Source organism: Chitinophaga lutea, assembly GCF_003813775.1.
In the GTDB taxonomy this organism is placed as follows: domain Bacteria; phylum Bacteroidota; class Bacteroidia; order Chitinophagales; family Chitinophagaceae; genus Chitinophaga; species Chitinophaga lutea.
The window spans coordinates 1-57,671 of record NZ_RPDH01000001.1 but is presented as its reverse complement, the minus strand read 5'-3'; the positions used below and the strand labels follow the sequence as shown (position 1 = coordinate 57,671).

Here is a 57,671-nt window from a genome sequence, read left to right as displayed (position 1 = left end):
GCCCTGCCAGTTCCACGGCACCTGCAGTTCCTGGATGAGCTTTTTGCCGGGGTTGTTGGGATCGTCTACGGACTGATGGATATAGGGATAATGATCGCCGGGGAACATAAAGGTGGCCTTGCGGCGTTTATCCGCGGCGGAGTATAGTTTCAGCTGATCCAGCGATGCGCCGAGGTCGCCGCCCCATCCGTCGCCGAAACCGGTGATTTCCGAGCCATACGCCAGGAAAGCCTGCACGCTGTTCTGTGTGCCCCAGTCGCCGTCGTATTTCCATTGCAGGGCAAACAGGCTTTCGGAATTATTATTGTTTTTCATGAGGAACAGATCCTCGTAGTTCGCCATCAGTTTCGCCCCACTGTTCTGTATCACGTCGAGGGCGTATTTTTTCGCTTCGTTGAGGTCTTCCTGGTTGAGCGTGCCCTTGATGCCTGCACGGCTGAGATATGCCTTGGCCAGCATGCCCTTGGCGCTCCAGCTGGTGATGCGGCCTTTCAGCGCGGGCGATGAGGGCAGGTGCTGCGCGGCAAACTGCAGGTCGCGGATGATGAACTCCCAGATGGACTCCACGGTGTTGCGCGTGATGGAAGTATCCGTGAGCAGCACGTTGTTGTCCACGATGATGGGCACCGGCCCCCAGTTCTGCACCAGGTAGCTGTACGCCACCGCGCGCATGAACCTGCCTTCGGCGATGCCGGCCTGTTTGACGTTTTCAGATACGGCGGGCGACGTGTATTTGGTGAGGTTGTTGATCACCATGTTGGACTGCGCCACCACGTTGAAGAACGACGTCCAGCTGGTGTACACTTCCGGCGTCACGTCGGTGGTCTGCATGCGGATGTTGGTCACCTGGTAGGAGCCGGACATGAGCGCGCCGCCGCGCCCGTCGCCGATGCCATGGGACGATTTATCGTTGTACGCGAACCATACGATGTTGTACAACGGCGCTGTGCCCGCCAGCACCTGTTCGGACGTTTTGTAAAAGTTGGCGTCCACGATGGCGTCTTCCGGCGGACGGTTCAGAAAATCTTTGCTGCAGCCGGCGAGCAAGCCGCACCAGATCAGCAGGAGTAATATGCTAGGAGAAATCTTGGTCATGTTGTAATGCTTTAGCTTTAAAAATCAACACCGATGCTGGCGGTATACATCCGGGTGAGCGGGTAACGCCCCGCATCCACGGCAATCAGCTGGCTGTTCAGCTGTACTTCCTTGCCGAGGTAGGCGCCCACTTCGGGATCGAAACCTTTGTACCGGGTGAAGGTGTGCAGGTTCTGCGCGCCGATCGACACCCGCACCGCTTTCACGATAGGCTGCCGCTGCAGCCACTGCTGCGGCAGGTTGTAGCCCAGCTGTACGTTTTTGATGCGGATGTAGGAACCGTCTTCCACGAACCGGTCGGTAAACCGGTTGCCGTTGCCGTTGAGATCGCTGCCCGTGATGCGGGGCACATCCGTACCGGGGTTTTCCAGTACGTCTTTGCCGCCTTCGGATTTGATGCGCGCATAGTCGAACGCTTCACGCAGCAGGTTGCGGCCGAGGTTGATGTTGTTCGGGTTGGTGTTGTTGAAACGCAGGTAATTGTAGATGTCGTTCCCCTGCGCCCCGGTGAGCAGGATGCTCAGGTCGAAACCTTTGTACGAAAAGGTGTTCGTCAGCCCGAAAGTCAGCTGCGGCCAGGGATTGCCGATATAGGTCTGGTCGCGGGAGTCGATGATCTTGTCGCCGTTGAGGTCTTTGTATTTGATATCGCCTACCCACACGCCGCCGTCTCTCGATACGGGCATGCGCGTACCGTCCGCCTGTGCGGGGATGGCGCTTTTGTTGATCTCTTCTTCCGACTGGAAAATCCCTTCCATCACATACCCCCAGAACATCCAGGGCGCCTGCCCGATGGCGGAGCGGCTGGTGAAGTTGTCCATATACCAGGCGCTGCGGGAGAGGAAAGCGGCGTCTGAATAGAACCGGGTGACTTTTGTTTTGAACGAGGAGATGTTGAAGTTCGTCCGCCAGGTGAAGCCGCTTTTATTGTCGATGTTCACCGTGTTGAGCGTGATGCCGAAACCTTTGTTTTCGAGCGCGCCGATGTTCACGATGGGCGGGTTGATGGCGCCTTCGCCCTGCGTGCCCATGTAAGCGGGCAGCGGGTTGGGCATGAGCAGGTTGTCCGTATTGCGGACGTAATAATCAGCTTCGAGCTGCACGCGGTCTTTGAAGAGGCCCAGGTTGATGCCGATGTTTTTGGTTTCGGTGGATTCCCATTTGAGGGCCGCGTTGCCGTATTGCCCCGTGCGGAAACCCGCGCCCCAGGGCGTGGTCACCGAGTTCAGCGCGGAGTATTGCGCGCCGCCGCTGCCGTTGTTGCCCGTGGTGCCCCACTCGGCGCGGAGCTTCAGGTTGCTGATAAAAGTGAGGCCGCGCATGAAGGGCTCTTCGCTCACACGCCATGCGGCGGATACGGAAGGGAAGTAGCCCCATTTGTTCTCCGGCCCGAAATTGGACGATCCGTCTGCACGGCCGGCGAGTTGCAGGATGTATTTGTTGTTGTACGTGTAGTTGATGCGGCCCAGCCACGATTCCAGTGCGCCGGAGCCCTTGGAGCTGCCGGTGGTCTGGCCCAGCGCGTCGCCGAGGTTGAGGCTGGGGATTTCGTTGCTGGCGAAACCGGTACGGGCGGCGCTGAAGCTCTGGTAGTTCCAGGCCTGCGCTTCGTGGCTGGCCATCACGCCGATGCTGTGTTTGCCGATGTTCGTATTGTATTGCAGCAGTTCATTCAGGTTCCAGTAGAAGTTGCGGTTGGTGGATATGCTCAGGCTGGCCTTCTCGTTGGCGTTATACCCGAGGCGGTAGGTAGGCGTGAACTTGCTGCCGTCCGCATATTCGAAGTTGCCGTTGAAACTGGTGCGGAAGGTGAGCCCTTTGATGATGCCCACTTCCGCGGAAATGCCGCCGAGCCCGCCGGTCTTCTTCAGATTATTGTCGATGAGGTTGGCGATGGCCACGGGGTTCAGCGGTGCATATTTGGCATTGCCGCCGTATTCGTTTTCCGTGGCGCCGCCCCAAGACCCGTCGGGGTTCCGCACCGCGATGTTGGGGGCGAGGTTGATGGCGTTGCGGATCACGTCTTCACTGGTGGATGCGAGTTTTTCCTTCGTCTGGAAAAAGCTGAGGGTAGTGTTCAGCTTCAGCCATTTGAACAACTGGTTGTCGAGGTTGAGGCGGAACGAATACCGTTTGAAATCGGAACCGATGGCAACGCCTTCCTGGTCGAAATATTCGCCGGACAGATAATAATTGGTGCTGTTCGCGCCACCGCTCACGGTCACCTGGTGCTTTTGCAGCGGCGCCGGGCGGAAGAGCTCTTTCTGCCAGCGCGTGCCTTCGCCCAGCACGGAGGGGTTGGCGAATTCCGCGGTAGGGGTGCGGCCCAGCAGGCGGGCTATTTCGTTGTTCATGATGGCGTATTGCTGGAGGTTCATGACAGAGAGGTCGTCGGGTTTGCCCTGCTGTGAATACAGGTAGTTGTAGTTCACCTTCATCTGCCCCGCCTTCCCGCGTTTGGTGGTCACCAGCACCACGCCGTTGGTGGCGCGGGAGCCGTACACTGCGGTAGCGGAGGGGCCCTGCAGCACCTCGATGGACTCGATGTCTGCCGGGTTGATGCCGGCCAGCGGGTTCACCGAGCTGGTATTGCCGTAGCTCACCGTGGCGGGTTGCATCTGCACGCCGTCTATTACATAGAGGGGCTCGTTGGTGCCGCTGAGGGTATTGACCCCGCGGATCACGACCGATACGCCGCCGCCGGGCTGACCGGTGTTCTGCGTGACGTATACGCCCGCGGCGCGGCCCTGGAGCGCCTGGTCCATGGTGGTGTTGATGGTTTTGCCGATGTCTGCCGATGAAATGGAGACCTGGGCGCTGCTCTGGTCCGTTTTTTTGATGGTGCCGTAGCCGACCACCACCACATCTTTCAGCAGGCGCTGGTCTTTTTCCAGCGAGGCGTTCAGCACATTGCCGGCGCCTACCCGCAGCTCCCGGGCGGCCAGCCCGATAAAGGAGATGCCGATCACCTGGCCGGCAGCGGCGTTGATGCTGAAGCGGCCTTCGTTGTCGGTCACCACCGCATTGGTAGTGCCGCGCACGGCCACGGTGGCGCCGGCCACGGGCCTGCCGCTTTCAGCGTCCGTGACCGTGCCCGTGATTTTGCGGGGCGTGTTCTGCGCCACGGCCGGCAGGGCGAGCAGCCAGAGGCAGATCATGGCGCATAAGGCCATACACGACCATGCTGTAATGCTGTTTTTTTTCATACGTGCAATTAGTTTTTGTGGATGGGAAATGAGCGTTTCAGTCCTGGTTGTTATTTCATAAGTAGACGTGGAATAAGTCTCCGGATAAATGTAGAAACGGCTTTCCACAGTGAGGGGCCTCCCTTGTTTATATTACCGGTCGGGAATGTTGCAGGGCAGGGATGGGATGTTAATTTGAGGGGTATCATTTGTTGCAGGTTTTCATGCAATGTATTGTAGATCATTTTGTTGAAGGAATGGTAAGGCGGGTGTGGCCGGGTTGCTTTTGCAGGCATGTGTGAAGTGGAAGTTGCCCAGGGTTTGCGGAAAATGGCGGGTGCTGATTCCCTGCCCGGCGATGCGGCAGCCGGGAAATTCGGTAAACATGAAGTCTTTATGCCGGCATCAGAGCAAGGGCCGCACCGGGCCGGGGAATGCAGGTATGCATTGCCCGCACCATCGGCTGCGGCAATCGTTGCCCGTTTATTTCCGGTTGGCGATGGCGTAGGCAGACGGCAGCATGTGATAGGCCATCTTGAAATGACGGGCGAAGTACTTGGGATTGTTGAAGCCCACTTCGTACGCCACTTCCGTGATATTCATTTCGGTTTTGGTGAGGAGCATGGCCGCCCGCTGAAGGCGTACCGTGCGGATGAATTCGATGGGAGGGTGGCCCGTGAGCGCGTGGATGCGCCGGTAGGTCGATACCCTGTTCATGCACAGTTCCCGGCTCAGTTCTTCCACCGTAAAGCCGGGGTCGGAGAGGTTCTTTTCCACGATTTCCAGTGCCCGCTGCATGAACTTTTCGTCGCTGGAGAGGCCGTTGGCGCCTTCGGGTTCCTTCTGCGGGATCACAAGCTGCAAGGGCGCCTGCCGGGAGAGCAGGTTGCGTACGCGCGAGAGCATGATCTCGAAGTTGAACGGTTTGATGAGGTAATCCGCCGCCCCGGTTTCCAGGCCTTTGAGTTGCGCTTCTTCCGCCGCCAGGGCCGTGAGCAGGATAACGGGGATGTGCCGCGTACGGGCGTCGCCGGTGATTTTCCGGCAGAGTTCCACCCCGTCCATCACCGGCATGGTCACGTCGCTCACCACCAGGTCGGGCTGCCGGGCGAGGGCTTCCTGCCATCCCGCCGCCCCGTCGGTTGCTTCGATCACGTCGTAATATTCCCGGAGGTTATCTTTCAGGTAGAAGCGGAAGTCTTCATTGTCTTCCACCAATAGAATGGTCTTTTTCTTCTTGTTTTTCTTTTTGCCGCCGGCCAGGGTCACCTGTTTGGGTACAGGCGGCGCAGCCTCCGGCGCTGCTTCGCCCGCAGGCGTGAACGGCAGCCGCACGGTGAAGCAGGAACCTTTGTCGGCCTCACTGCGCACCGAAATCGTTCCGTTGTGCAGTTTCACGAACTCCCGCGTAATGGCCAGCCCGATGCCGCTGCCCTGGTTCACATACTGCCCGGGCTGATCGCTCTGGAAAAACCGTTCGAATATTTTGTCGAGCTGCTCGGCAGGCATACCGATGCCGGTATCGGTCACCTTGAGTTCGAGTACAGCCAGCTCCGCTTCGCGGGTCACGTCGGCGGTGACGGACACCGTGCCGCCCGGCGGAGTGAATTTAAAGGCGTTCGACAGCAGGTTGAACACGATGCGCTCCACCTTGTCGTGGTCGAACAACACGTGCAGCTCGCCGCAGTTGGCCGTATAAGAAAATCCGATGCCTTTTCTTTCCGCCAGATCGGAGAAGGAATGGCTGACCTCTTCGAGGAAACCCATGAGCTCGCCCTTTACCAGGGAGGGGTTCAGTTCCTGCAGCTCCATCTTCCGGAAATCCATCAGCTGGTTCACGAGGTTGAGCAGACGGCGGGCATTGCGTTGGATCAACCTGAATTGCTGTTTGTCGGCGGCGTTGGTGCTTTTACGGATGAGGTCTTCTACGGGCGACAGTATCAGCGACACGGGCGTTCTGAATTCGTGGCTCACGTTGGTGAGCAGCCGGATCTTCATCATGTCGAGGTCGTGCATGCGCTGCGCCTCCTGCCGCTCCTGCTGCAGGGTGAAGCGGCGGTGCGCCCGGTGTATCACCAGTTTCCGGGAGAAGTACAGCAGCGCAACGGCCAGCATGATGTAAAGCGCATATGCCCAGGGCGTTTTCCAGAAGGGGGGCAGGATGCGGATTTGCAGGGAAATGCCTTCGCTGTTCCAGCGCCCGTCTTCATCCGCTTTTTTCAGGTGCAGGGTGTAATCGCCCGGACTGATATTCGTATACGTGATGCGCCGCGAACGCCCGTCCGTCAGCATCCACTCCTTGTTAAACCCTTCCAGGAAATAGGTATAGCGGTTTTTGTCGGAATGGATAAAGTTCAGGGAAGCGAAGTCGATGGAAAAATCGTTTTCGTTATACCGCAGCTCCAGCGTCTGGGTTTCGGGCAGCGCGGCAGGCAGCACCACGTGGTTGCGGAATTTTTCATTCACGCCGATGGGTTTGTTGAATAGTTGCAGGCTGGTGAACACGAGCGCCGGCGCAGCCTGGTACTGCCGGATTTCTTCCGGTCTGAAGATGTTGAACCCGTCGGCCCCGCCGAAAACCAGTTCCCCGCTCCGCAGGCCCAGGGCGGCGTTCACGTTGAACACTTTCCCCTGCAGGCCGTCGTCATCGTCGTAATTGCGGCATTTGAGCTGGATGCCGTCGCGGCCTTCTTCCGCCGTTATCCTGCTCAGGCCGCGGGAGGTGCTCACCCAGATGTTACCCTGCCGGTCTTCGAGGATGCTGATGATGTTATCGTCCGGCAAACCATGCTCGGTACGGAAGGTGCGGAAGGTACGCGTGTTTTTGTCGAACAGGCTGAGTCCCTCACGGGTGCCGGCCCACATTCTGCCGCGGCTGTCGCAGAGCAGGGAGCTCACATTGTCGTTGCCCAGCTGGTGCGTGCTTCTCAGCAGGTGAATAAAGATGCCTTTCGATTTGTCGAGCACATCGATGCCGTACGCCGTGGAAATCCAGAGATCGCCTTCCGGTGTTTCGGCGAAGGCGGTGATATAATTGGAGTGAACGGAGTTGGGCTGGTCCGCGCTGTTGTGATAAAAGATCCCGTTACCGGGGTCGAACCGGTCGAGCCCTCCGCCCAATGTACCCGCCCAGAAAGTGTTGCGGCGGTCGCGGTAAATTTTCCAGACGGTCTTGTTGGCCAGGCTGTTGGGGTCTTTCGGGTCATGGCGGTAGTGAGAAAAACGGTGGTGGTTATAGTAGTCCATCCCCCCGAAATAATACCCAATCCAGAGGTTGTCGTGTCTATCGACGTAGAGGCTTACGATCACGTTGTTGCTGATGCTGTTATCGTCTGCCGGGTTGTGTTTGAGCTGCCGGAAGGTATGCGCTTTGCGGTCGAAATGAATGAGCCCGCCGCCGTTGGTGCCAATCCAGAGATTGCCTTTACTGTCTTCCGCGAAGCAGTTCACATCATTGAACGGCAGGCTGTTGGCGACGCCGTTTTTATGCTGGTAGAGGCTGAATTTCATTTTGTTTTCGGCATAATAGCTCACGCCGCGTTTGTAGGTGCCGCACCAGATGATGCCCTGGTCGTCTTTATACAACGCATAGATCGCGTTCTCCGCGATGCTTTTGGCGTCCTGGATGCGGTTGGTGACGTAGGCGGCGCTGAAATCCTTTTTATCCACCACGTTGATCCCCCCATGGTCCGTGCCTATCCAGATGCGGCCGTGCGCGTCCTGTATGATGCTGTTGACGATGTCGTTATTGAGGAGCATGTTCCGTTTGGTGAGGCGGTGGAGGGCGCCGCTGCGCGGGTTGTAATACACCGCCCCGAAGTCGCTTCCGGGGGAGCAGACCCACAGGTCATGATCGTTGTCTACAAACAGCTGCAGCGACAGCGGGGAGCTCGGGACAAACTGGTTGATGGTGTCTGTCTGCAGGAGGGTGCGCCCGCTGCGGGCATCAAGCCGGGTCAGGCGGCCGTCCATAAACAGGAGCATGAGCTGCCCCGCGTTTTCCTGTTTCAGGTCTGCGATCCTTGTTTGCCGCGGGTTGTGCAGCGCGATACGCGCCGCTTTCCGGCCGCCGATGCTGCGGTACAGCCCGGAATCCGCGTAGGCTATCCAGCAGGTGTCGCCGCTGTTGAGGATGGTGGCCACCCCGGCCTGCGGCAGGCCCAGGCTTTGCAGCCAGGCGGCGGCAGGACTGAAGCGCTCCAGCACGGGATCGTACAGGTTGTCGCCCTGGCGGGTTTTGACGTACATGCGGTGGCCCGTGGCGGCGAAAATGCCGGTGATGTAATCGTCGCTGAGGGAAAGCGAATCCGCCAGCCGGTGGCGGAAATGGCGGAAAGTGCTGCCGTCGTACCGGTTCAGCCCGCCCATGGTGCCGAACCACACAAACCCCTTGGCGTCCTTATAAATACAGTTGACCTGGTTGTTGGAAAGCCCGTGATGGATGTTGAGCGTGCTGAATTCATACGACGGCTGCTGACCGTTGGCGTAGTGCAGCAGCAAACACAAAAAAAGCGGCAGATAGTATTTCTGGAACATGTAGATCGTGGAACTGTGTTCGTAATATAACGATTTGCGGGGAATTTTCCTGTAGGGGAGGTTGCATGCTTCCCGGGAAGCGCTGCCGGAAGTCCGGCTGAAGGTACTGGTTACATCGGGTGAACACCGGGTGAACATACCGTGACAGGTGGACTTGATGCGGATTTGGCCTGCAGGGGGCATGGAGATGTGCTGAAAGGGCGTTGTTCCGTTGAAAATGAGACGCCTGGGGGGTGGGGAAAGCATCGGGGCGGGTATAAAGTGTGTGTTTGCGGGAGAATAACGGGCTGCAACGAAGCAAAGGGGCATGAGGAGGCCATCCGCTGAGCGGTTTTGGATGGGATAGGCAGATTGGAAGTACGGAGCGGAAGGAGCGGACCTATTCCCGGGGATAAAAATCAACCAGCGGTTCCGGCAGCAGCTGCAGCCTTTCGTTCCTGGTACGCAGCATTTTTTTTCTTTTCACCCGCAAGGTACGCCCCGGCAGTATGGCAATGATGTCCGTGGCGGTGTATTTGCGGTTCTGCAGCTGGTACATCCGGCCTCCTTCCTTCCGGCAGCACACCACTTCGAGCAATACGCAGCTGATGGCGCCTTTTTCCGCCGGAACCACCAGCGTGATTTCCCGGGCGGGAAGGCCGATGGGGATCAACGCTGCACCGGAGGAAGTGGAGGTCGCCCTGTCGAAGCCGGGTTGCATGTGCACCGCCACTGCCTTGATGCTCAGGTGGGTGGCGCGCGGGTTGTAATTGCCCGCCTCCATGGGCGGAATGGTCACATGTATATGGCCATTCCCGTCGCGATGTACGGCCGGCGTTACGGCGATCACATCGGAGAGGGCCGCGTGCTGGTTGAAGCAGAACCCGTTCAGGCTTTTGAAGTTGCGGGGCGCGAAGCGTTTGTGCCGGTGAAGGTCGTCCGCCTGCAGCACGCCCAGCAGGGCCTTGTTAAGGCGGTTGACGGCGGCGCTGTCGGCAGGGCCGTCCAGCTGCCCGTTCAGGGCGTGGCGCATGGCGGCGCCCAGTGTGGAAGCCTTCCCGAAGGCGCGGGCCGCCAGCCGGGTGCGGGCGCTCTGGCGTACCTGTTGCGCGGCGGAACGCAGGTAGTATGCGGCGCCTACTTTATAACCGATCAGGCCGCCCACCTGGCCGGTGAATTTTATCAGTCCTGTTTGTGTGGCCATAATGGAATTTTTATAGCTGCTGGCCCGCAGAAACCGCGCCAGAGCGCCCGCGCACCCGTTTGGGCCGTTAGAGAAATACGAAAGGGAGTGCGTGCCGGAATGGAAAATATCGAAGCTGCATCGAAGTGGTTTTCGTGGCTGACGAAAAGGAGAGCGTCAGGTGTTGGAATATTTCTAATAATGACCGAACTGTTCGACAGGTATAAAATCGCATAAATTACAGGCAGTTTCCCTTTACCATTTCCCGCACCAGCTTCCTTGACTGTTTATCCGCCTCCACGTTGTAATCCGCAACCCCGTTCCGTTTTTGATGCGCTTTGATCTTTACAAATTCAATGTCAAGCGCCGGCAAATAGCCGAACAGTGTTTTTACCAGATCCGCGTTCCGCAGCTCGTCTCCTTTCCTGGTATTGAAATCACGGGCGGTCAGTTTTTCCTTTCGGGCAGGGAGGCCTGTTACATACTGGCTGTCTGTCACGATGGTGAGGCTTGTTGTGCCGGCGTAGTGTGCCAGCACATATTCAATGGCTTTAATGACCGCCGTCAGTTCCATGCTGTTGTTGGTGGCATCCGTGGCGGTGCCGGTCAATACCGTTTTTTCATCCCCTTTCAGCAATATGGCTACCCAGGCCCCCATGCGCAATGGCGGATGGCAGCTGCCGTCTGTGTAGATTGTTACGGTGGTGGTAGTGAGTGGTGTGGGCAAAATCGGTGGGTCCCGGATTTATTTCGTAATAAACATCAGGTCTTCATAATCATGCGCCGCCACAAATACGGGAAGGTCGGCCCAGGGGAATTTTCCTTTACCCGCCGTTACGGTATGGCTGACCAGTTCCTGCACCCGCAGGATCACCAGCAGTTCCTGCAGTTCACATGCCTGCCGCAGGTCGTCGTTGCGGTACCCTTCGGATTGCATGTATTTTTTATTGGCTTCCTGCAGCGCTTCATACCCGGTGATGACGAGGCTCTTTTCGGATTCGCCGCTGAAGTCCGTCAGCCAGTCGAGGTTGTCCCGGTCTGACAGCGACTCGTAGCCCAATACATGAAGGAACCAGCGGTCGTATTGTATGGTGAAGCTGTTCATTTCGATATACATCGCCTTCATGTCCAGCTCTTCTTCCTCCTTCATGTCCGTATAAAAGTGGTTCAGAAACGACGTAAGCGCCGGCTGCAGGTGCAGCAGGTCTTTGCCGATCACTCCGTGAAAGTCCGATGACGGCAGCAGGCCGAGCTTTGTTTCTGTTTCCCGGATGGCTTCCGCTATCTGTCCGGCCCGTAAGAGATCCTGGATATGTTCCATAGTTGTATTGACTGAACGGCAAAGTAACGCTATATTGGCTAAAGTGTGAAGATTATTGCCGCTGTTCCGCCTGGCTGCCGTCCAAAAAATAAATCCCCCACGAAAAATATTTTTTTATAATATTGGCCGCTCTTTTGAATTGATAAGCGTATGGTAACGCCATATTAAATTAACAGTACATACAAATGATTAAGTTTTCACTTCCACTGATCTACTCTCTTACAGTATTAGTCGGCGCAACGAGTTTCGTTGGAAACACGCTCAACACGTCTTCCAACCCGCCGGAGTTAACCATTACGAGATTTTCCGGCCCTGACGTAACGCCCAGCCCCGCCTGCCTTGCAGTGGCGCCTACCGGCGAAGTGTTTGTTGGTGTGGATATGATCGGCTCGCTGGGGAAAGACCCCGGCAAAGGCCGTATCCTCAAGCTGGTCGACCAGGATAACGACGGCAAAATGGACCAGCACATCGAATTCGCGGTGGTGGACAATCCCCGCGGCATCATGGTGCTGGGCAACCGGGTGTACGTATTGCACACCACCTTTTCCAAAGAAACGGGCAAAGCTACCGGCATGGCCCTGGTGCTGTTTGAAGATAAAGACGGGGATGGAAAAGCGGACGGGCCCGCCCAGCCGCTGATCGAGAACCTCAGCAACACCAAATACATCCAGGAACGGGGCACGGACCACGCCACCAACGGTATCCGGATGGGCATCGACGGATGGATCTACATCGCCGTGGGCGATTTCGGGTTCCATAACGCCACCGACCGTTCCGGCAAAAAACTGACCATGCTGGGCGGCGGGATCGTACGTGTACGCCCCGACGGTACAGAAATGGAGATATTCACGCACGGCACCCGTAACGTGTACGACGTGGCCATCGACCCGTATATGAACGTATTCACCCGCGAAAATACCAACGACGGCGGTGGATGGAACGTGCGGTTCTCGCACCATATCCAGTCCGGCGAATATGGCTATCCTGTGCTGTTCAAACATTTTACAGACGAAATATTACCCGCGCTGGTAGACGTTGGCGGCGGTTCCGGCACCGGGGCCCTGTTTATGTCCGAGCCCAACTGGCCGGAAAAATACAATAACGTGCCGATGATGGCCGACTGGGGCCGGAGCATGCTGTACATCCACCGGGTAATGCCCGATGGTTCCAGCTTCACCCAGAAGGAAGAAGACTTTTTGCAACTCCCCCAGATCACCGACCTCGATGTGGACGGTTCCGGCAGGCTGTTCCTCTCCGCATGGGATGGCGCAGGTTATTCCGGCAGCCCGAACAAAGGATATGTGATCCGCGCGGTACCCAATAACTGGACGTACACGGCATTTCCCGACCTGGCGAAAGTGTCCGTTGAAGAACTGGCACAGTTGCTGAAATCACCCAGCTCCGTAGCCCGCCTGAACGCGTCGCAGGAACTGGTGGCCCGGGCCGATAAACAGGGCGTTGCCGCCGCACTCGCCATCGCATCGGACGCGCAGTTGCCTTTGTATGCCCGCGTGGCCGGTATCTATACCTACGCACAGGCGGCAGGCGCTGAAGGCATTCCTGCATTGGCGGGATTGACAAAAGATGCGGCGGTGAAAGAACATGCCCTGCGGGCGTTGGCCGACCGTAAAGGCATCGTGAAAGACGTGCCTGCAGCGCCCTTCCTGGAAGGCCTCAAAGATGCGTCGCCGCGTGTGCAGGCTGCCGCCATCATCGGGCTGGGCCGTTTGGGCCGCACGGATGCTGCTACCGCGCTGCTGCAAACCAAAGTACCTGCTTCCTTCGCCACACCCGCCAAAGAAACGGAAGGCCCGCACGCTACGCCCAATGCGGCGATCGTGCTGCCCCACCTGGCCGTGCAGGCCCTTGTGAACCTGCATGCCGTGGATGCCGCCGTGGCTAATATCAACACGCCGAACAGCGCCCTCGCACTGTGGACGCTGCGTTATATGCACGATCAGAAAGCGGTGACCGGTTTGATGAGCGCCTACCGCGTGTCGAAAGACGAAAAGGTGAAAAAACAGATCCTCACCACGCTGGCACGCCTCTACAAAAAAGAAGATGCCTACGACGCATCCTGGTGGTGGGGCACCCGCCCGGATTCACACGGCCCTTACTACAAAGCCGTGCTGTGGGAAAGCTCGCCTGCCATCGAAAAATTCCTGAAAGCGGAAGCGGTAAAGGCAGGGCCTGCCCGCAAACAATACTTCAGGGACCTCGATGCCCGCCACAGGATGGATATTGCCGCATTCGCACCGGAAAAGAAAGCGGAGCCGGTAGCAGCCAAAGAACCGAAGGTAGACCTGGAGAAAATCAAGAATAAGAAAGGACAGGTGGGTAAATCGTCCATCGAAGACGTACTGCTGGCCATCAATAACCTGAAAGGAGATGCCGCCAAAGGAAAAGTGCTGTTTACCACCCAGGGTTGCATCGCCTGCCACAGCATCAGCAAGGGCGAGAAAATGAAAGGCCCATTCATGGGGCAGGTAGGCTCCATCATGAACCGCGAGCAGATCGCCGAATCCATCCTGAAGCCGAACGCTTCCATTTCCCAGGGTTTCGCCACGGTGATGATCACCGCCAAAGGCAACAAGAGCTATATGGGATTCGTGACGGAAGAAACCGCCGCCAAAGTGGTGCTGAGAGATATCGGCGGCAATGTGACCACCATCAAGGCATCGGATATCGTGAGCCGCAAGGAACTGAAAAATTCCATGATGCCGGCAGGGTTGGCCAATGCACTGTCGTATGAGGAACTGGCGTCGCTGGTGACTTTCCTGGCGCAGCAGAAGAAATAGAACGGACTTTTTACATACAAAGGCCCTCGGATATCACCGGTGATGTTTGAGGGCCTTTTTCATGGGCCTTTGACAATACGCCGCGAACGCGTATTTTTAATTCAAATTTCAACGGTGGCGTACCCTGCTTTACGGTCTTTTCATGATTCGCTCCGTTCCCGCTTCATATTTTCCCTAATTTCACAATATCGATAGTTCGCTGTAGTTAAATTGTATATTTGTAATATATGAAAGTCATACAACAACTGGCAACCCGGTACGGCATCTGTTCGGAGAACGACTGGCAGCAGTGGCTGGATATCTCCGTCATTAAACGGTTCGATAAAGACCAGGTGCTGGTGTATGAAGGAGAGGTGTCGAAGGTTTGCGCCTTCATCCTGGAGGGGAGTTTTAAAAACGTGACTTCCGCCAGTAACGGGGAAGAGAAAATACTGAAATTCAGCTTCGAAACCGACTTCCTGGCCAGCTGCGAGAGCTATAACCGGCAGGTCCCGTCTGAATTTGCCATCGTCGCCATGGAGCCGTCCGTAGTGATGGTGACCGGTAACGACGCATTGGTGGAGCTGTGTTATAAAAACCAGCGCATCACCAACCTGGGATTCATACTAACGCAGCAGTTGATGCAGCAGCATGAAGAACATCTGAAAATACTTTCGCTGGCAAGTCCTATGGCGCGGTACGATCATGTGCTCCGGAACCAGCCCGGATTACTGAACAGCGTTTCCCTGACGGACCTGGCCAAGTACCTCTACATCAGCCGGGAAGCATTAAGCAGGGCCAGAAGCCAGATCCTGAACGCCTGAATTGCTTTTGTGATTTCAATCACGCCCCTCTGGTGAACGACCGCATATTTTTATGAAAACATAAGAATATGCGAAAACTAAAACTGCAAATGCAACTGTCGCTCGACAGTTTTTGCGCCGGCCCTGACGGCGAAATGGACTGGATGACCCACGAATGGGACGATGAAATAAAACAATATGTTACGGACCTGACGGAACCGGTCGATTGTATCGTACTCGGCCGAAAACTTGCAGAAGGGTTCATCCCTTACTGGGCTACCGTGGCTGCGGATCCGGACGATCCCCAGTACAGCGCCGGCCGGAAATTTACAGACACACCCAAGGTCGTTTTTTCCAGAACGCCCGGCTTGCCGGGATGGGACAATACCGTGTTAGCCAAAGGAACCCTTTCCCACGAAATCACCCAGCTGAAAAAACAACAGGGTAAAGACATCATCGCTTATGGCGGTGCCACTTTTGCATCTGCCCTGATCGGGGAAGGGCTGGTGGACGAGCTCCACCTGTTCATCAATCCGACTTCAATCGGGAAGGGGCTTACGCCGTTTACCGGCAGAACCGGCCTGCAGCTCGTGCAATCAAAAGCTTTCCCCTGCGGGATCGTATTGCTTCAATATCAACCAAAATAAAAACCATGAAAACCAGCATAATAACCACCGTATTTGCCCTCTGCTGCTTTATGTCCATGTCTGCCACTGCTCAGCAAAAGGCGGTGCATAAAAAGGGATACGCACCGGTAAACGGTTTGAAAATGTACTACGAAATTCACGGCGCCGGCGCCCCCATTGTTTTATTGCACGGGGCGTATATGACCATCGAAGGCCCCATGCGGAAAATCGCGCAGGAGTTATCAGGAACAAGACAGGTGATCGTCGCCGAGTTTCAGGCGCATGGCCGCACCGGGGACATCGACCGGGACATTACCTGCGAAAACCTGGCAGACGATGTTGCCGCCCTGCTGAAACATCTGCGAATAGACAGCGCCGATGTAATGGGCTTCAGCCTCGGAGGAGCCGTTGTACTGCAATTGGCGATCCGGCATCCGCAGGCTGTAAAGAAAATGATCTCCATGTCCGCATCTTATAGCGATGAAGGCATTCAGCCTGTATTCAAGCCGCTCGTGCCGACGCTGACACCCGCCTTGTTTGAAGGAACGATCTTCAAGCAGCAATACGACAGCCTGGCGCCCAATCCGGCGCATTTTCCCAGGCTCGTGGAAAAGCTGAAGAAGCTGGATATGTCGCCTCAGAATTGGGAGAAAGACTATGTCAACATCAAACATTCCCTGCTACTTGTTTTCGGTGATGCCGATGGTACAACGATGGAACACGCCACCAAAATGTTAACCAAATTAGGGGGTGGGGTGATGGGCGATTTAACACCGATGCCTGCCGTCAGTTTGCTGGTTATGCCGCATACTTCACACCTGCGGGTATTGGAGCGAACAGACTGGTTCATGCCGATGGTGATGGAGTTCCTGAACAGGAAATAGTGCCGGCCAATATGCTGATGTAACGGGTATACAATAACAATGGCCTCCGGAAGCACATTCCGGAGGCCATTGTTATCGGTATTGATATGTTACACCCTCGTTAATTTGACGGGCGCCGTGTGATTGGCGTTCCACTGGCAGACATAGATGCTCTTGTCTTCGTCGATGCAAACATCATGGCCGTGGTGGAATACGGGAACAGCGGCCTGCAAGGTTGGCTGCAATACCCCGTTTTTATATACCGGGGCCGTGCCGCCGGGACTGGACACCACTTTGTTTTCCGCATCCAGGATGGTGACGAAGCCGGATGAGCCCAACATTTTTCCCGCTGCATCTTTAGACCAGCATACCCCCGCATACAGGTTGCTGCCGTTGATCACGGCGCGGCAAACGTACATGCCGGGCAGGTCTATCCGCTTGATGAATTTCCCGTCGAGCGTAAACACTTTATAACAGTTCTCATTACGGGAAGAGCAAACGAGGGTGGGATTGTTGCGGTCGCGGGTATCTACGGTGACGCCATGCGCGTTTTGCAGGTTGTGGTCGGGATTGGCATTGTTATGGCCGCCAAAATGCCGGATGTATTTCCCGTTGCTGTCGTACTGGATGATGTAGTCGGAGCCGTACCCGTCCGCTACGTAGATGTCCCCGTTAGGGGCCACCGCCGTTTCCGTGGGCCTGAATGCCTCTTTCTCCGAATATACGCCGATGGTACGGGGATGCCCGATCGCGAAGATGAGGGTGCCGTCCGTTTTGGTTTTCACCACCTGGCCGGCCTGCGCCTTCCCGTTGCCCCACCGGTCCTGGTAATAACCACAGTCCGTGATGAGCAGAAAATCTTCCCCGCCTTCTTTGCTGATGGTAAGGCCGTGCCCGCCGGGATAGGCGCTGCCCCAATAATCCAGCAACTTGCCGGATTTGTCGAATATCAGGATGTTATTGTTGGTATGATCGCCCAGCATGATCAGGCGGCCTTTGCTGTCCTGCACCATTTCGTGGCAGTTGGCCAGCGGGTAGCCGTTGACGCCGATTTTCGCCCAGCCTTTATCTACTTTATACTTGAAATCGCCGTGCCCGATAACGGCGGGGGCATCCGGCTGTTTGTCTTTGTGAAGTATGGAGAAGCCCAGGGCCGGGGTGGCCGCTACCAAGGCAGAGGCCATCGTGGAATTGCGGATGAAGTTCCTTCTTGATGTCATGTTATTAGTTGATTTGCCAGGTTAATATACGCTTAATATCTTGCTGTTTTTCCGGGTGGGCGCAACGCGGCACCGGAATCCCGCATGTTGGTGCTCTTTCAACAGCGCCGTCCCGCCATAGGCGGCGACCAAAGTTATACGGCGGCGGCAAAGGGAACTACCTCTTTTTTGATGTTTGCTGACTGTTTATTTGCTACAATGGGAGGAGGAAGGATGTTTGCCCGGAAGGGGCGGATAAAAAAGAAGGAGCGCATGGCTCCTTCTTTTTTATCGAAACATACAGCGAAAATATCAACCCCGGGCCATACACTTTTCTTACAGGTCCGGTTTACGCTGCAGCATTATTGCAGTAGCGTTTCCTAATTTGAATAAACGCAAAAGTTGGCTTTGGGCACATTTCGGGAACCCGCATGAACCGTCATCTTTGAATATTACTGTTGCCAGGTTTGCCGCGCCGCCGCGGGTAAACGGACACTGTTATTTCCTGCAAATTCCGCTATATGAAAAAGCACCCTCGAATCATTTTTGAAGACATTGCCCGACGCTGGCTGCGAAGCCTCGGCATTAAAACCCATAAGGAATTTATCGCCAGAGAGTTGCAAACCCATCCTGACTATCCGTCGCTGGTTTCGCTTACCGACTTTTTAGATATGGGCGGTATGCAGTATTATGCTGTCGAAAGTGAAAGAGCGGGCATCCCGGATTTCAACTACCCGCTGCTGGCATATGTGAACGACGGGGGCAGCGATTACCTGATGCAGGTAGACGGGCCCGCCGCTTTCGAGACCGACGAAAAGCTTCGCCACAACTGGAGCGGCATCGTGTTGTTTGCCGGCGAAAAGGCCCGCTGGGAAGTGCCGGAGAATACGAAACTGCTGCAGCGGCAGCATGCTTTCGCTGCTATCGGTATCATCGCCGGCTTGCTGGTGCTGGCCGCCGTGGGTGCGGCCTTCAGCTTTAACCCGGGCCTGGCGCCGCTCACATGGGGCGTCCTTACGTTGGCCGGGCTTACCCTCGGCATATTCACCATCACTACTGAGCTGGGCCTGCAGATCGGCATTGTGAACGAAGTTTGCAACTCCATCGGCGGGAGGGCGGGTTGTAAAGCCGTACTCAAAAGTAACCTCGCCAAAGTCTATGGCGGCGTTACCGTAGCCGATCTCGCACTTTCCTATTTCCTGGCCCAGTTTATCTTTTTTGTGGCTGCCGCCTGGTATCCCGCCCTCATGGCCACGCAAATGGTGATTGCAATGCCGCTCCTTCTCGTGGCCGGCGTCAGCGTGATCGTACAGAAATTCAGGCTGAAGAGATGGTGTGCCCTCTGCCTTGGTATCGCGGGCGTGCTCACCGGGCAGAGCGCCCTGGCCTTCGCCGGTTTCAACGACGCCTTTTCCGTGCTGCAGCCCGTTACCACCGGGTATTTCCTCGCGGTGCAGGCTATTCTCTGCCTTGCCATGCAGCCGGTCAAAGCGCAGCTGAAAGACGATAAGGAAAAACGCGATCATGCCAAAGACCTGCTCAGGTGGAAGCGCGACCCGCTGCTTTTCATTACCCAGTGGGAACGCATGCAGCAGGTAGATACCGCCACGATGCCGCACGAACTGCATTTCGGCAACCCTGGTGCCGCACTGGAAATAGTGGTGGCCTGCAACCCTTTCTGCGGGCCCTGCCAATACGCACACAGGGTGCTCGACGAGATCTATGAAACCTGTAAAGACCAGGTATTTATCAAGGTGCGCTTCCTCAGCATGGAAGACCGCGCAGAGAACATCGCCAGGGCAGTAACGGCCATCTTCCAGTGTGCGCGCGGTTTGCAGCCGGGCGAAGAGGTGAGGCGCATGCTGGCCGACTGGTTCAGATACATGAATATGGACAAATGGAGCAAGCGCTGGCAATACAACGCTTCGCTCGATGTAAAAGATCAGTTGGTGGCGCATCGCAAATGGATGAATGAGGCAGGCGTCAGGGGCACACCCACTTTTTATGTCAACGGCCGCAAAATGCCGAAGAACTACATACTGAAAGACCTGATGCACCTGGTGCCCATCCTGGCGGCTTCGGAGATTGCCCTGCAGCCGCTACCGGGAACAGCGTGCATGAACGATATTGGTTATTAAACAAGCCAATTTACACGTATGAAAACGCATCTTTTCAGAACCCTCAGCAGAAACAGCCTTCGCGCTGTAAATGGAGGCAGCACCCAATGGAGTGCCTCCTGTGGCGACTTCCGCTGCCTCGGCGATATTGACTTTATTGAATGCGCAATGTCGGGCCCTGTTTGCAGTTGCATGATGGATACCTGGTGCGAGAGCGGGGAATGATCGGTTATCCGGATCCTTATGAGCGTAAAAGCGCATTTCTTCAAAGGATTCAGCAGCAACAGCCTGCGTCACCTGCATGGTGGCGCAGGCTTCCCGGACAGTTCCGGGGAGGATGGCCTAATCCGGGTCAACATGGAGGTGGTGGCCGCCGGATTTCGAGATGATGAATGTTACAGATTTGGGCTTGCTTAAAAATGCAAATGGACAAACCGGAAGAATTTCCGGTTTGCCCATTTGTGGTGCTCCTGAGCGCATTTTTGCCCGGAACCGCTTTCTGCCGGTTTTGAAGCGCTGTCAGCTATAAACCATTAAAATACCCCGATTCAATGGAATGAACGGCGGAGAAACGATCAGATCCTGTCGGGGTAGAAGAACATCCGCCCGATTTCCAGTCCCCATGTTCCATGGGCGACGAAATAAGGCTGTACGATCCCCTTTTCGCCGGCTTTCGGGAGCAGCAGGCTGCTGGCGGCCATCTTGCTTTTGCTTTCGTCGTCGTAAAACGCCCACTGGTCTGTAGTACCTGCTTTCGTAAAACAGATGCTGGCGAGGCCCAGCATGTTCACCGTAGCAAATTGCTCATGCGCCAGGTATGCGGCATAGGCCCAGGTATTGGGCTGCACGTTCCGGGCCAGGTAGGCCCGGTACACCTGCCCGTTGGTGGCATCTGTCCTGGTGAGGAAAATATCCACAGGGTCGGTGCTTTCGGCGTAGCGGATATAGAACCCGAGTTTGTTGGTATTGGCATCGGCCGCGGGTGGCTGCGAGGGCACTTCTTTCCCGTCGATATACAGGAAGTTGAAATACGCTTTGGTGCCGTTTTCCGGCAGCGGTTGTCTGAAAACTTCCTGTTTCGTGACGGTGTCCGTGATCACCAGCATTTTGTGCCGGCGGCCGGCCTCATAATGGTGGGTGGCGTTGAAGTGCACGAGTGATGCGGGCTTGACGATATAATTTCCGTTACCGACAGACACGTCGTAAATGGTCGTGTCGATCGATATCTGCAGGGCGTGATCCGAGCTGTTGTAACCGGCCACCAATACCTGCATCGCCTTTCCGGGTGTAACATCCTCTTTGTTGCAGGCCGTAAACGCCGCTGGCAGCAAGGCCAGCAGCAGAAGGGTAATGGTATTGTTGATGAATGTTTGCATGGTATCTGGTTTTATATTTCAAGGTTCTTTACGAAGGCCATCAGCGGACCGGAAGGGTTTTCAGTAAAGATGTACATTTTGGAAGATGCAACGTTGGCGCTGGGCTTCGGTGCAGATGTGGTGATGTTCCAGCTGTAACCGGTGCCGGCCGTATAAAACTCATTGGTGCCGGCTTTGTAGATGTAGACCACGAACAGCACGCTGGTAGGCTGGCCGTTGTAGGTTTGCCCGGCTGTAGGGAACGGGTCGATGGTGATCGTTTCACTGAACTCACCGGCTTTCACGTTCTTTACCCTTGCCAGTTCCTGGAACACTTTCGGCGTGAAAAACAGTTTGCCCACGGCGATATCTACCGGTCCGTCGTATTTCGTCATCACAGGGTTCCACATATACCGCAGTTTGATCTTTCCTTCTTCCAGCGCCGGCGGCTCGGGCATTTCGCCTGCCATCCCGTTCAGATAAAAGAAATTGACTTTGGCTACGCTGTCTCCCTTCTTCCATTCCCTTTCCAGCACCGGTTTATCGGCCCCTTCCGGCGTGATGGACATCTTCAGCGTTTGCTGGCCTTCGGGAAAGGTAAAAGCCTGGCTGACCTTGAACGGTCCGCCGGGGATCTGGAAAAGGCGCTGGAAGGTATCGAGCCTCACATTGAGCCGCTCATTGCTGGCGTTGTAGCCGGAAATAACGAAGGGCAGCATGTCGCCTTTGTACAGGAATACGCCTTCTTTGTTGCAGGCCGCAGCAAGCATTGTTAGTGCGGCCATCAGGCTGAAAAATATATGTTTCGTTTTCATGGTTTGCTGTTTGAATGCGGGAAATGTTAGAATGTGTACCCGATAGACAGGCTGAAAGAAGTGCCCACCTTGCGGATGAAGGTATCCTGGTCGCCGATCCGTCTTTTCGTTTTGCCGTCGTCCGACAACTCCAGGTACCCTTCTTCGTATTTCTGGGAGAAGCCGAATTTCCATTCGTAGATGGCGCTCCAGTCGGTTTCATGGATGAAGGAGAGGGGCGTGTTGCGGTATTTGTCCCGCAGTTTGTACGTCTCATCGCTGTTGATGTAGAAGCGGTGAGCGGAGTTGGTGAGGTTGCTCATATTGAGCCTTACCATCAGGTTTTTGTTTTTCAGAAACGCGTAACTGAGCTGTGCATCGAGCTGGTCGCGCGGGCGCTCGTACTCTACAATGTTGGGCAATATTCCCGTGGTGAAGGTTTTATAACCCATGTGGTTGAACGCGATGTTGGCGCCCAGGCGTTTGCCGACATATTGCAGCGCTACATTGTACAGTACCGGTACCTGCCCGTAGAGCGGCCGTTTTTCGGTGAGTTGTTTTTTAGTACGGTAGCTGTATTGATAGCCGTATTTATCGGCGCTCATGCTTTTCCCTCCGTACTGGGCCGCCTGCACGGTGGAGCGCTGCAGGGTAAGGTTACCGCTCAGGTAAAGGTTATCCAGAAACTTCCAGGCAGGGTTGATGAAGCCGAAGCTCTTCCGGATGTCGAACTCCCAGCCGCCGACTCTGGCCCATTCGGAGTTATTGGTTTTGACGTAGATGCGGCCGGTAGCGTCCGGCTGGTCGCGGTAAATCTCCGCAGGTTTGTCGAAGTGTTTATAGAAATAGCCGAAGGAGATCACCTCGCCGGGTTGAGGGTACCATTCGAGGCGGAGGTCGTAATGGTCTATGAGGGTGGACAGTACGCCTTCGTTCATCCTGTACGAGCCCAGTGCGGGGTCGAAACGGATCATGCGGGAGTTCTCGATCAGCGAGGGGCGTACAACCGACTGTGCGTATGCGGCGCGGATGTTGAAGTCTGCCAGCGGCGTAATGGTGAGGCTGGCAGAGGGCAGGTAACGCCAGGTTTTCTCTTCACTGGCAGGGTCGGCAAAGGAGCTCACGATTTTCCCCGATTCAGGGTCTACGTACCGGATACTTTCGCCGTCCTTGATGAGCTGGTCTATCAGCAGATCGTTCGGGCCGCTGCGGAGCCTTTCGTATTTGTAGTATTCCGCACGCACGCCCCATACGAGGCGAAGCCATTTCGTAAAGCGGTTATCGAGCATGGCGTACAGGCCCTGGTTGGTGTTTTTGCCCTGGTAACCGTTGGAGGAGAAGCCGGCAGGAAAATACATCAGGTCGGAATACGGGTCTTTGAAATCTAGGTATTTGCTCCATTCCTGCACCGGCAAAAAGGGGAATACGGAATTGTTGGGGTTCAATGTGCCGATGGGCAGAATGGTCCAGTCGTAGAAGCCTCGGCGGTCCATGAACTGGTATCCCACTTTCACTATCTGTTTTTGGCCCAGCAGATGCGTACTGTAGCTGAGGGCGGCTTCGGCGATGCGGTTGGTTTCTTCATACAGGTATTGCGCGCGGTTGAATGTGCCGTAGCCGGGGTTGGTGACCCCGTGAACCATCACGTTATACGTTGTGTGGTTGAGGGTAGTGACGGGGGCCAGCCAGGCTTCCACCGCATCCTGCTCGCGGTTGGTGAGCTTGTTGCGTGCTACGTTCCATTCAAAGCGGAACTTGCCGAAGGTATGATCACCGTTGATGCGGTTCTGCAGCATGTTGAGGAACTTGGGGCGGTCGTATTCACGGATGGCGGGGTGTTCGCCGAAGCCGATCTCGTTGCCCCAGCCCACCATGCGGTTAAACTGGTTACTGAACACGCGGGAGTAGAAGTTGCGGACGGTAACCTTGTGGTTCGCCGAGCTCCAGCCTGCGTTCAGCAGTGCGCCCCAGGTGGTGTTGAAATTGTACTGGTTGGCAAAGGTGGGCTCCAGCTCTGCACCGGTAACAGCATCATACCGGCGGTTTTCGAGCTTTTCCCAGTTGCCGCGTTCAAAGTGTTCGATGTCGTCTACCGATTGTTCATTGCGGTAGCTGATGCTGCCCACAAAACCGAAGCGGCTGTTTTTTACATTGTAGCTGCGGCCCAGGCTCACCTGGTAGTTTTGCCCTGGCGCGGCTTTGTAAACACGGGTGCCGAGCCGTTCCAGCCCGCCGATCCTTTTATTCTGCTCACCCACCTGTTCCGGGGTGATCAGCGTTTTACCGGGCTCGGGAGTGGCATAGGGATTAGCGGGATTATAGTTCCGGCCGTCGAACAGCAGGAGGTTGTCGGGGAAGTGGTTGCGGCCGCCATCGTCGAAGCCGAGGTAATCGTATTTACCGCGGCCGTAGCCGAGGAAATCTTTACCGGTAACGCCGGTGATGTATTTGCCGCCAACGCTCACGGTGGTGAAGTGCTGATGCGGAATGGCGAAGGTATTTACCTGTACGAGGCCGCCACCGAAGCCGAAACTCATATCGGGCGTGGCGGTTTTGGACACAATCACATTATCGATCAGGTTATTGGGAATGATGTCGAACTCGAAATCGCGTACCTGAACGTCGGTGCTGGGGAGGATGGCGCCGTCCATCATGGCGAGGTTGTAGCGTTCCGCGATGCCGCGAATTACTACACGGCGGTTATCGTTGGTGCTGACGCCGGAGATCCGTTTCAGGGTTTCACCGATGTGCTTGTCTGGCAATGTGGAAATCTGTTCGCGGCTGATGCCGTTGGAGATGCCGGCTTCGTTCTTTTGCCGGGCGTAGAGCGAGGCCACCGATTCGCGGCTGGCGGAAGAAGTAACCACAATTCCGCTCAGCGTGCTTTTCTGCCTTTTGAGCGTGACGTTCAATTCGAAGGTTTGCCCGTTTTTCAGCCCGATGTCCGTGATGCGTTTGGTGGCGTAACCGATGGAGGATATTTCCGCTACATATTCACCGGCGGGCAGGCTGATGACGAAGGAGCCATCCGCTTTAGTTGTAGTGCCTTTGTTGCCGATGCGAACCGTTACAAAGGGCAGCGGATCCCCGTTGGACTCGTCAATCACTTTACCAGCAATGCGTCCGTCGGCAGGCAGGGCCGTTTGCCGGGGCGCATCGGCAACGGCGGGTTTGAGAATGATGGCGCCCGCGTCGCCGGAACTGTGGGTGATGCCCAGTGTGGATTGAAGGGTGCTCAGCGCTTCTTTTACGGTAGGCCGGGCGGTGTTGAAGCGGACGGGTTTCTCCAGCCGGCCACTCACTTCTTTACCGAAAGTGAACTGAACGGATTCCGCTTTTTCGATCAGGGCAATCACTTCCTTTCCTGTCAGTTCGTTTTTAGGCAGCGCGATCAGCCGGGCCATGTGCTGCGCCCGGGAAAGGCCCGGAGCCACCATGCAGGCGATCAGCCCAATGATACAAAGTATCCTAATTTGCATAACTTTACGTGATTAAATGTTGCAGTCTCTTGTTTGTACTGTGCGTTTAACAATGGCTGAAAGGGTGGTGAGATACCCTTGCAGCATGAGCCGGCCCGGTACCACGGGCCGGTTTTCTTTTTTGGCGGTAAAGGTTACGTCATACGGGATCGGCGTTTAGTGCGGTTAATAAATGATGATGCGGTCATGTTCCTTTTTAAAGCGGAAACCGAGCGTTCCGGAAAGCAGGGAAACAGCTTCGTGGCACGACTGGTCCCTGATCCGGATCGTAACCGTTTCCTGTTTCCATTTGGCGTGGGTAATTACGATGGGCACATTGTACCAGGCAGACAGGGATTGCACTACTTCGGAAAGAGGCGCCTGTTTGAACACCATGCCGTTGTTCCACCATTCGCAGAGCAATGCGGCGTTCACATCGTCTATCGTAAAATCGTTGTGTTGCGTATGAAGGCGCAGGCGTTTGCCGGGCGTGAGCTCTGCCAGCGGGCGGGCGTCGTAATGCACACCTACTTTACCGGTGCGCACGGTTACGGAAGCCAGCAGACTGTCGGCCGCCGTTATCTCAAAGGAGGTGCCCAGCACGCGGGTCACCATCTTCCCCGCCGATACTTCAAACGGGCGGGCAGGGTCCGGTTTCACCTCAAAGAAAACCCGGCCCGAGAGGGCGATGCGGCGGTCTTTGTCATTATAGTCTTCCGGCAGGGTGATCGTGGCGCCCGGGAACAGATACACCACGCTGCTATCGGGCAGGGTCACTTTTTTATGGGAGCCGGGCAGGGCCGTGATGGTTTGGGGATGGGAGGACGGGGAGCGCTGGACGGAAGCGTTCAGCCAGAAGGCGCAGGCGACCAGCACGGCAATGGCGGCGGCATAGGCCAGCCAATTGCGGTAAATGGGGATTGACCTGGAGGGCGAGGGTTTCCAGTCTGTGCGATCTGTAAAGGACTGCCACAGCCTGGTTTCGACTGCCTGCCGGTGCTCGGGTTCGAGGGATGAGTGGTCTTCCGGCCGCTCCTGCAGCCATTGCCGGACCCAGTCTTTTTCCTTGTCCGTAGCGGTGCCGTCGAGGTACCGTTGGATGATGTCTCCCAGTTGTTCGATGTTCATATGAAGGGGGACTTTTCCGTCCTTACCTATATGCGTGGGAAACGGGGCATTTCAACTATCCGCGAATGTTACCAAATCATTACCAAAGTTCGTGCGCTCAGAGATGCTGGATGAAGATGGCAGTGAGCATGGCTTCTCTCAGATGTTTGCGCAGCTTGTGATAGCTGGCGTTGAGCTGGTTGCGGACGGTTTGTTCAGAGATGTCGAGGAGACGGGAGATTTCTTTGACGGAGAGGTCTTTTTCCTGGCGGAGGCGGTAAACCTGTTGCATTTTCCCGGGAAGGCGCGCAACTTCCGCTTCCACGATGGCCTGGAGCTCTTTCAGTTGTACGGGGTCGAGGAAGCTGACGAACCCGGGGAGGATGGTTTTCTCCAGTTCCTGTTTGCGGCCGGCTGTTTTGCTGGCTTTGGACACATTGGCCAGCACCTCGTATTGCACGGCGGCGTGGAGATAGGCGGCGAGGGAGGTTTCGATGGAGATAGTGGCCCGGCGCGACCAGAGGTTGATCATGACGTCCTGCACAACATCCTGCGCGTCTGTCTCGGATTTGAGGCGGTTGAGGGCGTAGACGTAGAGTTTTTCCCAGTACCGCTCAAACAGGGATTTGAAGGCGAGGCCGTCGTCCTGTTGGACCTGTAGCCAGAGATCGGAGTCGGTATGTTCGCTGGAACGCATGGTTTTGCTTACGGGGTGTAAATGTAGGGGGATTATCGGGAGTTCGACGTTATGGTTTCTTTAAGTCTTGCCGGGTCAGGCAATCATGCCGTAATATGGTCAGCCTAATCCGGATCTACCTGGGCATGCCGGCCGCCGAATTTCGAAATGTTACAGCTCACCCGGCACGCTATGTTAAATTATCTGGTTGTTAAAAAAATATCAAACTATGATAATCCTAAGGGGAAAACATCGGAGCCGGAACGCAATTTTTGCGTATTGGATGATTCCAGGAAACTTAAGCGGGGTACGCCGGAAAAACGACACGGGGTGAACCGGTGGCCGGCACCGAATCGGCGCTGTGTAAAATAACATCAGGCGTTTTGCCGGTGCGTTTCTTTCCCGCGCTTGTCAGCCTGTTTTGATTCGCAAAGAAAGCATCTGTTTTTGCTAAGATGTTGTGAAGTGTTGTAGAAGAGACTATTTAATTTTACGTTGTTGTATACCTGACGAAACGAATTGTTTGAATTGGCCAAAGAGTGTGTTGCTTCAAAGAATATATACTGTATAGCTGACAGTAACGATGACTATGGAAGATTGTATGTAAAGTCTACAGTGATTGATAATACCAGGAATACACCCCATGGAGGCGTTTTTTGCCGGATATCCGTCCCCGTAAAGAAGGATGTGTGGTAATGGCCGTATCGTCTCCTTTGCAAAAGTGGTGAGTTACCCTTGTTTTCGAAGGCAATGAAAATGAATTTATAAGTTTTTTTAAAGCGCGTCTGATCAATTGTAAAGTAAACTAACGAAATGGCCGGAAAACGACCAGTTCCGGCTCTCCCGTACACTTTCTTTTCATGAATTTAACCGGAGGTAATTGTTGACGACCGTCGCTGCGAGGGGCGCTATATGCTGATTGCTGCCTGTAACGACGGCCGAAATTTCACGTTTATTAAATATCGCTTATGTTTCAATCCGTACGTATCATTCTTACGTGCCTGTTATTGCTATGTCTTCACAGGCCGTCCCACAGTCAGGGCGCCCGGCCGTCCCGGGTGCCGGCGGCCGCGGACAGTACCCGTCCGATGTTGTTGTCAGATACGTTGTTTCACCTGCGCTCTGCTACCGTTGTCGTCAAGCCGGCTGTAAAAAATGCGGAGCGGTGGCTCAATGCGCCCTTTGCTTCATTGTCTCAATTACTGAAAGGAAATATTGCGGGTCTGTATGTTCAGGAGCATTCGGGTGAGTCGGGCGTAGAATTGAATATGCTGATCAGAGGAGCCGCCATACCGTACACGCATCGCAAAGACATGTACGAAACACAGCCGCTGATTGTACTGGACGGTGTACCGCTGGTTGCTCCGCATCCTTTTGTTTATGATATCCAGCAGTATGGTTTTACCAGGCTCGGCGCTGCATTCGATTTCATAAACCGGCTGGATGTGAACGATATTGCATCCGTCAGGGTGATCAAAGATGTGGCGGAAGGCGCCGCATATGGCCCCCGCGCGGTAAACGGGGTGATAGAGGTCAATACGAAACAGGCCACTGCAAAACGGAACTACATCGCGTTCAATAGCTGGTTCGGATTTGTTCAGCGGCCTAATGTGACGACTACGAACGCCGCTTCTGAAAACAGTTTCAGAAAACCATTCTACGACCGGTACGCGACCGGCGCGGATTTCAGAAGATATCCCTCATTCCTCCGCGATTCCACCAATCCGGCCTATTATGGCCCGGCCAACTGGACCGACCTGTACTATCGCAATGCGGCCGTCAGAGGTACCAATATCAGCATCAGCGGCGGATACCCGCGCGCCAATTTCCGCCTCAGCATCGGTAACCAGCATAGCGCAAACCCGGCGGACAAAACAGACATGGACAGGTATACGGCCAGTTTTTCGATCAATATGATGCCGCTGAAATGGCTGACGATATCGACCATGCTGAATGGAGCGCGGCTGGAGCGCGACAGGAATACTTATTTGCGCGACAGGTTTGCGGAGATGCGCTACCTGCCGGATCTCATGAACCCTCTGCCGCCCAATAAAGACAGGTATGCCCGTTACCTGGGGGAGCTGGAGAAATCCTACGATGATAACAAAGCAAATGCGCTGGCCGGCTTTTTCAGGCTGAAAGCAGACGTTGGAAAAGGACTTCATCTGACTTCGCAGCTTTCTTTTGATTACACGGAGGATATGCGGGATGTATTTTATCCCGGTACGCTGCTGGAAGGCAACAACTACGCATCCAACTATATCGGGTATAACCAGCGCATCATTTTCGATAACGCGATGCATTTTACAACTTCGTGGAAGCGCCGGCATACGCTGAAATTCGATGCGGGCCAGTCGTTGCACATGGATTTCTACAAATACGATTATATCTACGCCTATAAGGGCCCTAACGACCGGATCAAGATCAACCAGATAGATAATAATACGATGAACCCGAAGTCGTATTTGTACCAGCTGATTTACAAGTTTCTCGACAAGGAACGGCTCAGATTGTCGTCGCTGTATGGCCGTGTGAGCTACCAGTTCCTGCGGCAACTGGAGGTTTCGCTGCTGGTGCGGACGGATGCCTCGTCTAACATGCAGCCCACGGCGCGGTGGTTCGTTTCGCCAACGGCCAGCGTAAAGTGGGATATGAAGCCTACCGTGCTGGAGTCGCTGGAGGGGATCGATTATGCCATCCTGTTTGCCGGTTGGGGGCGTGTGGGCAGGCTGCTGACTACCGACCGCTTTGCACAAGGGCCGCAGTATACGGTAGACATGAGCTGGACGGGCGAACCGGTGATCAGCTCCTACGGAGGTATTTCAGGTCTTATGCGCCCCTATACCTATGGATATGTCGGCAATGGCATTAACTGGCCCTATTGCGACCAGTTCAACGCAGGGCTCGATGTTTCCCTCGCGGAAGGCAGGCTGTCGCTGAACGTTGCCCTGTACAGCAAAACAGACAGGAATTTGCTCATCGGTGTACCGGCCTATTCCGATTACGGCTATACCAGCGCGTTCAAGAACGGGATGGATGTAAGGAATACAGGGGTAGACGTTGCATTGGCCATCCGGCCGCTGAAGCCGGGCGGGAAAATCGGCTGGATCGCATCGCTGGCCGCAGGATACAATCGCAACAAACTGCTGGCCCTGCCGGGCGGGCTGCGCCAGCTCACCATCGGCGAACGTCACCTGGAGGTAGGCAAAGCCTTCGATCAATTCTGGGTACTGGAGAACGACGGCATTTACAACGGCGATAACGAAGTACCGGTAAACCCGGCTACCAGAATGCCCCTCCATTACAAGGGGATAACGCTGGCGAAGGGAGACCCCAGGTGGAAAGACAGGAACGGCGATTTTGCGATCAACGATGAAGACAAAGTGCTGACCGGTCATTACCTGCCGGCTGTGACCGGCAGCCTTGGCCACGATTTTACCTACGGCTGCTTCAACGTCGGCTTTTCCCTGTACGCCGCGTTCGGCCGTACCATCCTCCACCAGGCCATGGCCAGCCGGTTCGACTTCATTAACAAGGAAAGCACGCTGAACATGGATGCCGTCAAAGAGATCACCTACTGGACCAAAACCGGGGATTACTCGAAGTACCCGGTTTACAATCCCTGGAGCAACGTTGTGCCTTACCGGACCGACCAGGATCTGTTCCTTGAAAACGGTTCCTTCGTCAAACTCCGCCATGTAATGATCGGATATGACTTTACCGGCGCGGACTGGTGGAAGCGCCGGAAGTGGACCGGAGTTAAAAAACTGTACCTGTACGGCAACGCGGCCAACCTGCTGACGTTCACGCCATATTCCGGCAGGGATCCGGAGCTGACCGACTTCAGAGGGTACGACATGGGGTATGGACTGCCAATCCCCAAAACATACTCACTCGGTGTTAAACTGGAGCTGTAATAGCGATTGTAATAAAATTCAATCAAAGCAATAAATAATCATTCCTATGAGGATACGCAGGATGATGTTGATAAAGGGGATACTGATCCTATGTTTGACAATCGGTTGCAACAAGCAGCTGGATATCGACTCCACCAAAACGGTGGGCGACAAAAATTTCTGGCAGTCTTATAAAGATACCCGCGCGGCGTTGTTAGGCATTTATGGCTTAATGAGAGCCGCGCTGTCGGACAACGGATGTTTCTGGATGTACGGAGAACTCCGGAACGGTGACTTCACCGCCGTTCAGCGGCCCGACCTCGATGCCGTCATCAAGGGGAAACTCAATGCGGCTTTTCCGCTTTTTGAAGGGTTGACCAACTGGCGGCGGTTTTACGCGGTGATTAACGCGGCTAATATTTTCCTGGAGCGGGTGGGCGACGTGAAGCAGCTTGATCCCAAGTATTCAGACCAGAACATGCGCGTGGATATTGCCCAAATCAGGTTCCTGCGGGCTTTTTCCTATTTCTGGCTCACTACCGTGTGGGGCGACGTGCCTTTCGTACTGAATTCGCACGACGGTTCGTTCGAAAACAAACCGCAGGAAGACAAGGAAAAGATCCTGGCGTTTGTTGAAAGCGAAATGCTGGCCGCCGCTGCGGATCTGCCTTTCAACTATAGTTCCAACGATCCGCAGCAGCTGGGCGACTACTATAACGAGCCATCGTCCAGATGGCTGAGCGTGCTGGCCAGAAAGCTGTCGGTTTACGGTGTGCTCGCCCATGTTGCAGCGTGGAGGGGCGACTACCGCAGCGTTTATGCTTACAGCAAGTTCGTACTGGACAACAAAGATAGAAGCGGCATGTACTACGAGCCGGATACGTACTGGATTTCCGCCCCCAACGGCATGTTCCAGGGGCACAAAACGAACCAGCTGTATGGGCTCAACTTTGAATTCGACAACCAGGAGGGCACTTTCAGCGGGCATTTCGAGGAGTTTACACTGGCGGAGCCGCTTGTCAGGAAGTCGCTGCCGGATATTTACGTGACGAGGGATTCCATTACTTCCATTTTTTCAACGCCGCTCGATACCCGTTTTTCGCTGGATCCGGTTACGGGTAAACCGAAGTATCCCGACAGGTGGTTTGCCAACTTCGACAGCGACATCCCCATTTTCTGCAAAATAAAGGTCATACAGAAGGATGGCTCGGATCCCTCGTTCAGATTATATTCCAGCTGCCTTATCTACACCCGGCTGGAAGAAATGGCGCTGCTCAACGCCGAGGCGCTGGCGGTAATCGGCAACCGCACCGACGCGATCAATTCCCTGAACAGTGTAAGGAACCTGCGCAAAGTACCCCTCTTTACGGATAATGGGAGTGAAGACCTGCTGGACGCCATTTTCCTGGAAAGACGGAAAGAGATGATGGGAGAAGGCCACCGGTGGTTCGACCTGGTACGGTATCACAAGATCAAGCGGAACAATCCCGGCTTTATGAAACTGATCAGCGAAGGTGGTATTTATTGGCCGGTATCTTCGGTGGTACTCCGCCAGAATCCACGCCTGAAACAAAATCCTTACTGGAATTAAATACATGGAACAATGGTGATGTTAAAGCAATTATATTTTTGGGTATTTGCAACGGCCATATTCATATTCGCCTGCGGAAAAGACGATGGAGATTACACATCCGTGAATGCGCAGCAGGTGTACCCGGGAAGCACGTATGAATACCTGAAAAGCAATACGGGCAGGTTCGATTCGCTCTTGTTGCTGGTGGATCGTTTAAAGTTGACGGATACGCTCAAAACCGGGCAATACACGCTTTTTGCGCCTACCAACGCCAGCTTCAGATTTGTACTGGAAAACCTGAACGCCGTCAGGAAAGCAAAAAACCTGCCCCCCGTTTACCTCCGGCAGGCGGATTCCGCTCAGCTAGATACCATGCTGACGCGGTACGTCCTGGCTAAGGCGTATAACACGGAAGACATGAACTATGCCGACGGTATTGAGTTCACGACGGTAAGATATCAATATGTCATGAACGGCCGCCGGAGAACCACCAATGCGGAGGGTTTTGTGGGCGGCGGGCCTTCCTACGCCGAATACAGCGACACAAAAGGATCAAAATATAACCGCGATTGGGTAATTACCTCCACGCAGTCCGTCAATCTGGTCACCACTACGGGGATAGTGCATGTGCTGAGAGACGATCATGCGTTCGGGTTTGAAGAGTTTATTCCACGTTTAAACAAATAAGATATGCCAGGCAACAGACTATTTTATGGCTTTTTACTCGCGGTAGCGGTACTGGCGGGACCGGCGTGCAAAAAGTACCTGCCGGACGACCTGGACTACCTCAGCGAGAAGGCGGTGTTCACCACTACGTTATACCAGCCGGTGCTGGGCCGCACCACTTTCTATTCGAATGTCTTCAACGCAGGTCAGTCGTCTCTTCCGTTGAATTTTAAAATTGTGAATATGCGTACGCGCGCCGGCAACGCGGTTGACCTTGCCGATAGCAGCGTGGAGGTGCTGGTGTGGAAGAAGGGATATACCGGCCTTGAAAAGACGCTGGAGGAAATTACGCAGAAGAGAAAGCCGGAGAAACACCCGCTATGGGAAATCCGGCCGCATTCCGGCGAGTTCGTGATATGGGCGGAGGCTACCAACCAGCAAATGGTGTCGCAGCCGGATTCGGGGTATTTTTTTGACGTGGACGTCAGTAACTCGGGCGGCCGGAGGGTGTTCAAAAACCTCATACTGAAACCGCTTTCACAACGCGCATACGAACCGAACCAGTTCGATCCGGTGACCGGCCAGGTAAAAAAGGACAACAACGGGAATATACTTCATATCAATCCTACGGTGAACAATATTACCGGGGATTTGACAGGCAAAGCGCTCACCGCAGACCAGGTGAGGGTTTATTTCAGGAAAAAAGGAGAAGGCAACAGCCTGTCATTCCAGTTCCTCGATAAGGATTCACTTCCCATAGATCCGGCGAAGTTCAACAGAACAGTGCTGGATTCCGTCGTGCACGGCTTTAATGTCAAAAAAACGGCCACTTCGCTGGCGTTTGATGTTGCCTATCCAATTCCGTTGATCAGGTTGAAAACGCGCTACACGAATAACGACGGTTCCCAGGCGGCAGTGGCGTTTACCTACGACCGGCTGGGGCTGGGAGGGATAAGGTCCACCTCGTCGCTGTCGTTCAACTTCAGAATTTTCGAAAAAGGGGATTGGGAGATTGTTTTCCACTTCTATAAAGACAATCCCCGTTTCAGGGACGAGTGACCGCAGCCGTGTATCCATTTCATTTTCTTAAAACCTAAAGATTTCCGCAGATGAAATATATCTACACACGATTGGCGCTGGTTGGCTGTTTGTTGACGGTTTGGCAATGCCTCGCCGCGCAGAACAGGGTGCCGATCAAGGGCGTTGTCCGGGAAGCAGGCTCCGACGAGCGATTGATAGGCGTGAGTATCTTAGGGGGCAATCCCCTGAAAGCGCTGGGTGTAACCGACAACAACGGGGCGTTCACCGTATACGCGGACCCCAATGCACTGATGGTGTTCCGCTATGTGGGATATGCCGATTATAAATTCAAGCCCGGTGTTAAACGGGAGCTCGTGGTGCGTTTGAGCACGAGCGAAAACAAACTGAATGAAGCCCTGATAGTCGGGTACCAGAAGAAGACACGCGAAACCGTGGTGGGCTCGGCGGTCAAGATAAGTGGAAAGGAGTTGCAGGACATTCCGGTGTCGAACGTTGAGCAGCTGCTACAGGGCAAGGTGGCAGGCCTTAACATCCAGAACAACACCGGCGCGCCGGGCGCCCGTGGCTTCATGCAGTTGCGCGGTATCTCGTCGATCGGGATCACCGGCGGAGGCGACGATGCTTTTCTTACCCCTACTTCGCCCCTGTACGTGATAGACGGTGTGCCGGTTTCCCCGGACGTTGGCTTCGAATACGGCTTCCAAACGGCGGGCCCGGGCGTCAGCCCCACTTCAATGATCCCGCCTGAAGATATTGAAAGCCTGGAGGTGTTGAAAGACGGCCAGGCAACATCACTGTATGGTTCCCGCGGCGCATACGGGGTGATCATCATTACCACGAAACGCGGTAACTCGCCGGTCCCCGTTGTAAGGTATACGGGCAATTTCTTCCTGAATACACCCCCTAAACTGCGGCCCACCATCGGGGGAAAAGAGGAGCGTGATTTCAGGCTGTCCGAAATATTCAGATACGGGTCGATGCAGGATATCTACAATATTTCCTACACCCCGCTGCTGGCCGATAGTTTGAACCCGTTCTACAATAACAGCACGGACTGGCAGGGTATCTTCTATCGTAAAACATTCAACCAGACGCATAACGTAGGTATCAGCGGTGGGGATCCCAAATTCAACTACAAGGTGAACCTGGGCTATTATAACGAGTCGGGAGTGATCAAGAATACCGGTTTCACCAGGTATTCGCTGAACACGAATATGGAATACAAGCCGAGCAAGAAGTTGCGGGTGTTCGCGGCCATCTCGTCTTCGGTTGGCTTAAAGAACAAAGGATCGGGAACAGGGCTTTTGCAGAAGGGCGTGGCAACGGACGGCAAGTCGTCTTCGCTGCTGCCGCCGCCAAGCTTTTTCCTGAGCACCAACAGCGCCCTGTCGTCGCTGAATACCAGGAACGATAACAAAAGCGGCAGCTACCGCATCAACCTGGATGTGAATTATGAGCTGTTCAGCGGAGCCTCTGTGTCGTCGAGCCTGGCCTATAGTTATTCCACCAACACGGAGGGAAGCTATATCCCTTCGGCGGCCAATAAAGACTTTTCGGAAGTGTACGGGTATAACGACCGGGGAGCCTCCCTTTTTAACAGGAATGCGCTTTCCTTTTACAGGAAAGTGGCCAGCGATCATAGTTTCGGTCTCTCCTTTTCCAACGAGCTGCACGCAGGCGCGTCCCAGTCGGCCGTTATCCGGCAGAAGAAAACGCCGAGCGACCAGTTCCAGGGGCCTTTGGGCGCAGACGGGCTTTCGTCGAGAGCCGGCCTGATCGGTTATAACAGGAACACGGGCGTTTCCTTTTCTGGAAACTTCACCTACGATTACAAAAAGAAATACATTTTCGATGCAAGCTACCGGATGGACGCTTCATCGGCCAGCGGTATCGCCAACAGGTATGCCCGCAACCCGGCGGCCGGCTTCCGGTGGAACTTCAATAAGGAGAACCTGCTCAAGGATCTTTCCTGGCTCTCCTATGGATCCATCCGTATGTCGTGGGGCCGTAACATTGTACCCAATGGCGATATTTACTCGGCAACGGGGCTGTATGAGTTACGTAAAACTTATAACAACGTTCCACGGATAGGGATCGGTTTCGGAAAACTGCCGAACCCGGCCCTGCGTCCCACCACCACTACACAATACAACTTCGGTTTCGAGGCAGGTTTCTTCGACAGCCATGTAGAGCTTTCGTATGATGCGTATTACAAACAGGTGGACTTTCTCACCAGGGGCAAGGCCATGCCGGATATCGTCGGGTTCGACGAAATAACGAGCAACGAGGTGGGGCTGGTCAATTACGGTCACGAGTTGAGCATTACGCTCCGCCCTCTGCCCAAAAACAGTGCGCTGCAATGGACCTTCTCCATCAACGGCGCGCTGAACAAAGACGTGTTGACGCGTTTGCCGGGTAACGAACGCCAGTTCCTGACAGGCGGTAATATTTACCTGCGGGTAGGGCGTAACACGTTCAGCAATTACCTGTATAAAAATACGGGGGTGTATGCGACCGACGACGACGTGCCGCTCGACCCGGCCACGGGTATTTACCTGCGCACACCGGAAGGCGTTCCTTTCCGTGCCGGCGATGCCAGGTTCCTCGACCTGGACGGGAACTATGTGATTACAGACAATGACCGTGTAATTATGGGTAACAGCATGCCCCTGATCACGGGCGGTTTCAGCACCTCTTTCCGGTATAAGAACTATTCCCTGAATGTGAATGGTTCCTATACCCTCATCAGGGACGTGATCAACAGTGCCCTGGTGGAGCGCATGAACTTCCTGCAGGATCCGCACAAACCGAATTCCATCACGGTGCTGCCGCCGGGCGTTACCTACTGGCAAAAGCCGGGCGATAACGCTGAATTCGCGAATGTATACGACTATAAACGCGCGCCGGTGACCAAACCTTACAGGGACAACCAGAGCCTGTTCCAGGAAACGGGAAGCTATTACAAGCTGAACACGGCTTCATTTTCCTACACCCTGAACAAGCAGTTCGTAAGGCGCGCAGGGCTCAATTCCGTACGGTTCTACGGCTCGGTGAACAACCTGTTTACCTGGTCGAAGTACCGGGGCCCGAGCGCGGAAAACGTGACGGACCTGGGCCGCGACCGCTCAGACGGTTATCCGTCACCGCATACGTATAACCTGGGCCTGAATGTAGATTTTTAACGCAGAGGCACTCAATGTGAAATATATGAAACTGAAAATTGCAGCATTGATATTGATCGCGGGAACGTTTTGCAGCGCCGGCTGCAGGAAATTCCTGCTGGTGGAGCCGGTCGACAAATTATCCGGTAACGCTTTCTGGAAAAAGCCGGCGGACGTGGAGGCTTACGTCAGCGATATGTACGGCCAGTTCAGGGATAAACTGTCGAGCACTTCGTTTATCGCAGCGTCGGGCGAACTGCGTTCCGGCCAGGTAAGGATGTCGCCTGAAACGGACGATCCCGTACGACGGGCCTATATCGACGTAGCCGGGCAAAACGACCTGCTGGGCCTGATAGCGCCGAACGCGAAGTGGAACACCACCAATTTCAATTTCCCTTCCATGACGAAGTGGAAGGAGTTTTACCGTGTTATCCAGTCGGCCAATATCATGGAAGAAGAGCTGGCGAAACGGACCATCCCGGAACTTTCAACAGGGGACCTTAACCGGTATACGGCCGAAGCCGTGTTTATCCGGTGCATGACCTATCTGTTTCTCGTCAGGTTGTATGGCGACGTGCCGTATTATACCGAGGCGTATCTCAGCAAGCCGCTGCCAAGGACGAATATGGTGACCGTCATCGATAACTGCATTGCGGACCTGGAAAAGCGTGTGAACGATCTTCCCTGGAATTATAAAGATCCCTCCATGAGAGCTGTGAGGGCCACCAAAGGCGGCGCGCTGGCGATGCTGATGTATATGCACATGTGGAACGCCGGATTCGACAAGGGGAAAAAGCAGGAGCATTACGAGAAAACAGTGGCATTGGGGAAGGAACTGATGCAAAGCGGGACCTATAAGCTGCTGCCGATCGAGGAGTTTCACAACATTTTCAAGGGAAGGAGCCAAGAAGGGTTGCTGGAGATTGCCCAGAACTACAACTATGGCGAAACCTTGTCGCTGTACGCGTCCTTTTCGGATATGTTGCTGCATGTGCCTTACAAGTCGGGGCACACCTTCAGCATGGGCTTTTTCCGTGCTTCGTTTCTGCGGATGCTGTACCCGGAGGGGGAACAGGATATGCGGCGGCTCTTGTGGTTCGACCAGTATATGCTGGCAGACAACGGCCGGTTTATGTTCCTCAAGTTCACCAACGTTTATGCCCACGCCGGAGAAGGTGGTAACCCGGACGATAATGTCATCATTTTCAGGTATGCCGGCGTCATTCTGCTGACGGCGGAAGCCATGGCGGAAACCGGCCGTACAGACGAGGCCGTTGCCCTGCTGAATATAATCCGCGACCGGGCCGGCGCGCCCAGGTATATCGCAACGGGAGTGGACAACCTGCGGCAGGCGATTTATATAGAGCAGGCCAAGGAGCTCATGGGAGAAGGGGTCTATTATTTCGACCTCGTCAGAACGGGCAGGGTGATGGACCAGAAATGGTGCTACTACCCGCTCTCCGCCGATCAGTTCGAACGCGGGGGCTGGACGTGGCCGCTGTCGCCCAGCGTGATGGACAACAATCCCCTGATGACATTGAATAATTACTGGACAAACTGATTTTATGAAGAAGTTTTCATTCCCCGGATTTTTCCCCGGCTTCCTACTGGCGGCAATCGTCCTGGTGTCGTGCAAGAAAGACGATTATTACAAGGATACCGGTATCACATCGCCCGTATACAAGGGAACGGTGATGGATTACCTGCACGAAAAGCCGCTGTTTTTCGACACGATCGAGGCCATCATTAAAATAGCCGGGCTCGACGAGGCGCTGAAGAAAGACTCCCTTACATTGTTTGCGCCTACCGACCGGAGCGTGACGAGCCTGCTCACGGCATTCAACAACCGGTTGTACAAGCTGGGGAAGGATACCATCAAGACACTGGAGGAGGTACCCGCCGTGGTGTGGAGAAAATACATGTCGATGTATATTTTCAAAGGGATTAACCTGCTGAAGGACTATCCGCAGATAGATTTCGACCTGCTGCAGGTATACGGCGGGCAAATTTATCTTTCCATCAACAACACGCCGATGAACATCGGCGTTACCTACGCCACATCCGGCGGCGTCAAGTACGTGGGCTACCGGCAGCTGAACCTCTCGTACCTGCGCGAGCCGGGCAGCCTGAGCAGGTATAATTTTTTCAATGTGGCGGTGGCATCCTGCAATATTCAGCCTTACCATGCCGCCGTGCATGTGCTGAGGGATTCGGACGGGTATTTCGCTTTTGATCCCGATGGTTTTTTGAATGACTTCCTGGCATACAAGCCGTAAATATATTAACGGACCTATCTGAAGATTTGATTATGAAGAAACTGCTTGTTTTTATATTGTTCGCTTCGGCGGCCTTCGCATGCCGCCGTGACGAGCAGATTTTTGAGAATCCCTATGAGGGAGGGAAACAGCCGCTGGGTATAAAGTTCCTCGACGAGCCGCCCTCCGTTCCGGCGGGAGAGCCCGGTGCCATGGTGAGTTTTAAGGTAAAGGGCCTGTTGCCCTACAAGAGCCGGCTGGTATTTTCCTTCAACGGGCAGCCGGCGGAGGTGACGGAACTGGATAGTACGCACGTCAGCGTTAAAGTTCCGGAACTCGCCAGCACGGGCAATGTGCAGATCGTGGTGGACGACCAGGCTTTTTACGGGCCGGTATTCAATGTGCTCGGCAAAATTGAAAACGACATTACTTTCCGGGCAAACGTTGGTACCAACGGGCCCATCAGTAAAATGCCGGAACTGCCGGACGGCCGCTTCCTGCTGATCGGAAATTTTACTAATTATGAGAACAAGGGCGCGGTGACTCCCCTGAACAGGATCATCGTGATCAGCCGGAACGAGGAGCTCGACCGCACGATGCTGTTCGGCAAGGGCGCTTACGGCCCGCTGTCGGATGTAGTGGTGCAGCCCAACGGCAAAATGCTGGTTGCGGGAAATTTCTCCGGCTTCGACCGGCATTTCTGGGGGGTGAAGCGGATGTTCAATGTCTGCCGGCTGAACGCCAACGGTTCTCCGGATACCACCGTGGTTCAGTCATTCACCAAAAAGGACACGGTGCCGGTATGGAAGGGAGGCACCGACGGCTCCATCGCCAGGCTGTTCCAGGATGCCAACGGGCGTACCGTGGCCATCGGTGATTTCAACTACTTTGTTCAAAAACGATACGGCGTGGGAACGGCAGACGGGCTGAAGGACTCGCTGGTAACAGACAGTGTGGAAGTGTCGCAGATGCTGCGGTTTAACAGCGACGGCTCGCTCGATTCAACCTACCACTACGATCTGTTGTTGCATAAAGGGCGCCCGGCCACCAACGGGTACATTTCGGATGCTGTCATGCAGCCGGACGGGAAGCTGATCATCGTTGGCAGGTTCAGCCGGTACGACGACATGCAGGTGTCGAACATCGCCCGCATCAACCCGGATGGCAGCCCCGACCGCACGTTCACGGCTACCGCCGACGATGCCGTCCAGCGGATTACATACAATGCAGTAACAAAGCAGTATGTACTCGCCGGCATTTTTAATAACTATAATAAAACCAGGTTCAATAAGATCGTACTGGTCGATGAAAGCTTCAACCCGGTAGCCGGTTTTGCCACCGGTATGCTGGAGGGCGGCGGCATTAACCAGGCAACACAGCTGAGCAATGGCCTCATTTTCGTTACGGGCTTCTTTTCGAGGTATGATAACGTACAGCGCAACGGGATAATGGTATTGGATGCCAGGGGTAAATTGGCCGCCGGCTACAATGCCATCGGGAAATTCTATGGCTTTTTATCGGGCGTAGTGGAATCGCGGGCATTGAACGGCGATATGCGGATAACGCTGCTGGGCAGTTTCAATTCATTCAACGGCCAGTCTGCCGGGAATTTTACCCGATTGCTGGTAAAGTAGTATTCACCGATAATATTGATAACATCAAATGCGCATGAATCTTAAAACTACCATATCCGGGCTGATTGTACTGCTAACGGCCGCTGCGCTCACTGCTTGCAATAAAGATGCCGCTCCCGCCCGCAACGCGGCGGAAGGAAAGGACACGATCGCCATCGATCCGTTGCCGAAGGTGCTTTATATCATCATCGACGGAGGGCGGGGAGAGTCGGTGAACAAAATAGCCCCGGCAAACCTGATGACCCTGAAGGCCAACGCCATCTATTCGTGGAATTCGCTGACGGATACGCTGGGCGTACAGGCCGCGTCCTGGGCCGGTATGCTGACGGGTGTCGGCGGCAGCAGGCACCAGGTCATCAACAACGATTTTTCAGGGAATAATCTGGCTGCGTTTCCGCCGTTCACAAAGCTGGTGAAGTCCCGCTTACCCGAGTACCCCATTCGTTTTTTCGGCGCGAGCAAATCCCTGCTGAGCAATCTCTCCACGGGATCAGACAAAGCAGTCGCCTTTGAAAATGACGATCCTGCCGTAAAAAATGCGGTGCTGGCAGCGTTGGCGGAAGATACGGCCGGCCTCATTATAGCGCAGTTCGGCAGTGTCAATGCCGCCGGCGCCGCCTACGGGTACGATGCATCCGTTCCGCAATACCGCGATGCCGTAGGCGTGCTGGACGGGTACGTGGGCGAAATGCTGGGCAAGCTGCGGGCGCGAAAGGGGTTTGCAGGCGAAAAATGGCTGGTGGTGGTCACTTCCAGTATGGGCGGTAACTACCCGGTAGACCCGCAGGCGGACGATAACTCGATATTCAGCAAACCATTGTTCAATACTTTCACCATTGTTTATTCCCCCACATTCAAGCCGCTCTTTCTCGACCGCCCGTTCAACGGCACCAAATTTTCCGGCAGCGCCGTACGCCTGTTCGGGAAAGAAAACGCCATCTTTGCTACCGTGCCCGGCGCTATTGAGGAATACAATTTCGGCGATACCACCTCCTTCACGGTGGAGCTCAACATCAAGGTGAACAAGCGTTCGGACGGCTCCTACAACTACACATACCCGTCCGTGTTCAGCAAGCGCGCTACATTTACCAGCGGGGTGCCGGGCTGGCTAATATTCCTTGAGAATAATTTCTGGCAGGTGAATTTCGGACAGGTGGGGAAGGGGAATGTGCAAGCCAAGGGTGCCGTGATCGGCGATGGAAAATGGCACAACATTGCCGTGACCGTGCTTGGGCGGGGCGGCAAACGGTATGTCAGAACCTTTACAGACGGAAAGTTCGGCGAGGAAAAGGAGATCACGGGGCAGGGAAATATCAACAGCCCGGCTCCGCTGACGATGGGGCGCATCCCCGGGTCGGACAATATCCCGGCGGATGTGTATATGGCCGAGGTGAGAATTTTCAAGACGGCCATACCGGACTCGGTTATCGCCAGAGATGCCGGCTCGATCAGGGTTGGCGACGATCATCCCTACCTGGATTACCTGCTGGGTTATTGGCCCGCCACCGACGGCGCCGGATCGGTTTTCAGGGACAAGTCTCCCCTGCGGCGCGATTTTGTGTTGCAGGGATCGCCAACCGGTAAGTATACCTGGGTGCCGTTCTCTACCATCCTCAACCCGCCTGCTGTCAGTAACCTGGAAAGCCTGGTGCCTGCGGGCAAGGATCTGCCATTGTTGCTGCTGACCTGGCTCAATATCACGCCCGAGCCGGGCTGGCAACTGGAGGGCCGCGTGTGGCTCACCGGGCTCACAGGGGTAAAATGAACCCGCCCTCCATGGCAATATAAAACAGTTAGTCCAACAACAATAAAATATCAAGAAATGGGACTAGTCCTGGTCCCATCAAATTTTTACCCGGATAGTATCATTTGTCCGGAAAATGACTGATGGCGGCTGATGTGCTGGCCGGGGACTGCGCCAGAAATATCGTAGCCGGTGAAAATGACGAACGAATAATGAAACATTTATACGAGAATTTTGTGTTCCCAAGCGACCGATCTTTTACCGTCCGGCGGGATACCCTGGAAATGAAGAAGTATGTAACTTTCAAAAGCCACCTGCACTTTGAAATTGCGTTACTGGAGAATTGCCGTGGGAAAAGACTGATTGGCGACCACATCGACGGTTTTGATGCGCCGGAGCTGGTGCTGATGGGCAGTTACCTGCCGCATTGCTGGCAGTATCAACAGGTAAAAGACCCTTCCTGTCTGCCGCAGTGCTACGTGATCCATTTTTTGCCCGGCTTCCTGGGGAAAGAAATGCTGGAAACCCCCGAAGCGAGAAAGCTCAGCGAACTGTTCAGTCTCGCGGCCCGGGGAATACTGTTTCCCGGGGATACGGTTGACAGGGCCAGACCGCTCATACAGCAGTTGTTGCTTGAAGAGGGATTTGGAAGGATTTCCCTATTCATACAGCTGATGGATGTACTGGTGAACTCGAAAACCTACACAGTATTGGCCTCGCCTTACTACAATGCGGCAGAATGGTCCCCCGACAGCCAGAAGATCAGCAAGGTGTTCGACTTTATTTACAGAAATTTCAGGAACGAAATATCGCTGCAGGAGGTGTCGGCAGTTATTCACATGTCTACAACGGGGTTTTGCCGCTTTTTTAAGCAGAATACGAAGAAAACGTTTACCGATGTGCTCAAGGAAGTCAGGATAGGGCATGCCGCCAAGCTGTTGCTCGACGGTACCCATAACGTGTCCGGCGCCTGTTACGAAAGCGGGTATAATAATCTCTCCAATTTCAACAAACACTTCAAGGAAGTAAAAGGCCGCTCCCCGCGGGATTTCCTGAAACAATACGAAATAAACCCGGATAGGGCGCCGGGCGGCACATCTCAGCAATAAATGTCCGGTCCGTATACGGTTCGCATGGAAGCGCCCAATGAAGGAACGCCCGGCCGGGCAGCCAGGTTTTCCCTCCCGCGTACGAACCCGGCTGCTTTTGCCGTTTACGGGAAGTTTTGCCGGGGATGAATTTTTTTCTATTTTGCCGCGGTTCAATCAACGGCACATCTTCCGGCGACAGACCGGCAAATGGCTGCCTGCATCTTTCACATCAACCAAAGCAGGTCATTTGACATAGGGGCGGCAAATTATCAGGCATGAAAAACAAGTTGAAGATCGCGATCTTGCTCGACGTTTCACGGGCCTATGACAGGGCTTTGCTGACTGGTTTGACCGGTTACAATAAAATTCACGACAGGTTTGTGTTTTTCTCCTATTCCCCGAAATATATTCATACCGGTGATGATGCGGACGCCCTGATCCAGCGGGTGATCGCCTGGAGACCTGACGGCATCTTTGCCCGGGAAGTTGTGAACCTGCAGGCGCTCCTGGAACTGGGAATCCCGCTCATCGTGGCGCCGCATACCAGCCTGTACCCGGCGCAGATCAATGTGTGGGGCGACGGGATGGCGATGGGAAGGGAAGTCGCGGAGTACTTTATTTCCAGGGGACATAAAAGGTTTGCTTTCCTTGGCTTTAAACATTTTCAGTGGTCCCTGGAAAGGCAGCGGGGCTTTACCGGCAGGGTAGGCGAGGCGGGCGCCTCCGTGGAGACCTTCATTTTCGATAATACCAACCTGCTTTGGGAACATCTACCGGAAAAGCTGGCCGTTTGGCTGAACACGCTGAAAAGGCCGTGCGCCGTATTTTCAGCCACCGACGAACTTAGCCTGCTGCTGCTGGAGGCCGCCAGGGAAACGGGCGCCAAAGTGCCGGACGATTTTTCCATCATCGGCGCAGACAACGATACCATGATTTGCGAAACGGCAAGCCCCACCTTGTCCAGCGTGGATCAGCATGTTGCACCGGCCGGGTTTGACGCCGCCGCGGCGCTGGCCGGGTGGATAGAACGGGGAGACAGGCCGGCCGGCAATATCATGGTTAATTCCTACAGCATCGTAACCCGCAATTCTACGAACACGCTGGCTGTTGACGACGAGCAGGTGCGCACGGCGTTGCATTATATTACGACGACCGCCCCATCCGAAGATATAGCGGTGAAAGATGTGGTGAACGCCACCAGCCTATCCCGCCGCATTCTCGAAAAGCGGTTTCAGCTAATGTTGAAAAGCTCCATCCTGGATGAAATAAAAAAAGTTAGGATCGCAAGGATAAAATTTTTGCTGGAGCAATCGGAGCTCACGGTACAGCAGATCGCTTACGAACTGAATTTTCGCAATGACGGCAATATTACCCGTTATTTCAGGCAATCGACCGGCCTGTCGCCACTGGAATACCGTAGCCGGAGCAAACAGGCCACGCGCCAGACGCGCGGCTGACATAATCAGACGGCCACCCCGGTCTTTTCTACCCTCACTTTTTTTCCTGCCGTTGGCCGGCATGGGTTTAAAATATTCGCAAACTGACGGTTTTTTTTCGCATTCTGACGGAAGCGCCTGGAATATTGGCAGTAATTTTCCTGCACAGTCCCCGGCGCCGTCATCCACGCGGTTCGTGAGCCGGATACTTTTATTCAAATACAGATGAAACTACGCTCATTATTGTTGTGTCTTTTTTCGGCGCTTGCAGCATCCGGCCAGCGGCCGGCCGATTTGGCCAACCCGCTGGTGGCAACGGCCAAGCCCCGGTTTGATTTTTTCGCCGCCGCCTCAATGCCTTACGGCATGGTGTCGCTCGCACCCGATACACACCACGGCGATCTTTGGAACGCCGGCTATCGCTATAATGATACCCATATCCTGAATTTCAGCCACGTCCACAATACCCAAACTGCCGGCATCCCCGTGATGCCTGTGGTTGGTTCCTGCAAGGCATTGCAGGGGCTGGAGGCATCTAGGTCGAGATTGAGTCACGAAGGGGAAGTGGCAAAGCCGGGGTATCATAAAATCCGCCTGGAAGACTATGGCATCACGGCAGAGTTCACCGCTTCCCCCCGTGCGGGGTTTCACCGGTATACCTTTCCCGCGGCCGGGGAGGCGCATGTTATTATGGACCTCACCGCCGCGTTGGGGCCGGTTGTCATGCTGAAAGGACATGCCAGGCAGGTGAGCGGTACCGAAATAGAAGGTTACTCCGTTATGGCGCCCACTTTCCGGCGGAAAAAGAACTGTACGGTATACTTTTTCGCCAGGTTCAGCAAGCCGGCGGATAAAATAAATCTCTGGCAATCGTCCACAGACAGCTCCGGCGCCAGGGTTCTCACAACGGCAACCCAGGTGGAAGACCGCCGGGCGGGTTTATATGCGAGTTTTTATAACCTGCGGCAGGGTGAGCAGGTGATGCTGCAGGTGGGTATCTCCTTCGTCAGCATGGCCAACGCCCGGCTGAACCTCGAAAGCGAACTGAAGGACTGGGACTTTGGCGCTGCCGTTGAAAAGGCCACGCAGGCGTGGAACGACTACCTTGGAAGAATTGACGTAGCCGGCGGAACACGGCAGCAGCAGGTGAAGTTATATACGGACCTGATGCATACCGCCATCGGCCGCAGATGGACGGAAGATGTGAACGGCCAGTACCTTGATAATACCGGACCGGCTCCCGTGGTAAGAAACATTCCACTGACGCCGGAAGGCAAGCCGGCATTTCATTTCCTGGATGCGGACGGCTTGTGGGGATCACAGTGGAACCTGAATGTGCTGTGGTCGATGGTGTACCCCGAATACGGCAACAGCCTCGCCGCTACGTTTCTGGCCTATTACCGCAACGCGGGCCTGCTCGCCCGGGAATCGTGGGGAGGTAATATGTCGTACGTCATGGTAGGCGATCAGACAGCTCCGCTGCTGGCGGCATTGATGCAAACGGGGCGCGCCACGTTCGACACGAACGAGGCGTTTGCCGGCGCATATAAAAACGCATTCCCGGGCGGTATCCGTGACCGGGCCGGCTACGAGGCGGGGCCTAACCCGCAGGGAGGCGGCATCGACTGGTACGTCAGGTTCGGCTATGTGCCGTACGAAATCTCGAAGCGGGGGAGCGGCTTTCATCGCGGCGGCGCGGCCATGACGCTGGAGTATGCGTACCAGGACTGGTGCATCGCCCAGATGGCTTTAAGCCTGGGGAAGCACGACCAGCACCGGGTATTTATGAAAAGGGCCGCGAACTGGGAAAATATTTTCGACGCAGGCTCCGGCTACATGCGGCCGAAAGATACCGCCGGCCATTGGCTCACTCCGTTCGAGCCGGTGATTCCTCCAAACGGAAAAGGATTTGCTGCACCGGGTTTCATCGAGTCGAACTCGGCTATTTACAGTTATTATGTGCCGCAGGATGTTGACGGCCTGGTGCATGCCATGGGCGGCAGGGAAACATTCGTAAAGCGGCTGGATGCAAGTTTTTCAAAGGCCGCCGCCTTTGGGTTTGCTGCGGAGCACGGTGAGCATGCAAAATCGGAAATCGATTACGACAACCAGCCGGGCTGCCACCTGGCGCACCTGTTCAGCTATGCCGGCGCGCCCTGGAAAACGCAATATTGGGTACGCCGTGTGAAAGCGGTCACCTTCGGCGATACCACCTTTGCCGCCGGCTACCGCGGCGACGAAGACCAGGGCCAGATGGGCGCGCTCAGCGCGTTAATGGCCGTTGGCTTGTTCGACGTACAGGGCCTGGCGGATATGAACCCCTCCCTGGAAATCACATCTCCCGTTTTTGATAAAATCACGTTTCACCTGCCCGGCGGAAAACGCTTCGTTATCGAGGCGAAATCACCGCGCGGGAAAGATAACACCTACATCCAGTCTGCCCGCCTGAACGGGAAATTATGGAACAGCTTCTCATTCCCGTTCAGCGCCTTCGCCAAGGGCGGCCTGCTGCAGCTGACGCTGGGGCCTTCGCCGAATAAAACCTGGGGAATCACCGCGTTGTGATACCGGCCCCCCGTTGAAAATCATACCGTAGTGAAGAACAGTCGTTCTTTTATCGGCAAGCACATAACAAGTCAGTAAGCATGGTGGTTGAATTTTATTGCCCGGGTGGGGGCAGCGAAGCGGTTTCGTGGGAATTGTTCTGCAAAACGGCGAGGGATGAAGGATATGACGGAATCGAATACGGGATAGCGGGCATAGCCGGGGAGCGGGAGCTGGATATGGTGTGAAACATTGCCCGGCGCACAGGTTTGAAAATCATCGCGCAGCATTACGATACCAACGACCGGGATTTTTCCCGGCACCTGGACAGGTATTGCGCCTGGCTCGAAAATACCGGCAGGATGGACGGGAACTTCGACGCAGAAGCGCGGCCGGTGTCAACCTGGATAGCCACCCATTTCAACATGTCTTTCCTGGGGTAAAAAGGACCAAAGAAAGAAAACCGGCTCAGGTAAGAGCCGGTTTCTCATGTGCATTGCGCATGTACTTTGGTTACATACGTCATTTGGGGGGTGCGTATCAGTAATTGGGGTTTTGTTTCAGGTTCTGGCATTGGACATTGTTTTCTTCACGGTCTGCGGCGACATATTTAGTTGCCGGGCAATTTCCTCGTGCGTAAGCCCCTGTTCCCTGCTGAGGGTGAAAACGCGCTGGCGTTGGGGTGGTAACTGGCGGATGGCCTGGCGGAGCAATGCTTTATACTCTTTGTCCGCCAGGTATCCGTCGTTTGTCTGAGATGGGTGCCGGTTAAGTTCCAGGGTGACCAATGCCTGTATTTTCTTTTCCTTCGCGGCAAACCGGAAGAAATCTATGGCCCTGTTGTAGGTCACTTTAGACAGGAAGGCGTCTACGTTCCCTATGCCGGAAGCTGCGGCCCTGTTCACCCAGAGTCGGGTAAATATTTCAGAAAGCAGTTCTTCTGCCGTTTCCCTTGATTTGGTAAGCCGGAGGAGGTAAGTGAAAACCTTGCTCCAGTAGCGCTGGTACAATGCCGCGAACGCCCTTTCATCCCCTGACGCAATTCGCTCAAGCAGGATCGTTTCATCTGCCGGTTCGTCCGTCATACTATGTAAGGGCTGTTCCTTCATGACAAGGGTCTGTTAGCAGCGCAAGTTATTTTATTTTATCCGCGCTGTTCCAGACTTGCAGATCCTTTATCGCACCTTTAAAGGCATGTGTGGTATCTCCGATGTATTGCAGGGGAAAGAAAAGCGTTTGTACGATGAGCATCGAATCTTTCTTGCCGGCAATGCCGATCTTTTTCCCCTGGAGGCTTTGCACAAGTTTGCCGTCGGCATACAGACGGGTGCCTTTATGATCGCCGCTGATAGCCAGTTGCGTCCACTTATTTTCCGGTACCACATAATCGAACGCATAGTCGTAGCCCTCCCGTGAAAAACCGATTTTCCCTGTTTGTTGCTGCCTGAGTTTAACGACTGCGTGGGGAGAGCGGAACAGCACGGCATTGGGTATATTGCCTGCGGCAGGTTTGATGCTGAAACTTACCGTATAGCCGTAACCTATTTCCGGTACCGGCATTTGTACGAAGCTGCGTCCTCCGTTAAAATGCAGCCCATCTTTTCTGGTGGTTGTGCCGGCTGTTTTAACTGCTTTTGCGCGAGCGCCGGCATTGTCTTTAGCTACCGGCTTTCCCGGTTGGTATTGCAGCACCAGCCCGTTTTTCCCCTGGAGTTTGCCCCGCATATTGGCGCCGGGGCCCTCTCCTGTGCCGGCTGCACGGGCGGCAAAGGCGGCGTAGGATTGCGTACTGTCGGCGCCTTTCCACATTTTTTGGGCGAGCACCTGCATGGCGGGAAATACCCGGTCGTGTACGTCTTTTTCGGTGATCCCGTTGCCGACGCGATCATTCCACACCGCGAAAGAGCCGCCTTTGATGTGCGGGTCGCCGTCTTTAAAGCGGATGCTGTTTACCTGTACCGGTTCCCATTTGTTGTACAACGTTTTCAGGTTGAGATAATCATAGTAATAGCCTGCCGCGGGCACGATATATAACCAGCTGTCGGGTGTGGAGATCATGTTGTACCCTAGTTTGGCCATCTCCACGGGATCAGCGTAGCCATTATACCATGCGTTGATGGTGACGTCTTTTACCTTAACGGGCGTATTGCCTTTGGCATGCGTAAGCGAGCCCCATATCCTTGCTTTTTTGCCATAACCTTCCACCAGGCGGATGTAATGATCGATGAAGGCGCGGAACTGCTCGGCGGCTTCCTTTGCATATTCGTCGGTGCCTATATGCACATCCGGCCCGGTGAATACCGGGTTGGGCCCCGAAAGGTATTCCATGAACACGCTGTCGATAACCTGATAGGTAACCGGATTGTCAAGGTCGAGATGATCCATGCCGTATTTTTTGCTGCCGATTTCCGGGCGGAGCTTTGAAAAGGCGAGCGAATGCGCCGGTACGTCAATTTCGGGGACGATGTTGACGCCATACGACGTGGCCAGCGCCTGCAGCTCCCTGAATTCCTGTTTCGTATAGGAGCCGTCCCTGGCGGTAAGGGTGGGATAAAAATCGCTTTGCAGGCGGAAGGCCGCGTAGGTGCTATCCCAGTTGTTCCCGAAAAGCTTGTAAAAGCCATTATCGTTGAGATGGATATGGAAATCATTCATTTTGTAGTAAGACATGAATTTCACGTACTGCCGGAGGAAGTCCATGCTGAAGAACTTGCGGCCGACATCGAGTACGAAGCCGCGTACTTCATACCGTGGATAGTCTTTCGCCTCACCGCAGGGGAAATGCGCGTGCAGGCTGTCGTGTTCCAATACCTGGAGCAGCGTGCGGGTTCCCCAGAATACGCCCCGGGTTTCCGGTGCAGCAATGTGCAGCGCGTGCGGGGTCGAGTTTATTAAGTATCCCTCTTTCCCCAGCGAGGTGTCTGTTTTGTGCAGGCTTAAAAAGATATCACCGTTGGCCGGCGTACCGGTTTTTACAGGAAAAGCCAGCCCGTTCGTCAGTTGCTGCAGGTCTTGTTGCAGGATGCGCGCGGTGCCGGAGAGCGCCTGCGCGGAACCTGGCTCCAATACGATGGCGCTCGACGGGAGAAGGGTGAATTGGCCTGTGCTTCCCTGCCATTCCCGTAAGCCGGGAATAACAAATGGCGCGGCGTTGACGGTTTGGGACCGGGCGTCGGGCTGAAACAACCGGAGCAGGAATGCAGTAAGCAAGACGGCTTTTTTCATATCATACATTGTTAGGTATCAATTATATTGTTTGCCGGGCTTTCATTGCAGTGGAAAGTGAAACGCTTGGTTGACGACATGAGCAGCGATTGCGTTCGCCGGCTTTAACGGGGCGTAAAGATATCAAAATCGGTATGGCCTGTGTGGGGGAGGCAAAATTGCATATATAAAAGCTAAAATAGTGGTACTGCCTGGTGCGTTGAGGCACGCACGGATGAGAAATATTTTTCCGCTATGCTGCAATGAATTTGGAAATTTGAAATAATCACCTACATTTGCACTCCCTGACGCAAAAAAAAAGATGCCCAGATGGCGAAATTGGTAGACGCACTGTGTTCAGGTCGCAGCGCTCGCAAGGGTGTGCTGGTTCGAATCCAGTTCTGGGCACCTTAGTGGACAAATCGGAAATTCTTCTGGTTTGTCCACTTTCATTTTTAAGCAGACCCTTATCCAGCTTGAATATCAGTTCCGCCGCCTCATTCATGCGGGCGGTTCGATATTGGAATCCGTCAAAAACGAGTTTTTCAGGGAAAATCGAACCGATGATCCTGCGTTTGGTCTTAACGTCAGAATCAGCATATAAAACGTCTACTTTCGCAAGCGCCTTAACAGCCTTATCCAGTAGGCCATCGATATTCGCTGTGCGCCGGCTCACCTCCATCAATTTTGCCTCCAATTTTTGAATTCTGCCTTCAGCATCAGTCTTTATCTCCTTGTACTCGGAAGGCTCTAGGTCATCGGCTAGCATCAGTTTACGGGCTTTTATGATTTCCCCTTGGGCGTTGGCTATTTGGTTGGAGATCAGTGACAGGTCGCTTTTGTTTCCCTTGTTGCGCTCCCTGTATGCAGCGTTTAGAACGGTCTTGTACACTTCCACCATGCCTGGTTTCGGAACCAGCTTTTTTAGTTCTTTCGAAAAAAGGCCGGGTATAGACCTTCACGGCGCCCACGAGGCCCAGGACGGCGCCAATGGCGTAAAGAAGGGTGATACCAGTGTCGAAGTATTCGCGCACCATTTCGTTTGCCTGCTCGATACCAGCAACGCCGTCCTGGGCCTGAGCCGAAATGCCTGTAATCAGGAGAATAGCGGCAATAGCCTGCCAGCGGGCCTTCCGCCCGTGAGAATTGGGTAATTGCATGAATCAGATATTTGGGAGGTGAAGATGCCCCGCCTGTGGGGGCCCGTCGCCGACGGAGAACCGTTGATCGGCAGGCAGGGCTATGATGGGAAAGTTGATTTGATCGCGCAGATCTACGCCCACATTTCTGACAGCTCCGCTTCGGTAAAGCGCAATGCCAGCTCGCGCTCGACGGACACGGCCACGTACCGGTTAATGGCATCGTAGAACTCGGTGCCCTGGAAAATACTGTACTGGCTCACGATTGCACGTATCTTCGTGAATACCTCGGCGGGATTCGCCGGTTGGGAGGCGATATTATCGATCACCGCGGAGATCTGATCGATGACGGATTCCGCTTCTTTAAGGAGGATGCTCGAATCGTCTTCCACCAGCTCCAGTTCGCCGATATCGTCATCCTCCGTTAAGTATATCTCAGGTTCACGGCGTTCGTAGGTGGGCAGGCGGTGGCTAAAGGAGGGAGATACAGACTCCCTCACGCCGGCAGCTTGAACGATGGGCACGGGTATTTCCTTTTTGTTGAAGTTTTTCGTCCTTATGAAAAAGAGATATACCAGGACGTATGTAATGCCCGAAAGAAGGAGGGCGAGCAGTACTGGGGAAAAATTGAACGATGCCATACAATTGTATTTTGATTATGAAATAAATTGTAAGGCAAATGTGCACCCAACTATAGGCGAATTTTCATAGCGTCAATCATAGTGTAGAACAGTTTTCGACTTTCCTAGACAGTCAAAACTTTCCATTTATTATAATCTATTAGTAATCAATAGTTTGAATTTAAATTGATACTATTTTGCAATTCAAAAATTGAGTTATGCTTTATTTGGATTAAAAAAACACCACACTGATATTTGGATTCACAAACATTGTAACTTAGAAATGTATGATAGTTACAGTAGAAGTTGAAAACGTTAAGACCCAATTTTTTTTCAAATTCTCTAAAATAAATTTTCACGCACCCCGTACCATTATGCATAATGGAAAAGATGTGAATGACAACAAAACTTTTTAACCCAATTCTTATACCAATCTTATGGCGCTTGAGTTTAATACCCGCCTACCTCTTGTTGGCGCAAAATATTCCGAACTTTTAAATATCCCGCTAGATAAAATAAATATTGCAGAGCAGCTGCAGGTACATCCTGACTATCCGTCGCTTTACTCGCTAAGTGATATACTTCATCGAAACGGTGTTACGAATAACGCATATGCGGTGGAAACCGACTCGGTATTTGATTTCACGCCGCCGTTTATAACCTATCTTAAAAATTTACCCACAGGCAAGGATTTCGTCATTGTCACAGAGATTTCTAAAACTAGCGTTAATTACTATTCAGGACACTGGAAGAAAGTTTCGGTATCCCGAGAGCAATTTATCAGCTCCTATCAAGGCATAATATTGCAAGGGAAAAATCTTCCTAAAGAGAATACGCAAACAAAATTATCTTCATTTCTAAGGTCGAAACTTTCCTTTCCAATTGTTGGAGGTATTATTATTCTGTTCTTAATACTTGGAAAATACTTTTCGATACTCTCCATTGGGGATTCCAAAATTTTCGTACCTCTACTGGCGCTAAAACTATTTGGTGCAATAATTACAACGCTGTTACTAACTTACGAAGTCGACAAAAGTAACTCTTTAATAAAAAACATATGCACTGGCAGCAAAGAATTAAACTGTGATGCAGTGCTTAAAAGTAAAGGCGCAAAGATTTGGGGTCATACCTGGAGTGAAATCGGATTCTACTATTTTTTCTCAACAGCAATTATACTATTAAGTAGCGAAATAACCACCCCCTTCAAAGGAGCATTGCTGGCTAGTTTATCATTAGCAGCGACTCCTTTCATAATTTTCAGCTTTTACTATCAATTTAAAGTAGTAAAACAATTTTGTCCGTTATGCCTGGGAATCCAAGTCACATTGATCGTAGAATTAATCATTGCACTCGCTTCATTGAATCAGTATCAATTTTCAGCATTCCGACAATTCTCACCGATATTTCTCTTTCCAGTAATAATCGCATTACTACTCCCGGTTGTTTGCTGGAAGTCACTGAAGAGAATCTTCATAAAGGCCAGTAACGAGAAAAGATATAAGTATGCATATAAACGAATCCTGAACAGCCCCGACTATTTCAATCATCAGCTCAACCGGGAAACTTCGGCGCCGGAAGGATGGCGTGAGATAGGAATGTTAATTGGAAATCCAAACGCATCAATTACAATCCTAAAGGTTTGCAATCCGTATTGTGGCCCATGCGCAAAAGCACACCACCCATTAGAGCAAATACTTAAGGTAAATAGTAATGTAAACATGCGTATCATTTTTACAGCGAGTACTCACGAAGGAGATCCGCGAACAGCGCCCGTAAGGCATTTCATTTCAACTCAAGAAACTGAAGGCCCTGAAAAATTCTCTGAACTTCTTTCAAAATGGTATGAAGCACCTATAAAAGATATAGCAATGTTTGCGAGCAACGGTACACATAAAATCCCGACCGACATTGATAAGAGAATAAAATCCATGGAGAAGTGGTGTGAGGATGCCAAAATATCGCACACTCCAACGTTCTATATCAATGGAAAAAAATTGCCGGATCGTTATAGTATTGAAGACTTAAAAACAATACTACTTCAAACATAGTCACACTTTTAATTCGATCGATTAAACGAGGAGATGATACGAACCTCGAAAAAAAAGAGTACCCATATTAAAAAATAAATACAACTGGAATTTATGACGGTCAACAAAACCCAAATTAAGTCCCTTAGTTCGTCAGAGATGAAATCCATCATGGGAGGATCAATTGGAGGAGCTTGCGCAGCTACGGCAATGTGTGAGGGTGGAGGCTCTGTAACAATTACTTGTCCAAATTCGGATGCAGGATGTACAGCAAACGATTATGGAGGTGGCGCCAATGGATACGCTTACTGTTCCGAAGGAGGGCAAGTAAAGTCCGTGTCGTGTAATGAACGCCGGAATAGCGATGAACCATATGTTTAACAACTAAACTCTTACCGATGAAAAATGTCATCACTTTAAGTAAAGAACAAATGAAAGATATTCTTGGAGGTGAGGTTACTAACCCGGGCGGCGAAGGCGACGCACCCTCAATCTGTTCCGTTTGGTGCAAAAACAAGAATACTTATGGTACGAAAGATTGTGGACTTGGCGTAAGTTGCTACGCAGACCCAGAAAGGGAATCTGTTTACTGCGGTGATACTGAATATTGTCCTTGTGACTAAGTGGTACAAATTGTTTCGGGGCGGGCAATCAGTTCGTCCCGAAACTTTAATTTCCAAGAATGCGCATACTTATTGCAAACCTTCTGATAGCCTTGGCTTTTACGGCATCAGCACAAGAAACTAAAGTTGTACCATTACAACAAACAAAGGGGAATGTTTCAAACATTTCTACGAATCAGGCTTTGGTAAAGAAGTCAGGCACAACATATGCTAGCCCCGACGAGTCAATTTATTTTACGTATATACACGATATAAACTCTTATTATCATGAGCTTATTGAGAAAGGGGGATTACCATTAGACAGCGTCAAAACGCTTATTAAGACTTACAATATCGACACCACATCCACTTTTGCCAAACCAAATGCGATTCAATTTTTACTGAGGCCAGCTGAAACAGATTCAACCGCTTATCTTCTAATAGATAGGGACAATAATGGAATATTTAGCAGCTCAGAACAATTGATTGTAAATTCAGGAAACTTATATAATCTTTCCTCCACGCTAGAAATGGCGGAGGGAAAGATCATTTCTCGATCAGCATATGACTTTCAGTTGAAGCCGTTAATAAAACGCTTTGGCGGCAATATAACACTCGATCTTCAACTTCTTCACAATAATAGTGCGAAGGGAATGTTTCGATTGGACGGGATCGAACCCGTTGCCGTTGAGGCTAGGATGAGCCTTGCCCGAAAAGGCTACGTTGGTAGAAATGTTACTATAAATATTTCTAAGCCAGGCCATCCTCTACAAAAAATTGATTTCAAAGAAGTTTTACCCTATCATCTGAGAACTCAGATTTCAATTCCTCCATATAAGGTCTCAGTTGATAGCATATCACCGTCTGGAGAGTATCTAATACTAAAATACATCAGGGATACCATTCATCCAGTCAGCAACTACCGTATCGGGCAACGCTTTATCGACTTGAAATTGCCTTTAGTATCGGATACCGCTGTAAGCAACTATATTTTGAACGGCAGCAGTTCTACAGAGTACTATTTGGTAGATTTTTGGGGATCCTGGTGCATGCCTTGCATCCGAGATTTTGATTCTCTTTCTATACTAAAAAGAAAGTTCGACAAGAATACACTTACAATAATCGGCATCGCTTGCGAATATACAAACAATATTCAGGGAACCAAAAGCGTTTTAAAAAGCAAAAACAGTTCCAGAACAGATTATTTCGTAAATATATCAAATTCAAACAATCCACTGCGACCAATGAGTTTAATTTCATACCCTACCTACATTCTAGTAAATAAGGAAGGGAATATAGTAATGAGGGAGACTGGAGGTGGCCTTTATAAAATAGAATCCTTTTTGTTGAACAAAATAAAATTCACTTCCAAATGAATATTGTCAATATTCTCCTAATCCTGCCTTTATCCTTAATGGCTCCCATTGAAAATTGGCATTTGCAGAAAAGTCAAGTTTATCAGAGTAATGAAAAAAAGGCAAATCATCTGTACCTAGCTACCAAAAATCATCTCTACTTCGACAGTACAAAAATTAAGATTATTTCAATCTTACCAAATTCGGACGTTGAGGCCAGTATTCGACCTGGCTTCCTGGATCTCAAACCGCATAAAGTTGGAGCAGGTAGCTTTAGAGTTAAAACCAACCATGGTGACAAAACCGTCTTTTTTCATACACATTTATTACCAGAAAAAACTAATGAAGCCAATAAAATAATTAGTAAAAAAAGGGCCTTAATCATTGACTAAAGGTAACTTCTTGCAATTCGGCTTTTGAACATAGCTTGAGGATATATTTTGAATGAAGAAAAATTAAATCAAACGATCATTTATGCTGTAATAGTTGAGCAAGCGTCTGATTCCAGTTGTGAACCGGTTTGTTCCACTTAGCGCAGATATTTTCCTGAACGAGGAATAAAAGTTTCATTAGGGCGTCTTCGGATTGGAAGGCGCCTTTTGATTTTGT

At 53.3% G+C, this 57,671-nt stretch carries 39 protein-coding genes, 1 tRNA gene and 1 pseudogene (1 of these 41 running past the window's edge); 24 read left to right on the top strand and 17 right to left on the bottom strand.

The window, feature by feature from the left end; genetic code table 11:
• The 6 genes from EGT74_RS00190 to EGT74_RS00165 all read right to left on the bottom strand — a co-directional run.
• Nucleotides 1–1,095, bottom strand: partial view of a RagB/SusD family nutrient uptake outer membrane protein gene (locus EGT74_RS00190; RefSeq protein ID WP_123844428.1) — the 5' portion only. Its footprint begins 546 nt before the window's first position; 1,095 of the gene's 1,641 nt are visible here — the first part of the coding sequence; the start codon lies at nucleotides 1,093–1,095; the stop codon falls past the left edge of the window.
• A gap of 17 nt (nucleotides 1,096–1,112) precedes the next feature.
• Nucleotides 1,113–4,301 (bottom strand): SusC/RagA family TonB-linked outer membrane protein, encoded by a 3,189-nt coding sequence (locus EGT74_RS00185; RefSeq protein ID WP_123844427.1) that lies wholly within the window; start codon nucleotides 4,299–4,301, stop codon nucleotides 1,113–1,115.
• 462 nt (nucleotides 4,302–4,763) lie between these two features.
• On the bottom strand, nucleotides 4,764–8,954 hold the full coding sequence (locus EGT74_RS00180) for a hybrid sensor histidine kinase/response regulator transcription factor (RefSeq protein WP_158617936.1): 4,191 nt from the start codon (nucleotides 8,952–8,954) through the stop codon (nucleotides 4,764–4,766).
• Nucleotides 8,955–9,195: 241 nt separating this feature from the next.
• Nucleotides 9,196–9,999, bottom strand: coding sequence for a hypothetical protein (locus tag EGT74_RS00175; RefSeq protein ID WP_123844425.1), 804 nt, complete (start codon nucleotides 9,997–9,999; stop codon nucleotides 9,196–9,198).
• A 217-nt stretch (nucleotides 10,000–10,216) separates the two neighbouring features.
• Entirely contained in the window at nucleotides 10,217–10,705 is a 489-nt protein-coding gene (locus EGT74_RS00170) for an RNase H family protein (RefSeq protein ID WP_123844424.1), read from the bottom strand.
• 18 nt (nucleotides 10,706–10,723) lie between these two features.
• On the bottom strand, nucleotides 10,724–11,299 hold the full coding sequence (locus EGT74_RS00165; RefSeq protein ID WP_123844423.1) for a cysteine peptidase family C39 domain-containing protein: 576 nt from the start codon (nucleotides 11,297–11,299) through the stop codon (nucleotides 10,724–10,726).
• 185 nt (nucleotides 11,300–11,484) lie between these two features.
• Between EGT74_RS00165 and EGT74_RS00160 the strand changes: the two genes are divergently transcribed.
• The 4 genes from EGT74_RS00160 (at nucleotide 11,485) to EGT74_RS00145 (ending at nucleotide 16,389) form a co-directional block, all read left to right on the top strand.
• Complete coding sequence (locus EGT74_RS00160; RefSeq protein ID WP_123844422.1) at nucleotides 11,485–14,097, top strand: DUF7133 domain-containing protein; 2,613 nt, start codon at nucleotides 11,485–11,487, stop codon at nucleotides 14,095–14,097.
• Between the two features lie 227 nt (nucleotides 14,098–14,324).
• Nucleotides 14,325–14,900 (top strand): Crp/Fnr family transcriptional regulator, encoded by a 576-nt coding sequence (locus tag EGT74_RS00155; RefSeq protein WP_123844421.1) that lies wholly within the window; start codon nucleotides 14,325–14,327, stop codon nucleotides 14,898–14,900.
• Between the two features lie 68 nt (nucleotides 14,901–14,968).
• Nucleotides 14,969–15,526, top strand: a complete 558-nt coding sequence (locus tag EGT74_RS00150; protein ID WP_123844420.1) for a dihydrofolate reductase family protein — start codon at nucleotides 14,969–14,971, stop codon at nucleotides 15,524–15,526.
• Nucleotides 15,527–15,531: 5 nt separating this feature from the next.
• On the top strand, nucleotides 15,532–16,389 hold the full coding sequence (locus EGT74_RS00145) for an alpha/beta fold hydrolase (RefSeq protein WP_220392782.1): 858 nt from the start codon (nucleotides 15,532–15,534) through the stop codon (nucleotides 16,387–16,389).
• Between the two features lie 89 nt (nucleotides 16,390–16,478).
• Here EGT74_RS00145 and EGT74_RS00140 read toward each other — a convergent pair whose 3' ends face one another.
• Nucleotides 16,479–17,588 (bottom strand): NHL repeat-containing protein, encoded by a 1,110-nt coding sequence (locus EGT74_RS00140; RefSeq protein WP_123844419.1) that lies wholly within the window; start codon nucleotides 17,586–17,588, stop codon nucleotides 16,479–16,481.
• Between the two features lie 500 nt (nucleotides 17,589–18,088).
• On the opposite strand from EGT74_RS00140, the gene EGT74_RS00135 reads away from it, so the two are divergent.
• Together EGT74_RS00135 and EGT74_RS26810 are read left to right on the top strand one after the other, a co-directional pair.
• Nucleotides 18,089–19,705 (top strand): vitamin K epoxide reductase family protein, encoded by a 1,617-nt coding sequence (locus EGT74_RS00135; RefSeq protein WP_123844418.1) that lies wholly within the window; start codon nucleotides 18,089–18,091, stop codon nucleotides 19,703–19,705.
• Between the two features lie 222 nt (nucleotides 19,706–19,927).
• The gene (locus EGT74_RS26810; protein ID WP_158617935.1) at nucleotides 19,928–20,101 is read left to right on the top strand and encodes a hypothetical protein; all 174 of its coding nucleotides are present in this window, start codon (nucleotides 19,928–19,930) and stop codon (nucleotides 20,099–20,101) included.
• A 158-nt stretch (nucleotides 20,102–20,259) separates the two neighbouring features.
• On the opposite strand, the gene EGT74_RS00130 is transcribed toward EGT74_RS26810, so the two are convergent.
• The 5 genes from EGT74_RS00130 to EGT74_RS00110 form a co-directional block, all read right to left on the bottom strand.
• Nucleotides 20,260–21,060 (bottom strand): hypothetical protein, encoded by an 801-nt coding sequence (locus tag EGT74_RS00130; RefSeq protein WP_123844417.1) that lies wholly within the window; start codon nucleotides 21,058–21,060, stop codon nucleotides 20,260–20,262.
• Between the two features lie 11 nt (nucleotides 21,061–21,071).
• A complete protein-coding gene (locus EGT74_RS00125; RefSeq protein WP_123844416.1) occupies nucleotides 21,072–21,854 on the bottom strand; it encodes a hypothetical protein in 783 nt (260 codons plus the stop codon).
• A 26-nt stretch (nucleotides 21,855–21,880) separates the two neighbouring features.
• Nucleotides 21,881–25,312, bottom strand: coding sequence for a TonB-dependent receptor (locus tag EGT74_RS00120; protein ID WP_123844415.1), 3,432 nt, complete (start codon nucleotides 25,310–25,312; stop codon nucleotides 21,881–21,883).
• 165 nt (nucleotides 25,313–25,477) lie between these two features.
• Nucleotides 25,478–26,419, bottom strand: a complete 942-nt coding sequence (locus tag EGT74_RS00115; protein WP_123844414.1) for a FecR family protein — start codon at nucleotides 26,417–26,419, stop codon at nucleotides 25,478–25,480.
• A 97-nt stretch (nucleotides 26,420–26,516) separates the two neighbouring features.
• On the bottom strand, nucleotides 26,517–27,095 hold the full coding sequence (locus tag EGT74_RS00110; protein ID WP_123844413.1) for an RNA polymerase sigma factor: 579 nt from the start codon (nucleotides 27,093–27,095) through the stop codon (nucleotides 26,517–26,519).
• Between the two features lie 947 nt (nucleotides 27,096–28,042).
• On the opposite strand from EGT74_RS00110, the gene EGT74_RS00105 reads away from it, so the two are divergent.
• The 13 genes from EGT74_RS00105 to EGT74_RS26805 all read left to right on the top strand — a co-directional run bounded on the left by EGT74_RS00105 (nucleotide 28,043) and on the right by EGT74_RS26805 (nucleotide 48,558).
• Nucleotides 28,043–30,991, top strand: coding sequence for a SusC/RagA family TonB-linked outer membrane protein (locus tag EGT74_RS00105; protein WP_123844412.1), 2,949 nt, complete (start codon nucleotides 28,043–28,045; stop codon nucleotides 30,989–30,991).
• A gap of 94 nt (nucleotides 30,992–31,085) precedes the next feature.
• Nucleotides 31,086–32,561, top strand: coding sequence for a RagB/SusD family nutrient uptake outer membrane protein (locus EGT74_RS00100; RefSeq protein WP_246008086.1), 1,476 nt, complete (start codon nucleotides 31,086–31,088; stop codon nucleotides 32,559–32,561).
• Nucleotides 32,562–32,579: 18 nt separating this feature from the next.
• Entirely contained in the window at nucleotides 32,580–33,230 is a 651-nt protein-coding gene (locus tag EGT74_RS00095; protein WP_158617933.1) for a fasciclin domain-containing protein, read from the top strand.
• Between the two features lie 3 nt (nucleotides 33,231–33,233).
• Complete coding sequence (locus EGT74_RS00090; protein WP_123844410.1) at nucleotides 33,234–34,268, top strand: DUF5007 domain-containing protein; 1,035 nt, start codon at nucleotides 33,234–33,236, stop codon at nucleotides 34,266–34,268.
• A 50-nt stretch (nucleotides 34,269–34,318) separates the two neighbouring features.
• A complete protein-coding gene (locus tag EGT74_RS00085) occupies nucleotides 34,319–37,432 on the top strand; it encodes a SusC/RagA family TonB-linked outer membrane protein (protein WP_123844409.1) in 3,114 nt (1,037 codons plus the stop codon).
• Between the two features lie 25 nt (nucleotides 37,433–37,457).
• The gene (locus tag EGT74_RS00080; protein WP_123844408.1) at nucleotides 37,458–38,972 is read left to right on the top strand and encodes a RagB/SusD family nutrient uptake outer membrane protein; all 1,515 of its coding nucleotides are present in this window, start codon (nucleotides 37,458–37,460) and stop codon (nucleotides 38,970–38,972) included.
• A 4-nt stretch (nucleotides 38,973–38,976) separates the two neighbouring features.
• The gene (locus EGT74_RS00075) at nucleotides 38,977–39,687 is read left to right on the top strand and encodes a fasciclin domain-containing protein (RefSeq protein ID WP_123844407.1); all 711 of its coding nucleotides are present in this window, start codon (nucleotides 38,977–38,979) and stop codon (nucleotides 39,685–39,687) included.
• A 32-nt stretch (nucleotides 39,688–39,719) separates the two neighbouring features.
• Entirely contained in the window at nucleotides 39,720–41,300 is a 1,581-nt protein-coding gene (locus EGT74_RS00070; protein WP_123844406.1) for a DUF5008 domain-containing protein, read from the top strand.
• A 34-nt stretch (nucleotides 41,301–41,334) separates the two neighbouring features.
• Nucleotides 41,335–43,065, top strand: a complete 1,731-nt coding sequence (locus EGT74_RS00065) for a LamG-like jellyroll fold domain-containing protein (protein WP_158617932.1) — start codon at nucleotides 41,335–41,337, stop codon at nucleotides 43,063–43,065.
• Nucleotides 43,066–43,328: 263 nt separating this feature from the next.
• On the top strand, nucleotides 43,329–44,153 hold the full coding sequence (locus EGT74_RS00060; RefSeq protein WP_158617931.1) for an AraC family transcriptional regulator: 825 nt from the start codon (nucleotides 43,329–43,331) through the stop codon (nucleotides 44,151–44,153).
• Between the two features lie 257 nt (nucleotides 44,154–44,410).
• Nucleotides 44,411–45,592: a substrate-binding domain-containing protein gene (locus EGT74_RS00055; protein ID WP_123844403.1), complete on the top strand. Its 1,182-nt coding sequence runs from the start codon at nucleotides 44,411–44,413 to the stop codon at nucleotides 45,590–45,592.
• A 204-nt stretch (nucleotides 45,593–45,796) separates the two neighbouring features.
• Nucleotides 45,797–48,136, top strand: coding sequence for a GH92 family glycosyl hydrolase (locus tag EGT74_RS00050; protein ID WP_123844402.1), 2,340 nt, complete (start codon nucleotides 45,797–45,799; stop codon nucleotides 48,134–48,136).
• Between the two features lie 248 nt (nucleotides 48,137–48,384).
• Entirely contained in the window at nucleotides 48,385–48,558 is a 174-nt protein-coding gene (locus tag EGT74_RS26805; protein WP_158617930.1) for a hypothetical protein, read from the top strand.
• A 117-nt stretch (nucleotides 48,559–48,675) separates the two neighbouring features.
• Here the strand turns inward: EGT74_RS26805 and EGT74_RS00045 are convergent, their stop codons facing one another.
• Entirely contained in the window at nucleotides 48,676–49,224 is a 549-nt protein-coding gene (locus tag EGT74_RS00045; RefSeq protein ID WP_123844401.1) for an RNA polymerase sigma factor, read from the bottom strand.
• 25 nt (nucleotides 49,225–49,249) lie between these two features.
• Nucleotides 49,250–51,340: a family 20 glycosylhydrolase gene (locus EGT74_RS00040; RefSeq protein ID WP_123844400.1), complete on the bottom strand. Its 2,091-nt coding sequence runs from the start codon at nucleotides 51,338–51,340 to the stop codon at nucleotides 49,250–49,252.
• 303 nt (nucleotides 51,341–51,643) lie between these two features.
• Between EGT74_RS00040 and EGT74_RS00035 the strand changes: the two genes are divergently transcribed.
• Nucleotides 51,644–51,727 (top strand) — tRNA-Leu (locus tag EGT74_RS00035).
• Nucleotides 51,728–52,092: 365 nt separating this feature from the next.
• On the opposite strand, the gene EGT74_RS27435 is transcribed toward EGT74_RS00035, so the two are convergent.
• Together EGT74_RS27435 and EGT74_RS00025 are read right to left on the bottom strand one after the other, a co-directional pair.
• Nucleotides 52,093–52,479, bottom strand: coding sequence for a DUF4134 family protein (locus tag EGT74_RS27435; RefSeq protein ID WP_123844399.1), 387 nt, complete (start codon nucleotides 52,477–52,479; stop codon nucleotides 52,093–52,095).
• 113 nt (nucleotides 52,480–52,592) lie between these two features.
• Complete coding sequence (locus EGT74_RS00025) at nucleotides 52,593–53,099, bottom strand: hypothetical protein (protein WP_123844398.1); 507 nt, start codon at nucleotides 53,097–53,099, stop codon at nucleotides 52,593–52,595.
• A gap of 416 nt (nucleotides 53,100–53,515) precedes the next feature.
• On the opposite strand from EGT74_RS00025, the gene EGT74_RS00020 reads away from it, so the two are divergent.
• The 4 genes from EGT74_RS00020 (at nucleotide 53,516) to EGT74_RS00005 (ending at nucleotide 57,454) form a co-directional block, all read left to right on the top strand.
• A complete protein-coding gene (locus EGT74_RS00020) occupies nucleotides 53,516–55,126 on the top strand; it encodes a vitamin K epoxide reductase family protein (RefSeq protein WP_123844397.1) in 1,611 nt (536 codons plus the stop codon).
• 377 nt (nucleotides 55,127–55,503) lie between these two features.
• On the top strand, nucleotides 55,504–55,728 hold the full coding sequence (locus tag EGT74_RS00015) for a hypothetical protein (protein ID WP_123844396.1): 225 nt from the start codon (nucleotides 55,504–55,506) through the stop codon (nucleotides 55,726–55,728).
• A gap of 59 nt (nucleotides 55,729–55,787) precedes the next feature.
• Nucleotides 55,788–57,083 (top strand): TlpA disulfide reductase family protein, encoded by a 1,296-nt coding sequence (locus EGT74_RS00010; protein ID WP_123844395.1) that lies wholly within the window; start codon nucleotides 55,788–55,790, stop codon nucleotides 57,081–57,083.
• Nucleotides 57,080–57,454: a hypothetical protein gene (locus EGT74_RS00005; RefSeq protein ID WP_123844394.1), complete on the top strand. Its 375-nt coding sequence runs from the start codon at nucleotides 57,080–57,082 to the stop codon at nucleotides 57,452–57,454. The genes EGT74_RS00010 and EGT74_RS00005 overlap by 4 nt, the downstream gene beginning before the upstream one ends.
• Nucleotides 57,455–57,530: 76 nt before the next feature.
• On the opposite strand, the pseudogene EGT74_RS27430 reads toward EGT74_RS00005, so the two are convergent.
• Nucleotides 57,531–57,671 (bottom strand): annotated as a pseudogene (locus EGT74_RS27430) (IS256 family transposase); the annotation flags it as partial.

Excerpts from the sequence above, each read along its gene's own strand:
- EGT74_RS00185 (WP_123844427.1), bottom strand. The coding sequence starts at position 4,301 with ATGAAAAAAAACAGCATTACAGCATGGTCGTGTATGGCCTTATGCGCC.
- EGT74_RS00180 (WP_158617936.1), bottom strand. The coding sequence starts at position 8,954 with ATGTTCACCCGGTGTTCACCCGATGTAACCAGTACCTTCAGCCGGACT.
- EGT74_RS00175 (WP_123844425.1), bottom strand. The coding sequence starts at position 9,999 with ATGGCCACACAAACAGGACTGATAAAATTCACCGGCCAGGTGGGCGGC.
- EGT74_RS00165 (WP_123844423.1), bottom strand. The coding sequence starts at position 11,299 with ATGGAACATATCCAGGATCTCTTACGGGCCGGACAGATAGCGGAAGCC.
- EGT74_RS00160 (WP_123844422.1), top strand. The coding sequence starts at position 11,485 with ATGATTAAGTTTTCACTTCCACTGATCTACTCTCTTACAGTATTAGTC.
- EGT74_RS00155 (WP_123844421.1), top strand. The coding sequence starts at position 14,325 with ATGAAAGTCATACAACAACTGGCAACCCGGTACGGCATCTGTTCGGAG.
- EGT74_RS00150 (WP_123844420.1), top strand. The coding sequence starts at position 14,969 with ATGCGAAAACTAAAACTGCAAATGCAACTGTCGCTCGACAGTTTTTGC.
- EGT74_RS00145 (WP_220392782.1), top strand. The coding sequence starts at position 15,532 with ATGAAAACCAGCATAATAACCACCGTATTTGCCCTCTGCTGCTTTATG.
- EGT74_RS00140 (WP_123844419.1), bottom strand. The coding sequence starts at position 17,588 with ATGACATCAAGAAGGAACTTCATCCGCAATTCCACGATGGCCTCTGCC.
- EGT74_RS00135 (WP_123844418.1), top strand. The coding sequence starts at position 18,089 with ATGAAAAAGCACCCTCGAATCATTTTTGAAGACATTGCCCGACGCTGG.
- EGT74_RS26810 (WP_158617935.1), top strand. The coding sequence starts at position 19,928 with ATGAGCGTAAAAGCGCATTTCTTCAAAGGATTCAGCAGCAACAGCCTG.
- EGT74_RS00130 (WP_123844417.1), bottom strand. The coding sequence starts at position 21,060 with ATGCAAACATTCATCAACAATACCATTACCCTTCTGCTGCTGGCCTTG.
- EGT74_RS00125 (WP_123844416.1), bottom strand. The coding sequence starts at position 21,854 with ATGAAAACGAAACATATATTTTTCAGCCTGATGGCCGCACTAACAATG.
- EGT74_RS00120 (WP_123844415.1), bottom strand. The coding sequence starts at position 25,312 with ATGCAAATTAGGATACTTTGTATCATTGGGCTGATCGCCTGCATGGTG.
- EGT74_RS00115 (WP_123844414.1), bottom strand. The coding sequence starts at position 26,419 with ATGAACATCGAACAACTGGGAGACATCATCCAACGGTACCTCGACGGC.
- EGT74_RS00110 (WP_123844413.1), bottom strand. The coding sequence starts at position 27,095 with ATGCGTTCCAGCGAACATACCGACTCCGATCTCTGGCTACAGGTCCAA.
- EGT74_RS00105 (WP_123844412.1), top strand. The coding sequence starts at position 28,043 with ATGTTTCAATCCGTACGTATCATTCTTACGTGCCTGTTATTGCTATGT.
- EGT74_RS00095 (WP_158617933.1), top strand. The coding sequence starts at position 32,580 with ATGTTAAAGCAATTATATTTTTGGGTATTTGCAACGGCCATATTCATA.
- EGT74_RS00090 (WP_123844410.1), top strand. The coding sequence starts at position 33,234 with ATGCCAGGCAACAGACTATTTTATGGCTTTTTACTCGCGGTAGCGGTA.
- EGT74_RS00085 (WP_123844409.1), top strand. The coding sequence starts at position 34,319 with ATGAAATATATCTACACACGATTGGCGCTGGTTGGCTGTTTGTTGACG.
- EGT74_RS00080 (WP_123844408.1), top strand. The coding sequence starts at position 37,458 with ATGAAACTGAAAATTGCAGCATTGATATTGATCGCGGGAACGTTTTGC.
- EGT74_RS00075 (WP_123844407.1), top strand. The coding sequence starts at position 38,977 with ATGAAGAAGTTTTCATTCCCCGGATTTTTCCCCGGCTTCCTACTGGCG.
- EGT74_RS00070 (WP_123844406.1), top strand. The coding sequence starts at position 39,720 with ATGAAGAAACTGCTTGTTTTTATATTGTTCGCTTCGGCGGCCTTCGCA.
- EGT74_RS00065 (WP_158617932.1), top strand. The coding sequence starts at position 41,335 with ATGAATCTTAAAACTACCATATCCGGGCTGATTGTACTGCTAACGGCC.
- EGT74_RS00060 (WP_158617931.1), top strand. The coding sequence starts at position 43,329 with ATGAAGAAGTATGTAACTTTCAAAAGCCACCTGCACTTTGAAATTGCG.
- EGT74_RS00055 (WP_123844403.1), top strand. The coding sequence starts at position 44,411 with ATGAAAAACAAGTTGAAGATCGCGATCTTGCTCGACGTTTCACGGGCC.
- EGT74_RS00050 (WP_123844402.1), top strand. The coding sequence starts at position 45,797 with ATGAAACTACGCTCATTATTGTTGTGTCTTTTTTCGGCGCTTGCAGCA.
- EGT74_RS00045 (WP_123844401.1), bottom strand. The coding sequence starts at position 49,224 with ATGAAGGAACAGCCCTTACATAGTATGACGGACGAACCGGCAGATGAA.
- EGT74_RS00040 (WP_123844400.1), bottom strand. The coding sequence starts at position 51,340 with ATGAAAAAAGCCGTCTTGCTTACTGCATTCCTGCTCCGGTTGTTTCAG.
- EGT74_RS27435 (WP_123844399.1), bottom strand. The coding sequence starts at position 52,479 with ATGCAATTACCCAATTCTCACGGGCGGAAGGCCCGCTGGCAGGCTATT.
- EGT74_RS00025 (WP_123844398.1), bottom strand. The coding sequence starts at position 53,099 with ATGGCATCGTTCAATTTTTCCCCAGTACTGCTCGCCCTCCTTCTTTCG.
- EGT74_RS00020 (WP_123844397.1), top strand. The coding sequence starts at position 53,516 with ATGGCGCTTGAGTTTAATACCCGCCTACCTCTTGTTGGCGCAAAATAT.
- EGT74_RS00015 (WP_123844396.1), top strand. The coding sequence starts at position 55,504 with ATGAAAAATGTCATCACTTTAAGTAAAGAACAAATGAAAGATATTCTT.
- EGT74_RS00010 (WP_123844395.1), top strand. The coding sequence starts at position 55,788 with ATGCGCATACTTATTGCAAACCTTCTGATAGCCTTGGCTTTTACGGCA.
- EGT74_RS00005 (WP_123844394.1), top strand. The coding sequence starts at position 57,080 with ATGAATATTGTCAATATTCTCCTAATCCTGCCTTTATCCTTAATGGCT.